The sequence below is a fragment of the Lysobacter sp. DMC97 genome, assembly GCF_056313745.1.
Map to the genome: position 1 here is coordinate 55581 of NZ_JBQUZR010000003.1, position 56529 is coordinate 112109.

Annotated in this window: 48 protein-coding genes, 1 tRNA gene and 2 riboswitches (2 of these 51 running past the window's edge); of the genes, 28 read left to right on the forward strand and 21 right to left on the reverse strand. The window is 68.7% G+C overall.

The window, feature by feature from the left end; all coding sequences use genetic code 11:
- The 4 genes in view from ACT53Q_RS06395 to ACT53Q_RS06410 are tightly spaced (at most 46 nt apart) and all read right to left on the reverse strand, a layout consistent with a single transcriptional unit that may run on beyond the window.
- On the reverse strand, positions 1-661 hold the 5' portion of the coding sequence (locus tag ACT53Q_RS06395) for an ABC transporter permease (RefSeq protein ID WP_476185835.1). It extends 650 nt beyond the left edge of the window; the window shows 661 of its 1311 coding nt (coding positions 1-661); the start codon lies at positions 659-661; the stop codon falls past the left edge of the window.
- 10 nt (positions 662-671) lie between these two features.
- Positions 672-1391 carry an ABC transporter ATP-binding protein gene (locus ACT53Q_RS06400; RefSeq protein WP_476185836.1) on the reverse strand — a complete coding sequence of 240 codons (720 nt, stop codon included), beginning with the start codon at positions 1389-1391 and terminating at the stop codon, positions 672-674.
- Between the two features lie 46 nt (positions 1392-1437).
- Positions 1438-1647 (reverse strand): hypothetical protein, encoded by a 210-nt coding sequence (locus tag ACT53Q_RS06405; RefSeq protein WP_476185837.1) that lies wholly within the window; start codon positions 1645-1647, stop codon positions 1438-1440.
- Positions 1648-1649: 2 nt separating this feature from the next.
- The gene (locus tag ACT53Q_RS06410; RefSeq protein WP_476185838.1) at positions 1650-2921 is read right to left on the reverse strand and encodes an efflux RND transporter periplasmic adaptor subunit; all 1272 of its coding nucleotides are present in this window, start codon (positions 2919-2921) and stop codon (positions 1650-1652) included.
- A gap of 215 nt (positions 2922-3136) precedes the next feature.
- Between ACT53Q_RS06410 and glmS the strand changes: the two genes are divergently transcribed.
- From glmS to ACT53Q_RS06435, 5 genes are all read left to right on the forward strand, one after another.
- Positions 3137-4978, forward strand: a complete 1842-nt coding sequence (gene glmS / locus ACT53Q_RS06415) for a glutamine--fructose-6-phosphate transaminase (isomerizing) (protein ID WP_476185839.1) — start codon at positions 3137-3139, stop codon at positions 4976-4978.
- Between the two features lie 306 nt (positions 4979-5284).
- Complete coding sequence (locus ACT53Q_RS06420; RefSeq protein WP_476185840.1) at positions 5285-7114, forward strand: ABC transporter ATP-binding protein; 1830 nt, start codon at positions 5285-5287, stop codon at positions 7112-7114.
- Between the two features lie 41 nt (positions 7115-7155).
- Complete coding sequence (locus ACT53Q_RS06425) at positions 7156-8562, forward strand: PqqD family peptide modification chaperone (RefSeq protein WP_476185841.1); 1407 nt, start codon at positions 7156-7158, stop codon at positions 8560-8562.
- A 386-nt stretch (positions 8563-8948) separates the two neighbouring features.
- A complete protein-coding gene (locus ACT53Q_RS06430; protein ID WP_476185842.1) occupies positions 8949-9317 on the forward strand; it encodes a hypothetical protein in 369 nt (122 codons plus the stop codon).
- Entirely contained in the window at positions 9307-10692 is a 1386-nt protein-coding gene (locus tag ACT53Q_RS06435; RefSeq protein ID WP_476185843.1) for an NADH-ubiquinone oxidoreductase-F iron-sulfur binding region domain-containing protein, read from the forward strand. Before ACT53Q_RS06430 ends, ACT53Q_RS06435 begins: the two co-directional genes overlap by 11 nt.
- A gap of 195 nt (positions 10693-10887) precedes the next feature.
- Here ACT53Q_RS06435 and ACT53Q_RS06440 read toward each other — a convergent pair whose 3' ends face one another.
- Positions 10888-12609: a pre-peptidase C-terminal domain-containing protein gene (locus ACT53Q_RS06440; protein ID WP_476185844.1), complete on the reverse strand. Its 1722-nt coding sequence runs from the start codon at positions 12607-12609 to the stop codon at positions 10888-10890.
- A 561-nt stretch (positions 12610-13170) separates the two neighbouring features.
- Between ACT53Q_RS06440 and dinB the strand changes: the two genes are divergently transcribed.
- Positions 13171-14241: a DNA polymerase IV gene (gene dinB, locus ACT53Q_RS06445; protein ID WP_476185845.1), complete on the forward strand. Its 1071-nt coding sequence runs from the start codon at positions 13171-13173 to the stop codon at positions 14239-14241.
- 103 nt (positions 14242-14344) lie between these two features.
- Here dinB and ACT53Q_RS06450 read toward each other — a convergent pair whose 3' ends face one another.
- From ACT53Q_RS06450 to ACT53Q_RS06470, 5 genes are all read right to left on the reverse strand, one after another.
- Entirely contained in the window at positions 14345-16036 is a 1692-nt protein-coding gene (locus tag ACT53Q_RS06450; RefSeq protein WP_476185846.1) for a S8 family serine peptidase, read from the reverse strand.
- Between the two features lie 71 nt (positions 16037-16107).
- Positions 16108-16635, reverse strand: a complete 528-nt coding sequence (locus ACT53Q_RS06455) for a hypothetical protein (RefSeq protein WP_476185847.1) — start codon at positions 16633-16635, stop codon at positions 16108-16110.
- Between the two features lie 148 nt (positions 16636-16783).
- Complete coding sequence (gene btuB / locus ACT53Q_RS06460; protein ID WP_476185848.1) at positions 16784-18643, reverse strand: TonB-dependent vitamin B12 receptor; 1860 nt, start codon at positions 18641-18643, stop codon at positions 16784-16786.
- A 126-nt stretch (positions 18644-18769) separates the two neighbouring features.
- Positions 18770-19000, reverse strand: a riboswitch (cobalamin riboswitch).
- A gap of 33 nt (positions 19001-19033) precedes the next feature.
- Positions 19034-19405 carry a TfoX/Sxy family protein gene (locus ACT53Q_RS06465; RefSeq protein WP_476185849.1) on the reverse strand — a complete coding sequence of 124 codons (372 nt, stop codon included), beginning with the start codon at positions 19403-19405 and terminating at the stop codon, positions 19034-19036.
- 40 nt (positions 19406-19445) lie between these two features.
- Entirely contained in the window at positions 19446-19940 is a 495-nt protein-coding gene (locus ACT53Q_RS06470) for a GAF domain-containing protein (RefSeq protein WP_476185850.1), read from the reverse strand.
- An 85-nt stretch (positions 19941-20025) separates the two neighbouring features.
- Here ACT53Q_RS06470 and bioD point away from each other — a divergent pair, with 85 nt between their 5' ends.
- The 3 genes from bioD (at position 20026) to ACT53Q_RS06485 (ending at position 25093) form a co-directional block, all read left to right on the forward strand.
- The gene (gene bioD, locus ACT53Q_RS06475; protein ID WP_476185851.1) at positions 20026-20709 is read left to right on the forward strand and encodes a dethiobiotin synthase; all 684 of its coding nucleotides are present in this window, start codon (positions 20026-20028) and stop codon (positions 20707-20709) included.
- A gap of 133 nt (positions 20710-20842) precedes the next feature.
- A complete protein-coding gene (locus tag ACT53Q_RS06480; RefSeq protein ID WP_476185852.1) occupies positions 20843-22021 on the forward strand; it encodes an efflux RND transporter periplasmic adaptor subunit in 1179 nt (392 codons plus the stop codon).
- A 3-nt stretch (positions 22022-22024) separates the two neighbouring features.
- Positions 22025-25093: an efflux RND transporter permease subunit gene (locus ACT53Q_RS06485; protein ID WP_476185853.1), complete on the forward strand. Its 3069-nt coding sequence runs from the start codon at positions 22025-22027 to the stop codon at positions 25091-25093.
- Between the two features lie 129 nt (positions 25094-25222).
- On the opposite strand, the gene ACT53Q_RS06490 is transcribed toward ACT53Q_RS06485, so the two are convergent.
- The 3 genes from ACT53Q_RS06490 to ACT53Q_RS06500 form a co-directional block, all read right to left on the reverse strand.
- Positions 25223-25624 (reverse strand): phasin family protein, encoded by a 402-nt coding sequence (locus ACT53Q_RS06490; RefSeq protein WP_476185854.1) that lies wholly within the window; start codon positions 25622-25624, stop codon positions 25223-25225.
- 179 nt (positions 25625-25803) lie between these two features.
- Entirely contained in the window at positions 25804-26157 is a 354-nt protein-coding gene (queD, locus tag ACT53Q_RS06495) for a 6-carboxytetrahydropterin synthase QueD (protein WP_476185855.1), read from the reverse strand.
- 86 nt (positions 26158-26243) lie between these two features.
- Positions 26244-26320 (reverse strand) — tRNA-Met (locus ACT53Q_RS06500).
- A gap of 185 nt (positions 26321-26505) precedes the next feature.
- Here ACT53Q_RS06500 and acnD point away from each other — a divergent pair.
- The 3 genes from acnD (at position 26506) to ACT53Q_RS06515 (ending at position 31032) form a co-directional block, all read left to right on the forward strand.
- The gene (acnD, locus tag ACT53Q_RS06505; RefSeq protein WP_476185856.1) at positions 26506-29124 is read left to right on the forward strand and encodes a Fe/S-dependent 2-methylisocitrate dehydratase AcnD; all 2619 of its coding nucleotides are present in this window, start codon (positions 26506-26508) and stop codon (positions 29122-29124) included.
- A 2-nt stretch (positions 29125-29126) separates the two neighbouring features.
- Positions 29127-30326 carry a 2-methylaconitate cis-trans isomerase PrpF gene (prpF, locus tag ACT53Q_RS06510; protein WP_476185857.1) on the forward strand — a complete coding sequence of 400 codons (1200 nt, stop codon included), beginning with the start codon at positions 29127-29129 and terminating at the stop codon, positions 30324-30326.
- A gap of 118 nt (positions 30327-30444) precedes the next feature.
- Positions 30445-31032, forward strand: coding sequence for an RNA pyrophosphohydrolase (locus tag ACT53Q_RS06515; RefSeq protein ID WP_476185858.1), 588 nt, complete (start codon positions 30445-30447; stop codon positions 31030-31032).
- A 41-nt stretch (positions 31033-31073) separates the two neighbouring features.
- Here ACT53Q_RS06515 and ACT53Q_RS06520 read toward each other — a convergent pair whose 3' ends face one another.
- From ACT53Q_RS06520 to ACT53Q_RS06535, 4 genes are all read right to left on the reverse strand, one after another.
- Positions 31074-31523 (reverse strand): CZB domain-containing protein, encoded by a 450-nt coding sequence (locus ACT53Q_RS06520; protein ID WP_476185859.1) that lies wholly within the window; start codon positions 31521-31523, stop codon positions 31074-31076.
- A 243-nt stretch (positions 31524-31766) separates the two neighbouring features.
- The gene (locus tag ACT53Q_RS06525; RefSeq protein WP_476186333.1) at positions 31767-34172 is read right to left on the reverse strand and encodes a hybrid sensor histidine kinase/response regulator; all 2406 of its coding nucleotides are present in this window, start codon (positions 34170-34172) and stop codon (positions 31767-31769) included.
- A gap of 370 nt (positions 34173-34542) precedes the next feature.
- Positions 34543-36414 carry an EAL domain-containing protein gene (locus ACT53Q_RS06530; RefSeq protein WP_476185860.1) on the reverse strand — a complete coding sequence of 624 codons (1872 nt, stop codon included), beginning with the start codon at positions 36412-36414 and terminating at the stop codon, positions 34543-34545.
- A gap of 89 nt (positions 36415-36503) precedes the next feature.
- Positions 36504-37139, reverse strand: a complete 636-nt coding sequence (locus ACT53Q_RS06535; protein ID WP_476185861.1) for a DUF4126 domain-containing protein — start codon at positions 37137-37139, stop codon at positions 36504-36506.
- Positions 37140-37273: 134 nt separating this feature from the next.
- Here ACT53Q_RS06535 and ACT53Q_RS06540 point away from each other — a divergent pair, with 134 nt between their 5' ends.
- From ACT53Q_RS06540 to ACT53Q_RS06565, 6 genes are all read left to right on the forward strand, one after another.
- Positions 37274-38710, forward strand: coding sequence for a DUF6776 family protein (locus ACT53Q_RS06540; RefSeq protein WP_476185862.1), 1437 nt, complete (start codon positions 37274-37276; stop codon positions 38708-38710).
- Between the two features lie 47 nt (positions 38711-38757).
- Entirely contained in the window at positions 38758-39129 is a 372-nt protein-coding gene (gene erpA, locus ACT53Q_RS06545; RefSeq protein WP_476185863.1) for an iron-sulfur cluster insertion protein ErpA, read from the forward strand.
- An 8-nt stretch (positions 39130-39137) separates the two neighbouring features.
- Complete coding sequence (nudC, locus tag ACT53Q_RS06550) at positions 39138-40061, forward strand: NAD(+) diphosphatase (protein ID WP_476185864.1); 924 nt, start codon at positions 39138-39140, stop codon at positions 40059-40061.
- A gap of 90 nt (positions 40062-40151) precedes the next feature.
- Positions 40152-41063, forward strand: coding sequence for a hypothetical protein (locus tag ACT53Q_RS06555; RefSeq protein WP_476185865.1), 912 nt, complete (start codon positions 40152-40154; stop codon positions 41061-41063).
- Positions 41064-41550: 487 nt separating this feature from the next.
- Entirely contained in the window at positions 41551-42120 is a 570-nt protein-coding gene (locus ACT53Q_RS06560) for a hypothetical protein (RefSeq protein WP_476185866.1), read from the forward strand.
- Positions 42121-42193: 73 nt separating this feature from the next.
- Positions 42194-42538, forward strand: a complete 345-nt coding sequence (locus ACT53Q_RS06565) for a mannan-binding lectin (protein WP_476185867.1) — start codon at positions 42194-42196, stop codon at positions 42536-42538.
- 170 nt (positions 42539-42708) lie between these two features.
- Here ACT53Q_RS06565 and metF read toward each other — a convergent pair whose 3' ends face one another.
- Positions 42709-43545, reverse strand: coding sequence for a methylenetetrahydrofolate reductase [NAD(P)H] (gene metF / locus ACT53Q_RS06570; protein ID WP_476185868.1), 837 nt, complete (start codon positions 43543-43545; stop codon positions 42709-42711).
- Between the two features lie 125 nt (positions 43546-43670).
- On the opposite strand from metF, the gene ACT53Q_RS06575 reads away from it, so the two are divergent.
- Both ACT53Q_RS06575 and ACT53Q_RS06580 read left to right on the forward strand, forming a co-directional pair.
- Entirely contained in the window at positions 43671-44228 is a 558-nt protein-coding gene (locus tag ACT53Q_RS06575) for a DUF3228 family protein (protein WP_476185869.1), read from the forward strand.
- 49 nt (positions 44229-44277) lie between these two features.
- A complete protein-coding gene (locus ACT53Q_RS06580; protein ID WP_476185870.1) occupies positions 44278-44775 on the forward strand; it encodes a GNAT family N-acetyltransferase in 498 nt (165 codons plus the stop codon).
- 354 nt (positions 44776-45129) lie between these two features.
- On the opposite strand, the gene ACT53Q_RS06585 is transcribed toward ACT53Q_RS06580, so the two are convergent.
- Positions 45130-46443: an MFS transporter gene (locus ACT53Q_RS06585; protein ID WP_476185871.1), complete on the reverse strand. Its 1314-nt coding sequence runs from the start codon at positions 46441-46443 to the stop codon at positions 45130-45132.
- 178 nt (positions 46444-46621) lie between these two features.
- On the opposite strand from ACT53Q_RS06585, the gene cyoA reads away from it, so the two are divergent.
- The 7 genes from cyoA to ACT53Q_RS06620 all read left to right on the forward strand — a co-directional run bounded on the left by cyoA (position 46622) and on the right by ACT53Q_RS06620 (position 53478).
- The gene (gene cyoA / locus ACT53Q_RS06590; RefSeq protein WP_476185872.1) at positions 46622-47680 is read left to right on the forward strand and encodes a ubiquinol oxidase subunit II; all 1059 of its coding nucleotides are present in this window, start codon (positions 46622-46624) and stop codon (positions 47678-47680) included.
- Between the two features lie 82 nt (positions 47681-47762).
- Complete coding sequence (gene cyoB, locus ACT53Q_RS06595; protein ID WP_476186334.1) at positions 47763-49742, forward strand: cytochrome o ubiquinol oxidase subunit I; 1980 nt, start codon at positions 47763-47765, stop codon at positions 49740-49742.
- A gap of 28 nt (positions 49743-49770) precedes the next feature.
- Positions 49771-50364, forward strand: coding sequence for a cytochrome o ubiquinol oxidase subunit III (cyoC, locus tag ACT53Q_RS06600; RefSeq protein ID WP_476186335.1), 594 nt, complete (start codon positions 49771-49773; stop codon positions 50362-50364).
- Complete coding sequence (gene cyoD / locus ACT53Q_RS06605) at positions 50361-50771, forward strand: cytochrome o ubiquinol oxidase subunit IV (RefSeq protein ID WP_476185873.1); 411 nt, start codon at positions 50361-50363, stop codon at positions 50769-50771. The genes cyoC and cyoD overlap by 4 nt, the downstream gene beginning before the upstream one ends.
- 80 nt (positions 50772-50851) lie before the next feature.
- Positions 50852-51550: an SURF1 family protein gene (locus ACT53Q_RS06610; protein ID WP_476185874.1), complete on the forward strand. Its 699-nt coding sequence runs from the start codon at positions 50852-50854 to the stop codon at positions 51548-51550.
- A 16-nt stretch (positions 51551-51566) separates the two neighbouring features.
- Complete coding sequence (locus tag ACT53Q_RS06615; RefSeq protein ID WP_476185875.1) at positions 51567-52949, forward strand: ATP-binding protein; 1383 nt, start codon at positions 51567-51569, stop codon at positions 52947-52949.
- Complete coding sequence (locus ACT53Q_RS06620) at positions 52939-53478, forward strand: response regulator transcription factor (RefSeq protein ID WP_476185876.1); 540 nt, start codon at positions 52939-52941, stop codon at positions 53476-53478. The genes ACT53Q_RS06615 and ACT53Q_RS06620 overlap by 11 nt, the downstream gene beginning before the upstream one ends.
- 57 nt (positions 53479-53535) lie before the next feature.
- Here ACT53Q_RS06620 and ACT53Q_RS06625 read toward each other — a convergent pair whose 3' ends face one another.
- Together ACT53Q_RS06625 and ahcY are read right to left on the reverse strand one after the other, a co-directional pair.
- The gene (locus ACT53Q_RS06625; protein WP_476185877.1) at positions 53536-54039 is read right to left on the reverse strand and encodes a DUF6623 family protein; all 504 of its coding nucleotides are present in this window, start codon (positions 54037-54039) and stop codon (positions 53536-53538) included.
- A gap of 260 nt (positions 54040-54299) precedes the next feature.
- The gene (gene ahcY / locus ACT53Q_RS06630) at positions 54300-55721 is read right to left on the reverse strand and encodes an adenosylhomocysteinase (RefSeq protein ID WP_476185878.1); all 1422 of its coding nucleotides are present in this window, start codon (positions 55719-55721) and stop codon (positions 54300-54302) included.
- A gap of 32 nt (positions 55722-55753) precedes the next feature.
- A riboswitch (S-adenosyl-L-homocysteine riboswitch) is annotated at positions 55754-55854 on the reverse strand.
- Positions 55855-56051: 197 nt separating this feature from the next.
- On the opposite strand from ahcY, the gene ACT53Q_RS06635 reads away from it, so the two are divergent.
- A protein-coding gene (locus ACT53Q_RS06635; RefSeq protein ID WP_476186336.1) for an alpha/beta hydrolase family protein crosses the window boundary here: on the forward strand, positions 56052-56529 show its 5' end (the start). 2015 nt of this gene lie beyond the right edge of the window; 478 of the gene's 2493 nt are visible here — the first part of the coding sequence; its start codon is at positions 56052-56054; its stop codon lies off the right edge, out of view.

A 56529-nucleotide genomic window follows, 5' to 3' on the forward strand; every position in this document is an offset into this window, starting at 1 on the left:
TCAGCGCGCGCGACGTCGAGAACGGGAGGTAGACGTCCTCTTCGCCGCCATAGCGCTGATTGGTGAGGTCGTAGAAGCGCGGGTTCGGCTGCCAGGTGTCGAGGACGCCGACCACGCGGAAGTCATTGCGTGCGATGCGGAAGGTCTTGCCGACGCTGTTCCCGCCTTGGAAAAGGCGGTCGTTGAGCTTTTTCGAGATCACCGCGACGCGCGCGCGGGCGTCGTCGTCGGACGCTTTCCACGCATTGCCTTGGAGGAAGGGCACGTCGAACATGGCGAAGAAGTCGGCCGATGTGTAGCGCGCCTGCTCTGATGACGGCTTGGCGCTGCTGTTCTCCATGTCGACGATCACGCTGCCTGCGGTCATGACCGCCTGGCGGTCGCCGCGCTTCTGGCGGAGCAGAGCCTCGGCGTCGTACCGGGTCATCTGCTGCTCGGGCTCGTCGCCCGGGGTGAATCCTGACTTCGACCTTGGATCCATCCGCGGATAGAAGAGCACGCCGCTTTTCTGTGGGATCGGGTCACCCGAGAGCACGTGATAGACGGTAAGCGTGGTCATGGTTGCGCCGATGCCGAGCGCGATCGCGAGGATCATCAGCAGCGTGAGCGCCTTGTTGCGCCGGAGGCTGCGCAGGGCGAGATTGAGATAGTAGGCGAACATGGCGATTCCCTCAGGGCAGGGATGTGGCGGTCGTCGCGACCTGTCGCGCCAGGCCCGGGTCCGCCTGCAGGTCGGTGACCGTGCCGTCGACGATGTGCACGTTGCGCTGCGCGCGCGCGGCGAGTTCCGGGTCGTGGGTCACCATCACGATCGTGGTGCCCTGCGCGTTGATCTCCTCCAGCAGTTCCATCACGCTGCGCGCCATCTGCGAATCGAGATTGCCGGTGGGTTCGTCAGCGAGCAGCAGGCGCGGGCTGCCGGCGAGTGCGCGCGCGATCGCTGCGCGCTGCTGCTGGCCGCCGGAGAGTTCGGCCGGGAAGTGCTTCATGCGCGAGCCCAAGCCGACGCGCGACAGCGCGTCCTCGATCCGCGTACGGCGTTCCGACGCGGCCATGCCGCGGTAGCGCAGCGGCACGTCGACGTTGTCGAAGAGATTGAGGTCGGGGATCAGGTTGAAGCCCTGGAATATGAAACCGATCTTGCGGTTGCGCAGCCGCGACCGTGCATCGTCCCCGAGCCGGCTCACGTCCTCGCCATCGAGCAGGTACGTGCCGCCGCTGAAGTCCTCCAGCAGCCCGGCGATGTTGAGGAAGGTGGTCTTGCCCGAGCCGGAGGGTCCGGTGACGGCGACGAACTCACCTTCCTTCACTTCGACATCGAGCGAACGCAGTGCGTGGGTTTCCACCAGCTCTGTGCGATAGACCTTGGTGACGCCTTGCATATGCAACATTGGGAACTCCGTGAGTCAGTGTGCGGATCGGTGCGGGCGATGCAGGTCAGCCGCCGATGCGGAAGTGCGGTGGCATGGCCGGCGCAGGCGCGAAGCTGCCGGTGCGATGCGGGCGATGGTGTTCCGCGTCGTTGGCCGACGGCGCGAACACGACGGTCCGCAGCGGCGGCGGACGCAGTCGCAGCATCACGTCGGTGAGCGCTTCGGCGTCCCACTGCGCGACGAAGGGGGGGCTGTCGGGGGCCGGGATGGACATGATCATTCTCCGGAGATGCGGATGCGTTCGGCGTCGCCGAACCGTTCGGTGCCGGAGATCACGATGCGATCCCCCGGCTTGACGCCTTCGAGGATTTCCACGGCGTCGAGACTGCTGGCGCCTGCGCGGATGCGACGCTTCGTCGCGACGTCGCCTTCCATGACCCAGGCGATGGCGCCGCCGCCCTGTTCCACGAACGGGCCGCGTTCGACCATCAGCACGTTGCGGCGCGTGTCGAGCACGATGCGCGCGCTCAGGCGCTGGTTCTGGCGCAGGCCGGGCGGCTGCGTGCCCTTGAAGCGCAGGCGGGCGGACACTTCGCCGTTCACGACTTCCGGCGACACCGCCGAGATCACGGCCGGGAAGGTGCCGCTGCTGCCGGTGACTTCGGCGGGGATGCCCATGCCGAGGTCGCGGGCGAAGCTTTCCGGCACCTTGATCTCGACTTCGAACTCGGAGAGATCGACGACGCTGAGCACCGCGGCGTTCGCGGCGACGTTGGCGCGCTGTGCGACCAGCACCTGGCCGACCTGGCCGTCGAACGGCGCGCGCAGCGACAGCGCATCGACCTGGCGCTGCAGCTCCGCGACCACCGCGCGCTGGCGGTCGGCCTGCAGCCGCTTGTTGCGGCTGTCGAGGCCGGCGCCCTGGCCCTGCAGCGTGAATTCCTGCTGTGCCGCGGCCAGCGCGAGTTCGGACTTCTTCAGCGTGTCCTGCGCCCGCGCCACGTCGATCTGGGCGACGGCGCCGCCGTCGAACGCGCGCTTGTTGCGCTCCAGGTCGCGCGCGGCGGCGGTGCGGTCCACGCTCGCCTGGTCCAGCAGCTTGCGCGCGTTGGCGCGGGTGAGCGCGCCGTCGAGCTCGGCGCGCGAGGCTTCGGCCTCCAGCCCGGCCAGCGTGGCTTCTTCCTGCGCGAGGCGGCTGCGCAGCTCGGGGCTGTCGATCTCGGCCAGCACCTGGTCCTTCTTCACGGTGTCGCCGGCGACCACGCGCAGGGTGACGGTGCCGCCGGAGATCGCGTAGAGCGTCGGGCTGTTCGCCGAGATCACCCGGCCTTCGGCCGACAGGTCGCGGACGAGGTCACCGCGACGCACTTCGGCGATGCGCACGCGCTCGGCGTCGACCGAACGGCTGCCGCCGCGCCAGGCGACGACGACGGCCGTGGTCGCGATGGCGATGCCCGCGACGACGAGGAGGATCGTCCGCCGGCGGCGGCGGGTCTGGCCGGTGGCGGAAAGGGCGCGGTCCTGGGCGGCGGTGTCGCGAATGCTCATGGCGTGTCGGGCAGTGTGTTCACGCCATGGAACGCAAGCCGCGTGCCAATCGCAACCCATTGATCCAGATGGGTTTTGCATGTGGACGGGACTGTCCGCGGGCTGTCCGGACGTGTCCGCGCGGACGTTTGTCCGGGGTTTCGCCGTTACACTAGCCGCGCCCCGGACGCGCCGCCCGGCGATCCGTTCCGAACCCCGAGAGGTCTGCAGAATCCATGTGTGGCATTGTCGGCGCGATCGCGGATCGCGATGTGGTCCCCGTGCTGGTCGAAGGTCTGAAACGTCTGGAATACCGCGGCTACGATTCGGCCGGCATCGCGGTCGTCGATGACGCCGACGGTGGTCGCGACGTCCGCCGCGTGCGCCGCACCGGCCGCGTCGCCGAGATGGCGAACGCCGCCGCCGCCGAAGGCTTCTCCGCCCGGCTGGGCATCGGCCATACCCGCTGGGCCACGCATGGCGGCGTCACCGAAGGCAATGCGCATCCGCACATCAGCCAGGGCGTGGCGCTGGTGCACAACGGCATCATCGAGAACCACGAGGCGCAGCGCGAACGCCTGCACGCGCTGGGTTACGTGTTCGAGTCGCAGACCGACACCGAGGTCATCGCGCACCTCATCCACCACTACCTGTCGCAGGGCGACGACCTGCTCGCCGCGCTGCAGCGCGCGGTGAAGGAACTCGACGGCGCCTACGCGCTGGCGGTGATCAGCCGCGACGATCCCTCGCGCATGGTCTGCGCGCGCATGGGCTGTCCGCTGCTGATCGGCCTGGGCGAGGGCGAGAACTTCATCGCGTCCGACGTGTCGGCGATCGTGCAGGCCACGCGCCGCGTGATCTTCCTGGAAGAGGGCGACACCGCCGAAGTCACCCGCGAAGGCGTGCGCGTGTTCGATGCGTCCGACGCCGAAGTGAAGCGCGACGCCTTCGTCTCCGGCGTGTCGCTGGCGTCGCTGGAGCTGGGCCCGTACCGGCACTTCATGCAGAAGGAGATCCACGAGCAGCCGCGCGCCATCGCCGACACCATCGAGGCGATCGTCGACCGCGGTGCGTTCGCGCCCGACCTGTTCGGCGCCGATGCCGAGGCGATCCTGCGCGACATCTCCGGGCTGCAGATACTCGCCTGCGGCACCAGCTACTACGCGGGCCTGACCGCGCGCTACTGGTTCGAGGCCATGACCGGCCTGCCGTGCACGGTCGAGATCGCCAGCGAATACCGCTACCGCAAGGTCGTTGCCGATCCGCGCCAGCTGGTCGCCACCATCTCGCAGTCGGGCGAAACCCTCGACACGATGGAGGCGCTGAAGTACGCGAAGTCGCTGGGCCACGAGCGCACGCTGTCGATCTGCAACGTGCCCGAGAGCGCGATCCCGCGCGCCAGCAAGCTCGTGTTCTACACCCGCGCCGGCGCCGAGATCGGCGTGGCCTCGACGAAGGCCTTCACCACGCAGCTCGTCGCGCTGTTCGCGCTGGCGGCGACGGTCGCGAAGCTGCACGGCCGCCTGTCCGCGGACGAGGAAGCCGCGCTGATCGAGGACCTGCGCCACCTGCCCGGCAGCGTGCAGCACGCGCTGAACCTCGAACCGCAGGTCGCGGTGTGGTCGGAGCGCTTCGCGCCGAAGCAGCACGCGCTGTTCCTCGGCCGCGGCATCCACTATCCGATCGCGCTCGAAGGCGCATTGAAGCTCAAGGAAATCTCCTACATCCACGCCGAGGCCTACCCGGCCGGCGAGCTGAAGCACGGGCCGCTGGCGCTGGTCGACGCGGCCATGCCGGTGGTGGTGATCGCGCCCAACGACAGCCTGCTGGAGAAGGTGAAGTCCAACATCCAGGAAGTGCGCGCCCGCGGCGGCGAGATGTACGTCTTCACCGACGCCGACAGCCACTTCAGCGAATCCGAAGGCGTGCACGTGATCCGCACGCCGCGCCACGTCGGCACGCTGTCGCCGATCGTACACGCGATCCCGGTGCAGTTGCTCGCCTACCACGCCGCCCTCGCGCGCGGCACCGACGTCGACAAGCCGCGCAACCTCGCGAAGGCCGTGACGGTGGAGTGAGGCGCAGCGCGGCGCACACCGCGCTGCGTCGTGCTCCCCTTCATTGAAACAATGGCCCCGGCGCAAGGTCGGGGCCCACACCTAGAATGAGCACTTGCATGTGCTCGATGTATTGCAGTGCAGCAAGCCGCGATGACCATCGGTTGGTCTGGTCGAGCCGCAAGCAGGATTTTCATTGATGAAATCGATCGAATGGCTCGATACAAAGGGAAAATCGATCGATAGATTTCGCATGCTCATGGATGCAGCAGGCACTTGACATACCCATTGACGGCTGCACTAAATGCTCCCGGCATTGGGGGGTTTATGGATAAACGCTCTGCCAGCACGAAATCCGCGCGCATCCCCGGCAAGAAAGCCGGCTCCGAGCGTGCAGCCGCTGGATTCGCGACGCTCCTGAAAGCCTTCTGGCGGGATTTCATGGGGCCGCACAAGGCTTCTTTCGTGAAGGCCACGGTGCTGATGGTGCTGGCCGTTCTCTTGCAACTGCCGGCCCCGCTCCTGACCATGCGCATCATCGACGCCGCCGTCAGCGCTCGTGGACAGAGCGTCATCAATCAACTCTCGCTCGTGCTCGTCACGCTCGTGGTCTTGCGGCACGTTTTCTCGTACATCCAGGAAGGCCTCACCCTCCGTCTCAAGGAGACGGTGATCCTGGAAGTCCAATCGAGGATGTATCGCCACATCCAGTCGCTACCGCTGAGCTTCTTCTCCAGCAAGCATTCGACCTATCTGCAGTCGCGGATGATGAATGATTCGCGCGCGATCGAAGGCGCGCTGGTCAGGACCGTCATCACCGTCGCGATCAATGTCCTGACGTTCCTCATCGGCGCGGCGATCATCCTGGCGATCCACATCAAGGTCGGTTTCGTTCTGATCTTCGCGGTGGTCCCCTTCGCGTACATCCGCTACTACGCGAACCAGAAGATGCGCGACCTTAGCAAGGAAATGCAGGAAAAGCAGGCGGCGGCCTCGGCCACCGTCAGTGAGCGCCTGGCCGGGATCGCCACGATCAAGGCCCTGGGCCAGGAGGCTGCGCAGGCCGGGATCGTGACCCAGCAGCTCGGCGAGCTCAAGGACGTCTACATCAAGACCAACACTTACGGCATCGTCAGTACCGTGGGTACGAGCCTCGTGTCGTCGTTGAGCATCGCATTCGTCATGTGGTACGGCGTCAACAGCGTGAACGCAGGCTCGATGACGCTCGGCGAGGTCGTCGGTGTCCTGTCTCTGCTCAATTTCCTCTACGTCCCGATCAACACGCTCGTTGCCGCCAACATCAGCATCCAGCAGGCGACGACTGCGCTACAGCGGGTCTACGAATTCCTCGACGAGCCGACGGAGTCGTCGATCGACCGGGGGTTGAGGATCGAACAGGGCGGTATCCGCTTCAGCAAGGTGTCCTTCGCATACCAGCCGGGCAGACCGATCTTCCGCGATCTCGACCTTTCGATCAGCCCGAACGAGACGATCGCACTCGTCGGGCACTCCGGGGCCGGGAAGACTTCGCTGGTGCGCCTGCTACTCCGGTTCTACGAAGCCGACGAAGGCGCGGTGCTCATCGACGGCCATGATGTCCGCGACATCGATCTCGTGCACCTCCGCGCCGAAGTGGGGATCGTGGACCAGCAGACCTTCCTTTTCACCGGTACCATCCTCGAGAACATCCGGTTGGGACGCCCCGGTGCAGAGATCGAGGACGTGATTTCCGCGGCAAGGGCGGCCCACGCACACGACTTCATCTCGGCGCTGCCGAACGGTTACGACACCCAGGTCGGTGAGCGGGGGATGACATTGTCGGGTGGTGAATGCCAGCGCATCGCGCTCGCGCGGATGTTCCTGCGCAATCCGAGGATCCTCATCCTGGACGAAGCGGTTTCGGCCGTGGATTCCCAGTCAGAGTCCTTCATACAGCAATCGCTCCAATCCCTGATCCGGGGAAGGACCACGATCGTCATCGCCCATAGGCTGTCGTCGCTGCTGCTCGCGAAACGGATCGTGCTGATCGAAGACGGCGTGCTGGTGGAGGAGGGCAGCCATGAATCGCTGCTCGCCTCGCGGGGCGCATACGCCCGTCTCTTCCACCAGCAGTTCCAGTCGCAGGTCGTGAAGGAGCCGGGCCCGGTTGCATCGTAGGCGATTTGCCTCAACAAGGATTCCCACCTCAGGAGAACGACATGGACATGGTGATGCTTCCGCCGAGGACGCGGGTTTGGGAAGAAGGTGATTGGCACTTGTACTACGATCCGCACAACTTCGAGTGGGTGCGGGTCAATTCCTCCGGGCATTTCATCTTTTCCAGGTTGCAGCAGTACCGGCCGATCGAAGCGATCGCCGAAGAAGCGGCCGAGCACTTCGGGCTTCCCGTGGACAAGGCGCGCTCCGCTGTCGATGCCTTCGTCGATAACATGCTCGAAGCCGGCTTCCTCCACAAGAACCAGTACGAGGAGAGGGAGCGCATCAGCTTCGGGAAGCTGGAGTTCGCACACACCGTCTACATGCATCTGACGAACGATTGCAACCTCAAGTGCCCTTACTGCTACAACAAGAGCGACCGCGAATACAAGATTCGACTCGAGAAGCAGGGGAAAATCGCGTCGATCCTGGATACCGACGAAAGCAAGCACCTGATCACGCGGCTGGTGGAATGCGGCTTGCGGCATCTTGTGCTGACGGGGGGAGAGCCGTTGATGCGGCCGGATGCGCTCGAACTGATCGCGCACGCGCGTTCGCTCAGCCCGACCCTGAAGATCGAGGTGCTCACCAACGGGATCCTGATCAAACAACCTGTCGCCGAGCGACTGTGCGACTTGGTCGACATGGTCACCATCAGCCTCGACGGCCACGAGCGCCATCTTCACGAGCACTACCGCGGAAGGAATACGTTCGCTCCGACCATCCGCGGGATTCGCAAGCTGGTCGAGGTGCGCAATCAGCGCGGGCAGAGCAAGCCCTACATTTCGGTGGTGCCTGCCCTTACCGAAAGGAACATCGAGTTCATGAAGGAGATCTTCCAGTTCGCGCTGGATGATCTGGGCGTCAACGGCCTCGCCCCGATCCTGTTCCAGGCGGGCGACCATCAGGAATTGAGCCTGCAGCAGATTCCGACCATCGAGGAATGGACCTCGGCGCAAAAGCGCACCCGCGACTACCTGCAGACGAGGCCCCAAGCCAAGGCGCAGACTCCCGAGAAGCCGCGACCCGTGGCGCCGAGGAACCATTGCGGCGTCGGCTACGGTGAATTCAGCGTGGATCCGGCGGGATTCGTCTATCCCTGCCAGACCCTGCATTTCGACGAATTCCTCTGCGGCAACGTGAGGGACAAGGACATCAAGGAGATCTACGACACCTCCCCCGTGATGCTGCAGGTGAGGGGGACGGTCGTCGACGAACTCTCGGTTTGCCGCCATTGCGACCTTAAGTACCTGTGCAACGGCGGCTGCCGTTCGACCGCGTACAACGTCTATCGCGAATTCGACAGGCACAACGAGATCTACTGCCGGCACCTTGAGAAAATCGCCATTGATCGCCTCTGGGCGAACAGCGAGCTCCCGCTCCATTCCACGGAAAGTGCCTGCGCATGATCCGTGGTGTCCGGAAGCGGTAGAACGGAGCGTGCCTGGACCAGGCACGTCCTATTGTTGGTCCATCACAAGGAGTAACAAGCCATGTTTGATCCTCAAGCAATCGTTGGTATTCAGGACCGGAGCGTCGATCCCAGTTGCGGTTGCGGCTGCGGCTGCACCGGCGGCGCGGGTGGTGGTGGTGGTGGTGGCTCGGGCGCGGCCTGATCGGCTCCGAGCTTGATGAAAGGACGGCGGCCCCGGAAATTCACCCGGGGTCGCCACTCTCTAGGCTGGAGCCCGGGTTGCGCATGGATCGACTTCGAAGCATGGTCGCGGGTGTGTTGATCGTTTGTGCGGCGGGTGGCGCCCCTGCGTCCACGGCCGCTCAACGGGAAGCCTCCGGGATGCACCTGCAGGATGGGAAGCTCTACGTCGACGAGACGTTGGTGCTCGATGGCATCTCGGTCACGCGCACCGGGCGCGGCTACCTCTTCTTCTACATCTCGGATGTCGGTCTGGTGACCGTCGGCACGACGGTGTTCCCCGGCGCCCGCCCTTCTGGGCGTTTCGAGGGCATGACGATCAGGTTCTCGGCGAACGGGAGGAAATTCCTGATCGACGCATCGCGGTCGATCCTCGACGGTGGCGGCTCGCCCGCATGGGTGCGCGTCGATCCCTTGTATTCGCTCGAGACGACGTCGCCCATGATCGGATATGGCGACACTCCCGCCATTCCCTATCGCTGGCCTCGGCAGGTTCGACATGCTCATTGAAAGCCCGGTTTCGCCGCAAATCATGGAAGGAAGGCTGTTGCGTGACCATTCGCAAGGAAACGGCGCGGGGCTGCAGGGCTACCTCGATGCAGGGGGCTACACGTCGTTCGCCCCGGTCCTCGCGGATGGCGGCGCGGCAAAGGCACTCGACCTGCTGGAGGCTGCAGGATTGCGCGGACGTGCGGGCGGTGGTTTTCCCACCGCAGCGAAATGGCGCCAAGTGGCATCAAGCGGCCGGACGGTGCACTTCATCTGCAACGCACACACCGGGCAACCAGGTGGATTGAAGGAAAGTGTCATCATCCGTCGCAACCCGCATCGCGTGATCGAGGCGTGCGTTTGTTGCGCGGCGGTGGTCGGTGCTGCGGTAGCGATCCTTTATCTCGGGAGCTCGCTCGAGCAGGAACAGGCGCTGCTCGAGCAGGCGATCGAGGACGCAAGGGGCCGAGGCCTGATCGGCAGCGGCACCGGCGTTCCCGATATACGCGTCTGCAGGTCGACGGTCGGCTATATTGCCGGCGAGGAAACGGCGCTGATCGAAGTGATCGAGGGCCGTCCGGCCAGGCCGAGCCGAAAACCGCCGATGCCAACGAAATCGGGATTGCACGGCGAGCCCACGGCGATCGACAACCTCGAAACGGTGCTGCAGGCGTTCTACGCGCTGAGGCATGGTGCGGAGCACTTCCGCGAGGCCGGGACGCGGCATTGCACCGGGACACTGGTGTTTTCGGTCGTCGGTGAAGTCGAGCATCCTGGGCTCTACGAACTGCCGTTCGGGACGTCGCTGCGCGATTTGATCGCTGCGGCCGGCGGCATGTCGGAGGCGCGGTCATTCAAGGCTGCGATGGTGGGTGGCGTCAGTGGCACCCTGATGGCCGCGGTATACCTGGACACGCCGCTGGACTACGACAGCGTGAGGGAGCTCCGCGGCGACCTCGCGAGCGGCGTCGTGATGGTGTTTTCCGAAAGGACATCGATGGTCGATGTCGCGCGGCGACTGGGCGACTTCTACCAAGGCAACTCATGCGGGAAGTGCCAACCTTGCAGGGACGGGACTTGGCGTGTGCATTACATGCTGGACAATCTCGACCGCCTCGGCGAGAAGGCGATCGACTGGGCCCGCGTCAAGAGGCCCGACACGAAGCGGGAGATTTCATTGACGCTGCTCAACGACGTGGAAGAAGAGCGTGGCGCCATCAGTTATACGGACCACGGCGTGGGCCTGGACAAGATCAGGCTGCTTTGCAAATGGTATGAACACCGCGGCGATTGCCATTTCCCCGCCGAGGCGGCCAGGGCGATCCTGAGCGTGGTGAACGGTTTCGCCGACGAATTCGAAGAGACGATCCGGCCGATGGCGCTCGCGACCACCTGATAGGATCGTCATTGCGGCCGTCCGACCATGCGGCCGGTGGCCGCGCTTGATTCGCCGATCTCGCGCTCCCGTCCTGTTCTGCTGTGCGATCGTCGGGAAGACGCAAAAAAATGGCCCCGGCGCGAAGCCGGGGCCAAAAGCGGTGCCGTGGCGTTCACCGGGGACGGGCGTTCCCCGGCACCGCGTGTCGCAGGCTTACGGCGAGATCGTCGCCTTGAGGCTCACGCCCGAGAACGCGGCGTAGGCGCGGACGCCGACGTAGTACGTGCCCGCGGTCGGCGCGTTGAAGGTGCAGGTCTCGGCGTTGCCGGTGGTGTACGGACGGCAGTTGTACGTCGTGGTGGTCGGCGCGCTGCCGATCCGCACGTACAGGTCCGCGTCGCCGGTGCCGCCGGAGATCGTGAACACCGCGCTGGTCTTGCCGGCCGGAACGACGATCGTGTAGATCGGCGACCACGCGCTCTTCGCCACCGACGGCAGGGTCACGGCCGTGCCGCTGCACAGCACGGTGCCGCCGCAGCTGCCGCCGCCACCGGAGACCGTCACGGAGACCGTCTTCGTGCTGCTCAGGCCGCCCGTGTCCGTCACCGTCTCGCTGACCGAGTAGGTGCCCGCGGCCGCGTAGGTGTGGCTCGGGTTGGTCGCGGTCGAGGTCGAACCATCGCCGAACGTCCAGCTGTGCGTGCTGATGTTGTTCTCGGCGTCGGTGGACGTGTCGGTGAAGGTCGCGGTCAGGCCGCTGGAGGTCGTGGTGAAGTTCGCCACCGGTGCGGTGTTGGTGCTGCCGCCGGTCACGATCGCGTGCGAGATGGCGCACGAGTTCGTGTCGTTCGACCAGCTGGCCTGCTGGGCGAAGGTGCCGGTGCTGAAGGCGACGTTGGCGGCGCCGCCGGCGGAACCCGCGGCGATCCAGGCGCATTCGTCCGAGTTCTCGTAGCCGCTGTTCGCGGTCCAGCCGCCGGCCGGGAACTGGTCGGACATCATTTCGTGCCACTCGTGGCCCAGCGTCATCGTGTAGCCGTCGAGCTTGCCGGCGGTGCCCGAGTTCACGAAGTTGGTGCCGCAGGAGCTGCCGACGTCGATGTTGTACGGCTGGTTGCTGAAGGCGAGCGGGCCGTAGGTGGTCGGCGTGGAGATGCCCGGGTCACCGACGTAGTCGTGCCACGCGCAGTAGCCGTTGGTCGGGCTCTTGTAGTTGTCCGGGTTGGTGCCGGTGGGCGAGAGGATCACGTAGTAGGTGTAGCGGTTCGACGCGGCCGTGGTGTTGCCGAAGTGTGCGGCGGCCTTGTTGGCCTCGGCGGCCAGCTGCGCGGCGGTGGCGCCGGCGGGCGACGCGGCCGAGTTGTCGTACCACACGCCGGCCAGCACGTTCTGCTGGTACGGGATGCGCGCGATGGTGCCGGTGCTCGGGCAGCTGCTGGCGCCGGTGGCGACGCCCGGGCCGTCGCACCACTGCGTCAGTTCGGCGGACCACAGTTCGCCGTTGGTGCCGATGCCCTTGAACATCTTCTGCGCGGCGGGGCCGGCGCCGGCGGCGTCGTTGCTGAAGTTGAGGTAGCCGTTGGCGTCGGTGGTGGAGGTGCCCCACTGGCTGCCGTAGAAAACCAGGTAGACCTTGGACTGGCCGCTGAGCACGCCGACGCCGCCGGTGCCGCCGCGGTAGTACAGCGTGTTGGTCGAGGTGGCCTTGCCGATGATCGAACGGACCTGCCACTGCTTCATCGCGGCCTGGAGTTCGCGGGTCGGCACGGCGCCGTGGCGATACCCGTGCTGGTAGGCGGGCGCGTACGGGTTGCGTTCCGGCTGCGCGGGGGCGGCAGCCGCGGAGAACGCGGTGGCGCACAGGGCCGTCGCCGTCGCGGCGAGGGCGCCCTGCGACAGGATCCGGGGGATGAACCGGTTTCGTTTCGTGGACATCGCGGGTCGTCTTCCTTCTGGAGGTGGGTGTGGTGCTGCGGATCAGGGCGATAGCGGAGACACGACGCGGTCGCGGGCAACGGCGCATGCGCACGGGCCGCACTTCACCGCGCATCGCGTGGACGCGAAGCGGGCGGAGTGGCGATTCAGCGATGCGCCGGGCATTCCGTGCGAGCGCAGATCGAGGCTAGCAACGCGATCCGTGCCGCTCAATTGGCCGCGGGCAGGGATTCGGTGCCCGTGCGCGTCGCATGCAGGATGCAAACGAGAATTCTTCTCGTGGGCGCAGGATTCGTAGACTCGCCGCGTCGATCGGCGCCGGTCCGGTACAGGAAACTGGACTTCCCGCGCACGAACGAGAAAGATTACGGTTCGGTAATTCGGCGCTTAATGTTGCCCTAATGATGCGGGAAACCCCTGAAAAGCAGCGGGAAAAACCGGTTTTTCCGGTGTTTCCGCCGCCATGGCGTCCGATGCGTCGCAACATGGCACGCCGCGGGGTTGCGCAGGCGCCGGCCGTTTCGCGCCAAGATGGCCGCGCCTGAACGCTCCGTCGAGACCATGCGCAAGATCCTCCACATCGACATGGACGCCTTCTACGCGTCGGTGGAGCAGCGCGACGATCCGTCGCTGCGCGGCCGGCCGGTGGTGGTGGCCTGGCGCGGCGAACGCTCGGTGGTGTGCGCGGCGTCGTACGAAGCGCGGACGTTCGGCGTGCGTTCGGCGATGCCGGCGATCCGCGCCGAGCGGCTGTGCCCGGACGCGGTGTTCGTGCCGCCGGATTTCGTGCGCTACAAGGCCGTGTCGCGGCAGGTGCGCGAGATCTTCGCGCGCCACACCGACCTGATCGAGCCGCTGTCGCTCGACGAAGCCTACCTCGACGTCACCGTGCCGAAGGGCGGCCAGGCCACCGCCACCGAGGTCGCGCAGGCGATCCGCGCGCAGATCCGCGAGGAGACGCAGCTCACTGCATCCGCGGGCGTGGCGCCGAACAAGTTCCTGGCGAAGATCGCCTCCGACTGGCGCAAGCCCGATGGGTTGTTCGTGATCCGTCCGCACCAGGTGTTCGATTTCCTCACGCCGCTGCCGGTGGGCTGCATCCCGGGCGTGGGCAAGGTCGCGCAGCAGCGGCTGGAGGCGCTGGGCGTGAAGACCGTCGGCGACCTGCGCAGCGTCGATCTCGCGGTGCTCCACGAGGCCTTCGGCAGCTTCGGCGTGCGCCTGCACGAGCGCGCGCAGGGCATCGACGAGCGACCGGTCGAACCCGACCAGCCCGTGCAGTCGATCTCGTCCGAGGACACGTTCCCGCGCGATGTCCTGCTCGACGAGATCGAACCGATGATCCGCACGCTCGCCGAGAAGACGTGGGCGGCGTCGCGCAAGGTCGAGCGCGTGGGGCGCACGGTGGTGCTGAAGCTGAAGACCGCGCAGTTCCGCATCCTCACCCGCAGCCACACGCCCGACGCGCCGCCGGCATCGCTGGAACAGTTCACCGCGATCGCGCTGTCGCTGCGCGAGCGCGTCGAGCTGCCGCCGCAGACGCGCTATCGCCTCGTCGGCGTGGGGCTGGGCAATTTCCGCGATCGCGAGACGCTGCTGCCGCCGCAGGCGGCGCTGTTCCCCGACGCCTGACACCTGCTTCGGTAGAGCGGAGCGCAGCTCCGCTGCCCCCTTTCCGGAGCCGGGGCAGCGGAGCTTTGCTCCGCTCTACGAGGCGCTTGCGGTGACATCGCGATCAACCCGCCGGCTTCTTCCACGCCTTCGCCAGTGCGACGGCCTTCGCGGCGTCGATGCGGCCATGGCCGAAGCGGTTGGAGTGGCCGTTGGCCTTGTACGCCGATGCCGGGCCGATCTTCTTCGCGCTGGCAATGAGGATCCCGCGCACGTCGTCGGGCGTCATCTCCGGCTTCAGCGACAGGATCAGGGCGCAGAGGCCGGCGACCAGCGGCGTGGCCGACGAGGTGCCGCCGAAGTCGTTGGCGAACAGCCCATCGGCGCCGCCGGCCGCGACCGCGCCGATGTTGAAGCCGCGGCCGGGCGTGGACACGTCGGTGGTGAAGATGCCGCGGGTGCCGCCGTTCGACGGCGCGACCACGCAGACCTGCGCGCCGGTGTTGGAGTACCAGGCGAGGTCCTCGGCGTCGGTGGACGCGCCGATCGCCATCGCGTTGACGTCGGAGGCGGGATAGTCGACCTGCTTGCGTTCGTCGTTGCCGGTGGCGCACACCACCACCGCGCCGCGGCCCTTGCGCCCGATCGCGCGCGCGTCGCGCAGCGCGTACTCGATGTCGGGGCTCTTCGCGCCACCCCACGAGCACGAGATCACGTCGGCGAAATGCGCGGCGTAGCGGATCGCGTCGGCGACGCGGCTGTCGCTGGCGAGGTCGTCGGCGTGGAACACCTTCACCGGCAGCAGCCGGCAGTTCGGCGCCAGCCCGTAGGCCTTCGGGCCGCGGCCCACGGCCACGCCCGCGCAGCAGGTGCCATGGATGTCGTTGCCGGCCATTTCCTCGAACGGTGCGCGGAAGCGCTTCGGTCGCGGATTGAAATGGTCGGCGTCGTCATCGGGCAGGTAGAAATCGCGGCCGCACAGGTCGCGCGGCTCGTCGGGATCGGGATTGCGCAAGAGATTCGCACGCAGTTCGGGATGCTCCACGTCGATGCCGTCGTCGAGCACCGCCACCACGATGTCGCGCTTGCCGCGGGTGAGCTTCCACGCCTGCGTCGCGCCGACCAGCTTCAGGTGCCACTGCTTCGCCGACGGCGCACCGGCGGCCGCGGGTGCGCTGCGCCGGTACTGCGAGATGAAATCCGGCGCGGCGAACGCGACCTCGTCCAGCGCCGACAGCTTCGCGGCCAGCCGCACCAGCGCTTCGCCGGGGAACAGGCCTGCATCGTCGCTCAGGGTCACCTGGCCGGGCGCGAGCGGATTCTCCGCGAACAGCCGCAGCCCGCTCTCGCGGATGATGGCGTTGCGCACCTTCTGCGGCGTGCCCGGCTTGAAGCGCAGCACGACCTGCTTGTAGAGGATGCGCATCAGCTGCGTCTCGCGATCGAGGTACGCGCTGATGGTCTTGCGTCCCAGTACGTCGCCCAGTGCGCGCGTGGCCGCCCTCGCGCGCACGGCGGAGGCGGTGCGCGTGGCCGCGGCGGAAGGACGCGCGGGCGCGGGCGCGGCGAGGGGCGCATGCGACGGCAGTTCGAAGAACGCCTGTGCCGCGCGCATCACCCGCGCGGTGGCCATGGCGGCGGTGGGCGTGCCCGACAACTGGGCGACGGTGGTGCCGTCGATGGCCTCCAGCGTCAGCGGCAGCGATTCCAGGCCGACCCAGTCGCCATCGGCCATGCGCATGCCGAGGTCGGCGAGGGGGGCGATCTCGACGGTGGCCGGGGCGGCGACGGCCTCGGTATCGGGCAATACGGCCATGGGGGCGTCCTCACTTCCTGTGGCGGGGGAACGGCGGTGCGGGCAGCGTCCGCGGCCTGGGCCGCGCGGGATCACGTCCGGTTGAACGCGCTTTCGGCATCGAACCAGACGGCCTCGACCTGCTCGTCGCGCTCGATCCGGCCGCTCACGTCGGGCAGGAACACATCGCTGCCGGCGGCGGGACGGAACAGCGCCTGCTGGCGCGTGAACTTGGTCCTGCCGACCAGTTCCAGAGCGTAATTCGAAGCGATCTCACGCAATGCGTCTTCGCTGGCGTCGTTGCCGAATCGCAGCGAGAGCAGGCCGGTGGGATAGCGCGGGCGGCCGGCGTCGTCGACCAGCGCCGGCAGCACCACGTAGGCATCGCCCAGCAGCCGGTGCAGGCTGGTCCAGCCGGCGCGCACGCTGCGGGGCCGGCGCTTGAGCCGCACCAGCCAGCCCGGCGTCGGCCCGGCGAGGGGCTCCACCTGCGCCTTGTCGGCGAGGCGTTCGGCCGGATCGGGCATCGATGCGCGCGCGGCCTTCTTCGCGGGCACGGTGGCGGCCGCGGGCCTGACCACGAAGAGGCCGGGATTGAGTTGTTCGGACGGGGTCGGCATGGCGGTTGCCGGAGCGGGACGGCGGAGGGCGCGATTTCGGGACGAGCGTCGTGGAAACGATACGCCAAAAACGTGACGGCGGAGGTTCCGCCGTTCAGCCGCCTGCCGGCCATCCCGGGCGGGCCTTCCGCCCGGGACGCCGGGGCCGTCAGTGGCCCGGATCGAAGCGGACCGCCACCGTCCACGTGCGGCCGGCCTGGTTGTAGTAGACCGCGGTCTCGTAGCGGCGGTCGAACACGTTGGCGACGCCGGCCTGCAGCGTCCAGGCGTCGGCGAGGCGGTACTCGGCGCGCAGGTCGAGCGTGGCGAAACCGCCGAGGCGGCGGCTGTTGGCCACGTCGTCCCAGCGCGCGCCCTCGGCCATGCCGGTCACGCCCACGCGCACGGCGCCGAAGGCGCGGTCGACGTCCAGCCGCGCGGTCTCGCGGGCACGGCGCGGCAGGTCCTTGCCGCGATTCGGGCCGGCGGCGCGGTTCTCGGGATCCAGCCAGCTGGCGGCGCCGTTCACGTTCCAGCCGTACAGCGTGCCGTCGGCGCGCAGCTCGGCGCCGCGCAGGCGGGCCTCGTCGATGTTGTTGGGCAGGCCCAGCGAGGCGTCGTAGGCGATCAGGTCATCCACGCGCGTCTCGAACGCATCGAGATGCACGCCGATGGCGTCGCCGCGCCACGCCAGCCCGGCCTCGGCCGTGCGCGAGGCTTCCGGACGCAGCGCCGGGTTGCCGAAGAACGGGTAGTACAGCTCGTTGAAGGTCGGCGCCTTGAACGCGGTGCCGTAGCCCGCGGTCACGCGCCAGCCGTCACCTAAACCCAGGCCCCACGCCGCGTTGCCGGTGGTCTTGCCGCCGAACTGGTCGTTGTCGTCGCGACGCAGCGCGAGCTGCACGTCGTGCTTGCCGAAGCGGCCCTGGTACTGCGCGAACGCCGCGCGGTCGCCGCGGCGGTTGTCGTCGAAGACGGTGTCGCTGCTGACGCGATCGCGCAGCCAGTCGGCGCCGACGGTGATCGTCTGGCCTTCGGCCGGCACGAAATCGGCCTGCACCGACGCGGTGTCGCGGCGGCTGGCGAAAAAGCCGTTCGGCGCGTCGCCGAGGAAGTTGTCGGAACTGTCCTTGTTGCTGCCGGCGGACACGGTGAGCGTGAACGCATCGCTCGCCTTCCACTGCAATTGCGCGCCGACGGCCTGCTGCACGATGTCGGAGTTGTCGACGAAGCTGCCGTCGTAGTCGTTGTGGCCGCTGACGTGCAGCGCGTGCGCCTGCAGCGTGACGTCATCGCCGATCGCGACGCCGCCGCGCACCGACACCGCGCGGTTCTCGTAGCCGTCGCGATCGGTCTGGCCGTCGACGAAGCAGCCGGCGAACACCGGGAATCCCGCGCCGCGGCAGGCGTCGATGCCGTCGGTCGTCACCAGCCCGGCGTCGAAGCCGAACCAGCCGCGGTCGTTGCCGCCGCCGAAGCCGAGGCCGCCTTCGCGACGGCCGTGGCTGCCGGCGCCGGCGTGGAAGCGGAACGTCGCCGCGCCCTGGTCGCGACGCGTGAAGATCTGGATCACGCCGCCGATGGCATCGGAGCCGTACAGGCTGGAGCGCGGGCCGCGCACGATCTCGATGCGGTCGATCAGCGCGATCGGCAGGTCCTGGAACGAGGCCAGGCCCGACGTCGCCGAACCGATGCGCACGCCGTCGACCAGCACCAGCACGTGGTCGGATTCGGCGCCGCGCACGAACAGCGTGCTGAGCTTGCCGTCGCCGCCCTGGTTGCTGAGGTTGATGCCGGCGCGGCCGCGCAGCAGCTGGCCGAGCGAGCTGGCCTGGCTGCGCTGGATGGCGTCGCGGTCGACCACTTCGACCGGCGCCAGCGCCGCATCGACGGTGACCGCCGTGCGCGTGGCGGTGACGACGACCGTGTCGAGCGCATCGGCATCGTCGCCGGTCTCTGCGGAAAAGGCGGAAGGGGAGAACAGCGCGGCCGAAACGGCCAGCGCCAGCGTGATCTTGCGGAAAGACATTCGGGACTCCATCGCGCGCACCCGCGCGGCGAGACATCAGGCGGGAAGTCGCGAACGGAGGACAGGCTGCGAGCGGCGGGCCGCGCGGACGCGGACGGCGACATCGCCGCGACGCCCTCCGCATCGCAACCGTGTGGCTTCGTGGCCGGTCTCCGGACTCGCGCGCGAACGGAGGGATCCGTTCGGTCGTCGCGCCTTCCCGTGGAGACCACAGTGGCGGATGCGACGATTTGACGCGCTTACCGTTGCGGGGGCAGTGCCGGGATCGTTCCGGAGATGTTCCGGAACCCACCGGCTTCCCGTTTCAATCCCGTGGCGAAGAAACGCCTCAGGATCACCGCGAAGCGCGCGCAGTGTAGCCGATCGCCCCGAGCTGGGCGGGCAGGCGGCTCAATCGCCGCTGTCGGGCTCGTCGAACAGGCGGAAGGCCGGGGCGGCCTCTTCGCGGACGGTGTGGGTGGTGGTCACCGGCGAGGCGACCGGGCGGCCGCGCGGCGGCGGCAGCAGGGCGATGGCGGCGTCGGCGGCGACCAGCAGTTCGCTGCGGCGTTCGGCCGGGACGTCCTGCCAGTGGCAGTCCATCAGCGCGCCTTCCAGCGCGTACAGCAGGTTGAGGCTGGGCTTGAAGCCCGCGCGCTTGACGCGCATGAAGGCTTCCAGCGCGCCGATCGCGCGCAGGTCTTCCTCGGTGCGCAGGCCGACCTGGCGTAGCCAGGCCGCGCTTTTCGGACCGATGTTGCGGAGTTTGATGGACGTCGCCATGGGCGGATGGGATCGCGAAATGAAATCGTGGCGTCGCGGCTCAACCGTCCGTGCGCAGACTGCGCACGAACAGCGCCGCGATCGTTTCGAGCCCTGCCTGATCTTCAACGCCGAATCGGTCCGGAACCGGACTGTCCAGATCGAACACGCCGAGCAGCGCGCCGTCGCGCACCAGCGGCACCACCAGTTCCGAACGCGAGGCCGCATCGCAGGCGATGTGGCCGGGGAAGGCGTGCACGTCGGCGATGCGCTGGGTCTCGCGGGTCCGTGCCGCCGCGCCGCAGACGCCGCGGTCCAGCGGGATGCGCACGCAGGCGGGCAGGCCCTGGAACGGGCCGACCACCAGCTCGGTGCCGTCGAAGAAGTAGAAGCCGACCCAGTTGAGGTCGGGCAGCGCGTGGTAGACCAGCGCCGAGAGATTCGCCGCGTTGGCGATGCGGTCGTGTTCGCCGGCGAGCAGGGCGTCGGCCTGCGCGGCGAGCTGGGCGTACTGTTCCGGCTTGTCGCCGGTGAGCGGAATGGCGGCGAAACTCATGCATGCAGTGTAACAGCGGTGTCGCCGCGCCTTACCATGCCTTCCCCGCGCGGGCGCCCGCGTGTCCGCGCATGGAGTCCCGACGATGACCGCATCGCCTGCCGCCCGCAGTCTCTACGTCACCGGCACCGACACCGGCGTCGGCAAGACCGTCGCCAGCGCCGCGCTGCTGCACGCCTGGCGCGCGCGCGGCCTGCGCGCGATCGGCATGAAACCGATTGCGAGCGGCTGCGACGCCACGCCCGACGGCTGGCGCAACGATGATGCCCTGCGCCTGCAGGCCGCCAGCGATCCGCGCCCGGGCTACGACGACGTGAATCCGTGGGCGCTGCCGGCCGCCACCGCGCCGGCGTTCGCCGCGCGCGCGGCCGGCGCGACGATCACCCCGGCGCCGATCCTCGCCGCGCACGCGCGGCTCGCGGCGCAGGCCGACCGCGTGCTGGTGGAAGGCGTCGGTGGCTGGGAAGCGCCGCTGGACGACGCGTTCTCGCAGGCCGATCTGGTGCGCGCGCTGTCGCTGCCGGTGGTGCTGGTGGTCGGCCTGCGCCTGGGCTGCCTCAACCATGCCGCGCTCACCGCGCGCGCCATCGCCGCCGACGGCTGCGCGCTCGCGGGCTGGATCGTGTCGGAGATCGAGGCGGACATGCCGTTCCGCGAGGAGAACCTCGCGTGGCTTGCGCGGCATCTGCCGGCGCCGTGCTGGGGCGTGCTGCCGTTCCATGCGGAGGCGTCGGCGCCGGAGCGCGCGCGGCATCTGACGCTGCCATAGGCGCACGCGATCATGCGACGTGCACGATGGCCGGCGATCTTGCCGCCACGGCCGCGCCCATCACTTTCGGCACGGCGACATCGATGTCGTGCGCGCTAGACTGGCCCGCCGATCCCGTTGCCGAGAGGTCGCCATGCGTCTTCGACGTTCTCCCGTGCTGCTGGCGCTGGCCTGCACCTTCACGCTCGCCGCCTGTGGCGGCAAATCCGCGGATGGCCAGGGCGCCGAGGGCGGTGGCCCGCCCGGTGGCGAAATGGCGCTGCCGGTCGAAGCGGTCACCGTGACCCCGCAGCCGCTGTCCTCCGGCCTGCAGACCGTCGGCAGCCTGCGCGCGGACGAAGCGGTCTCGGTGCGCGCGGAACTGCCGGGGCGCATCACCCGCATCCATTTCGAGGAAGGCGGCCACGTCGTCGCCGGGCAGCCGCTGTTCACGCTCGACGCCAGCCTGCCCGAGGCCGCGCTGAAGGAAGCGCAGGCGAACCTCGAGAACAGCCGCCGCGCCGCCGCGCGCGCCAAGGAGCTGCTGGTCGGCAAGCTGGTCGCGCAGGCCGACTACGACAAGGCGCGCGCCGTCCTGGGTGTCGACGAGGCGCGGGTGAACTCGGCGCAGGCCACGCTCGCGAAGTACACGATCCGCGCGCCGTTCTCCGGCCAGGTCGGGCTGCGCAACGTCAGCATCGGCGCGTTCGTCACCGCCGGGCAGGAACTCATCACGCTGGTCCGCGTCGATCCGATCGAGGTCGACTTCAGCGTGCCCGAGCGCGCGCTGACCCAGCTGTCGCGCGGGCAGGCGATCCGGATCGAGGTCGACGCCTTCCCGGGCGACCGCTTCGGCGGCCACGTGCTCGCGATCGACCCCAGCATCGACGCCAACACCCGCAGCGTGAAGCTGCGCGCGCAGATCGGCAATCCGGACGGGCGCCTGCGCCCGGGCCAGTTCGCGCGCCTGCAGCTCGAATCCGCCGGCGATGCGCAGGCGCTGCTGGTGCCCGAGCAGGCGCTGATGCAGGAGGGCGACACCCGCTTCGTCTACACCGTCGTCGGCGGCAAGGCGAAGAAGACCGAGATCAAGACCGGCCTGCGCGTGCCGGGCAAGGTCGAGGTGATCGAAGGCCTGCAGCCGGGCGCGGTGGTGATGACCGCCGGCCAGGCCAAGCCGATGATGCACGACGGCATGGCCGTGACGGTGCTGCCGCCGGACGGCGCCGCGCCGGCGCCCGGCGGTGCCGCGAAGCCTGACGCAGGCACGAAGCCTGGCGGCGCCGCGAAACCCGAGGCGGGCGCCGCGCCGGCCGCGAAGCAGGGCGGCTGAGCCATGGTGCTCTCCGATCTCTCGATCCGGCGGCCGGTCTTCGCGACGGTCATCAACCTCGTCGTGCTGCTGATCGGCCTGATCGCCTACCAGCGCCTGCCGGTGCGCCTGATCCCCAAGGTCGACGAGCCGGTCGTCACCGTCAGCACCACGTACCCCGGCGCCAGCGCGCAGGTGATCGAATCGCAGATCACCCAGCCGATCGAGGACGCGCTGTCGGGCGTGGAAGGCATCCAGTACATCCAGTCGGTCAGCCGCGAACAGTCCAGCCAGGTCACGATCCGCTTCCGCTTGGACCGCGATCCCGACGGCGCCGCGTCCGACGTGCGCGACCGCGTCGGCCAGGCCCGCGACTTCCTGCCCCAGGAAGCGCGCGAGCCGATCGTGCAGAAGCAGGAAGCCGACGCGCAGCCGATCATCTACCTCGCCTTCTCCTCGCCGCGGCATTCGCAGGTGGAGCTGTCCGACCTCGCCGAGCGGCTGGTGAAGGATCGCGTGCAGACCATCCCCGGCGTCGCCCAGGCGCAGGTGTTCAGCCCGTCCTACGCGATGCGCGTGTGGCTGCAGCCGCAGCGGATGGCCGGGTTCGACCTCACCCCCGCCGACGTCGAGGCCGCGCTGCGCGCGCAGAACGTCGAGATTCCCGCGGGCCGCGTCGAGGGCCGCGAGCGCGAGTTCACGGTGCTGTCCGAGACCGACCTGAAGACGCCCGAGGAATTCGGCGCGATCATCCTGCGCAAGGATGGCCAGAGCCTCGTGCGCCTGCGCGACGTCGCCAAGGTGGAACTCGGCGCCCAGGAAAACCGCTTCCGCGCCCGCTACAACGGCCAGGACGCGGTGCCGCTGGGCATCGTGAAGCAGGCGGTCGCCAACCCGCTGGAGATCTCCGAGGCGCTGAAGGCGATGATCCCGGAGATCCAGCGCACGCTGCCGGAAGGCGTGAAGGTCGACATCGCCTACGATTCCACCATCTTCATCGAGAAGTCGATCGACGAGGTCTACAAGACCGTCGGCGAGGCGATCGCGCTGGTGGTGCTGGTGATCTTCCTGTTCCTGCGCAGCGGCCGCGCCACGCTGATCCCGCTGGTGACGATCCCGGTGTCGCTGGTCGGCGCGTTCGCGCTGATGTACGCCTTCGGCTTCACCATCAACACGCTGACGCTGCTGGCGATGGTGCTGGCGATCGGCTTGGTGGTCGACGACGCGATCGTGATGCTGGAGAACATCTACCGCCACGTGGAAGAAGGCATGCCGCCGTTCGAGGCGGCGCTGAAGGGCAGCAAGGAGATCGGCTTCGCCATCGTCGCGATGACGCTGACCCTGGCCGCGGTGTACCTGCCGCTGGCGTTCTCCACCGGCCGCACCGGCAAGCTGTTCGTCGAGTTCGCGCTGACCCTCGCCGGCGCGGTGCTGGTGTCCGGCTTCACCGCGCTGACGCTGTCGCCGATGATGTCGTCGAAGCTGCTGCGCCACCAGGACAAGCCGGGGCGTTTCTACCTCGCCGGCGAACGCGCGCTCGCCGCCGTCGACCGCGGCTACCGCGGCCTGCTCGAACGCCTGCTGGCGTGGCGCTGGATCGTCGTCGGTGCGACCGTGACGGTGTTCGCCGCCGCCGCGTTCCTGTGGACGGGCCTGCCGCGCGAACTCGCGCCGCAGGAGGACCAAGGCTTCATCATCGGCATCGGCATCGCTCCGGAGGGGGCGACCCTCGACTACACCGACAAGTACGCCCGGCAGATGGAAGCGCAGTTCCGGCAACTGCCCGACCTGCAGCGGCAGTTCCAGATCGTGGGCTTCCCGTCGATCACCACCACGATCGGCTTCGTCATGCTCAAGGACTGGGACCAGCGCGAGGTCTCGACGCCGCAGGTGCAGGGCCAGCTGTTCCCGCAGTTCATGGGCATCCCCGGGATCATGGCGTTCCCGACGCTGCCGCCGCCGCTGGGGCAGGAAGGCTTCGGCCAGCCGGTGAGCTTCGTCGTGCAGAGCACGGGCACCTGGGACGAACTGGGCGTCACCGTGCGGAAGATGATGGCGAAGATGCGCGAGAACCCCAACCTGACCAACCCCGACACCGATCTCAAGCTCGACAAGCCGCAGCTGAAGATCGAGGTCGACCGCGACAAGGTCGCGGCCGTCGGCAGCGACGTGGCGACGGTCGGGCACACGCTGGAGACGATGCTCGGCGGCCGCAACGTCACCCGCTTCAAGCGCGGCTCCGAGCAGTACGACGTGGTCGTGCAGGTCGAGGACACCGACCGGCGCACGCCGGGCGATCTCGACAACATCTTCGTCCGCGCCGGCGACGGCCAGATGGTGCAGCTGTCGAACCTCGTCGCGGTGAACGAGACGGTGGCGGCGAAGGAGCTGAACCACTTCAACAAGCTGCGCTCGGCGACGATCATCGCGGGCCTGGCGCCCGGCTATTCGATGGGCGAGGCGCTGGCGTGGATGGAGGCGGCACTGAAGGAGGTCGCGCCCGAGGCGCAGTACGACCTGTCCGACCAGAGCCGCGAGTTCCGGGAATCCTCGGGCGACTTCGGCCTGATCTTCGCGCTGGCGATCGCCTTCATCTTCCTGGTGCTGGCGGCGCAGTTCGAGAGCTGGGTCGACCCGCTGGTGATCATGCTGGCGGTGCCGCTGGCGATGTTCGGTGCCTTCCTCGCGCTGAAACTCACCGGCGGCAGCTGGAACATCTACTCGCAGATCGGCGTGGTGACGCTGGTCGGCCTGATCGCGAAGCACGGCATCCTGATCGTCGAGTTCGCCAACCAGCTGCAGGAGCAGGGCCGGACCAAGCTGCAGGCGGTGATCGACTCGGCCGCACTGCGCCTGCGCCCGATCCTGATGACCACCGGCGCGATGGTGCTCGGCGCGCTGCCGCTGGCGATGGCCACCGGCGCCGGCGCCGAGGCGCGCAACCAGATCGGCTGGGTGATCGTCGGCGGCATGGGCATCGGCACCGTGTTCACGCTGTTCGTGGTGCCGGTGATGTACCTGCTGATCGGCCGCGACCATCATCGCCGGCAGGCCAAGGCGCAGGCCGCGGCCGCACAGGCCGCCGCCGGCTGAGGCCCGCGGCGGGCCGGAACGTTGCGGCCGGAAAGGCGCGCAAGAAAAAGCCCGGTCGCACGTGGCGACCGGGCCGGAAGAGAGAGACAACAGGCGCCGGGGAGGGGGCGGCGCCTTTCCCGCGATGGATCAGCGGGCCTTGCGGGCCGAAGCGGCCTTGACCACCTTCTCGACGTCGGCCTGCGCGGTGGCGGCGGCGGTCTCGAACTGCGACTTGGCGATCTGGGCGATGGCTTCGTTGGTCTTCAGCGTGCGGCCGAAGGCTTCCTGGCCGGCGCCGATGCTGCGCTCGACGGTTTCGCGGGCGACCTGTGCGCCCTTCGGCCACACGGCCTTCAGGCCGTCGAAGTCGCGCACGTCGGCCAGCTCGCCCCAGAAGGCGAAGGTGGCGTTCATGTTCTCTTCGAGGGCGGCGAGCTGCAGGCCGAAGACGGCTTCGGTGTTCTCGAGGGTCAGACGGCCAACCTGCGCGGTGGTGTCCGCGAACTGGCGGGCCGACTTGGCGAACTGATCGTTGAACTGCGGATACATGACAGAACTCCTGGGCGGGATGCCGGCAGGAAGTGCCGGTTTGTGCAGTGCAACATAGGCCCGCTTTTGCTGCATTGCAACATGAGGCCGACGAGCGGCGCCTTCCCTGTTCAGGATTCCAGCGAAAATCAACAAGTTGCGACGCTTTTCCGGCCTTTCCGGCCGATCCCGACCGGTTTTCAGCCGCGGTGGCGGCAGCCGGAGGTGCAGGTTTCGTGGACCACGACCTCGCTCAACAGCGGCAGATCGGGCTTGAGCCGGTCCCAGATCCACACCGCCAGCCGTTCGCTGGTCGGGTTGTCCAGGCCTTCGATCTCGTTGAGGTAGTGGTGGTCCAGCCGCTCGTACAGCGGCTTGAACGCGGCCTTGATGTCGGCGAAGTCCATCACCCAGCCGGTCTGCGGGTCGATCTCGCCGGAGACGTGGATCTCGACCCGGAACGAGTGGCCGTGCAGCCGCGCGCACTTGTGGCCGGGCGGCACGTGCGGCAGGCGGTGCGCGGCTTCGAGGGTGAAGACCTTGAAGATGTCCATGGCGGGATCCTCGTGCGGAGGCCGGAAACGAAAAAACCCGCCTGCCGGCGGGTCGTCGGTCGCGCCCGGGGGCGGACGGAAAGCGGTGGTGGCTATGGGTGGACTCGAACCACCGACCCCAGCATTATGAGTGCTGTGCTCTAACCGGCTGAGCTACATAGCCACGAAGCCGGATATTGTCCTTGCCGTGCGGACACTCGTCAACCACTCCCATGTGCGGATGACGGCGGGGCGGCCTGTTCCGGATAATCGGGGATCTGATTCCCCCCCACCGCAGTCCGCGCGACGCATGGCGATGATCCGCCCGTGGCGCAGCTGCGCGACCCACGGCCCCGGACCCCGCCTCCCATGAACACCGCCCACCGCAAGCCGCTGCCCGGCACCTCCCTGGCCTATTTCGACGCCCGCGCGGCGGTGGAGGCCCTGTCGCCCGGCGCCTGGGTGGGCCTGCCCTACACCTCGCGCGTGCTGGCCGAGAACCTGGTCCGCCGCGCCGAGCCCGCGCGCCTCGACGCCTTCCTGTCGCAGCTCATCGACCGCAAGCGCGACATCGACTTCCCGTGGTTCCCGGCGCGCGTGGTCTGCCACGACATCCTCGGCCAGACCGCGCTGGTCGACCTCGCCGGCCTGCGCGACGCCATCGCCGACCAGGGCGGCGATCCGGCGCAGGTGAATCCGGTCGTGCCGGTCCAGCTCATCGTCGACCACTCGCTCGCGGTCGAATGCGGCGGCTTCGATCCGGATGCATTCGCGAAGAACCGCGCGATCGAGGATCGCCGCAACGAGGACCGCTTCCACTTCATCGACTGGACGAAGCTCGCGTTCCGCAACGTCGACGTGATCCCGCCGGGCAACGGGATCATGCACCAGATCAACCTGGAGCGGATGTCGCCGGTGATCGGCACGCAGGACGGCGTCGCGTACCCCGACACCTGCGTCGGCACCGACAGCCACACGCCGCACGTCGACGCGCTGGGCGTGATCGCGATCGGCGTCGGCGGCCTCGAAGCCGAGAACGTGATGCTGGGTCGCGCGTCGTGGATGCGCCTGCCCGACATCATCGGCGTCGAACTCACCGGCAAGCCGCAGCCGGGCATCACCGCGACCGACATCGTGCTGGCGCTCACCGAGTTCCTGCGCAAGCAGAAGGTGGTCGGCGCCTGGCTCGAATTCCGCGGCGAGGGCGCGACGGCGCTCACGCTGGGCGACCGCGCGACGATCTCGAACATGGCGCCGGAATACGGCGCGACCGCGGCGATGTTCTTCATCGACGGCAACACGATCGACTACCTCAGGCTCACCGGCCGCAGCGACGAACAGGTCGCGCTGGTCGAGACCTACGCGAAGACCGCCGGCCTGTGGGCCGACGATCTGGCGTCCGCGCAGTACGAGCGCACGCTGGCGTTCGACCTGTCGACGGTGGTGCGCAACATGGCCGGCCCGTCGAATCCGCATGCGCGCGTCGCGGTGAGCGATCTCGCCGCGAAGGGCATCGCCGACGAATCCAAGCTGCAGGCGGGCAAGGCGCAGGAAGCCGAAGGCCTGATGCCCGACGGCGCGGTGATCATCGCCGCGATCACCAGCTGCACCAACACCTCCAACCCGCGCAACGTCATCGCCGCCGGCCTGCTCGCGCGCAACGCGCGCCGCGCCGGCCTCGTGCGCAAGCCGTGGGTGAAGAGTTCGCTCGCGCCCGGCTCCAAGGCGGTCGCGCTGTACCTCGACGAAGCGGGCCTGACGGACGATCTCGAAGCGTTGGGTTTCGGCATCGTCGCCTTCGCCTGCACCACCTGCAACGGCATGAGCGGCGCGCTCGATCCGAAGATCCAGCAGGAGATCATCGACCGCGACCTGTACGCGACCGCAGTGCTGTCGGGCAACCGCAACTTCGACGGCCGCATCCATCCGTATGCGAAGCAGGCGTTCCTCGCCTCACCGCCGCTGGTGGTCGCCTACGCCATCGCCGGCACCATCCGCTTCGACATCGAGAAGGATGCGCTGGGCTTCGACGCTGCCGGCAATGCGATCACGCTGAAGGACCTGTGGCCGAACGACGCCGAGATCGACGCGATCGTGAAGGCGAGCGTGAAGCCCGAGCAGTTCCGCAAGGTCTACGAGCCGATGTTCAACGTGCGCGTCGAGCACGGCGCGCCGGTGAAACCGCTGTACGACTGGCGCCCGATGAGCACCTACATCCGTCGCCCGCCGTACTGGGAAGGCGCGCTCGCCAAGCCGCGCACGCTGCAGGGCCTGCGTCCGCTCGCGGTGCTCGGCGACAACATCACCACCGACCATCTGTCGCCGTCGAACGCCATCCTCGCCAGCAGCGCCGCGGGCGAATACCTCGCGAAAATGGGCCTGCCGGAAGAGGACTTCAATTCGTACGCGACGCACCGCGGCGACCATCTCACCGCGCAGCGCGCGACGTTCGCGAATCCGACGCTGCTCAACGAGATGGTGCGCAACGCCGATGGCAGCGTGAAGAAGGGCTCGCTGGCGCGCGTCGAGCCGGAAGGCCAGGTCATGCGCATGTGGGAAGCGATCGAGACCTACATGGAGCGCGGCCAGCCGCTGATCATCGTCGCCGGCGCCGACTACGGCCAGGGCAGCTCGCGCGACTGGGCGGCGAAGGGCGTGCGCCTCGCGGGCGTGGAAGCGATCGTCGCCGAAGGCTTCGAACGCATCCACCGGACCAACCTGATCGGCATGGGCGTGCTGCCGCTGGAGTTCAAAACCGGCACGACGCGTCTCACCCTCGGCCTCGACGGCACCGAGACCTACGACGTCACCGGCGCCCGCACCCCGCGCGCCACGCTGACGCTGGTCGTGCATCGCCGCAATGGCGAACGCGTCGAAGTGCCGGTGACCTGCCGCCTCGACACCGCCGAGGAAGTCTCCATCTACGAAGCCGGCGGCGTCCTGCAGCGCTTCGCGCAGGATTTCCTCGAAGCGAGCAAGGTGGCCTGAGCATGAGCATCCGTCCCCAACTCCGCATCCCCGCCACCTACATGCGCGGCGGCACGTCGAAGGGCGTGTTCTTCCGGCTCGACGATCTGCCGGAGGCGGCGCGGGCGCCGGGGCCGGCGCGCGATGCCTTCCTCATGCGCGTCATCGGCAGTCCGGATCCGTATGCGAAGCACACCGACGGCATGGGCGGGGCGACGTCGAGCACCAGCAAGTGCGTGATCATCTCGCGCAGCAGCCGGCCGGACCACGACGTCGACTATCTCTACGGCCAGGTGTCGATCGACACCGCGTTCGTCGACTGGAGCGGCAACTGCGGCAACCTGTCGACCGCGGTGGGGCCGTTCGCGATCGCCAATGGCTTCATCGACAAGGCGCGGCTGCCGGCGGACGGCACCTTCCCGGTGCGCGTGTGGCAGGCGAACATCGGCAAGACGATCGTCTGTCATGTGCCGATCGTCGACGGCGAGGTGCAGGAAACCGGCGATTTCGAGCTGGACGGCGTGACCTTCCCGGCGGCGGAGATCGTGCTGGAATTCCTCGATCCGGCGGACGAGGGCGAAGGCGAGGGCGGCGGGGCCATGTTCCCGACCGGCCATCTCGTCGACGATCTCGAAGTGCCGGGCGTCGGCACGCTGCAGGTCACGATGATCAACGCCGGCATCCCGACCGTGTTCGTGCGCGCGGCCGACATCGGCTACACCGGTGCCGAGCTGCAGGACGCCATCAACGGCGACGCGAAGGCGCTGGCGATGTTCGAGACGATCCGCGCGCATGGCGCGGTGCGCATGGGGCTGATCAAGGACGTGTCCGAGGCGCCGAAGCGCCAGCACACGCCGAAGGTGGCGTTCGTGGCGCCGGCGGCCGACTACACGGCCTCCAGCGGCAAGCGCATCGCCGCGGGCGACATCGACCTGCTGGTGCGCGCGCTGTCGATGGGCAAGCTGCACCACGCGATGATGGGCACGGCGGCGGTGGCGATCGGCACCGCGGCGGCCATTCCCGGCACGCTGGTCAGCGAGGCGGCCGGCGGCGGCGCGCGCACGGCGGTGCGCTTCGGGCATCCGTCCGGCACGCTGCGCGTGGGCGCCGAGGCGGCGCAGGTCGACGGCCAGTGGGTGGTGCGCAAGGCGGTGATGAGCCGCAGCGCGCGGGTGCTGATGGAAGGCGCGGTGCGGGTGCCGGCGGACACGCTGCCGGGTTGATCGTCCACGCCTGAACGTGCGATTCGCACCCGGCCGAACGGGCGGGTTGTCGACGTCCGCCTGCCGTGGCACAGTCGGAGACAGCGGCCCTCGGGCCAACAAGTCAGGAGTCCGCATCGTGATCGATCCGGACGGTTATCGACCGAACGTCGCCATCGTCCTGATGCACCCGGATGGCCGGGTGTTCTGGGCCCGTCGTGTCCGCCGCGACGGCTGGCAGTTCCCGCAGGGCGGGATGAACAGCGACGAGACGCCCACCGAGGCGATGTATCGCGAACTGCGCGAGGAAACCGGGCTGCTGCCCGAGCACGTCGACCTGATCGGTTCCACGCCGGGCTGGCTGCGCTACCGGCTGCCGTCGCGGGCGGTGCGCCGCAACGACCGGATGGTGTGCATCGGCCAGAAGCAGGTGTGGTTCCTGCTGCGTTTCACCGGCAGCGAGAGCGACCTGAAGCTCGATCTCACCGACTCGCCGGAATTCGACCACTGGCGCTGGGTGGATTTCTGGTACCCGATCGAGCACGTGGTGAACTTCAAGCGTTCGGTCTACGCCCACGCGCTGCACCACCTGGCGCCGTACGCGCGGCAGGTGGCGGGCGAGGCGATCCCGCCGCTGGGCGGCGATTCGATGCGCTGGATGCGTCCCCGCGGCCGGCGTCGCGGGCCGGTACGGCCGGCGACGGGGCGGGAATCCGGCCCGGGCTGAGCGTTTCGCCGCCGAGCCGGCAGGAGAACGGGCCTCCGGCGTCAGCCGCCGGTGCTCTCGTTCAACAGCTTGAGATCCTTCAGCCGGCGCACGATCCGGTCCGACGTCTTCGTGTATTCGCCATCGAGCAACGCCTTGGCGTCCGTGCGCTTGCCCGACTGGTGCAGCGCGACCACGCTGGACGCCTGCTGGTGGAACATCTTGTGCACCGCCCGCAGCTCGGAAAACATCGCGTACTGGCCGAGCTGCTTCTGGCCGTCGGAGTGGATCCACTTGCCGAGGTCGCAGCGGTCGTCGTGGCAGATCACCTCGGGCCGCAGGTCCTCGGTCGACTTGCCGTCGAGGTAGACCACCAGACGATCCTTCCAGTTCTGGTGTGCGCCGATCGCCACGTCGATGTCGAGCGACGTCAGCGCCTTGCCGACGTCCTGCTGGGCCTTGTCGCGCTCCGCCTTCGAGCCGAACGACTTGAAGAAATCCAGGAATCCCACGTGCCCCCCTTGTCTGATGGATGTTTGAGCCATCACAGGCAAGAAGCGTGCCCGTCGTCACGCGACAGAGGGCGCGAGCGGGTTTCGGAAAATCAACGGGTCACGCGGTTTCCGATCGATGCATTCGATCGGAAACCGCGCCGGTGCGTCTTAATGTGACATCGGTCCGGCCAGGGTGCCGTTGCGCGTCAACCGACACGGGTGTCGAGCAAACCGCATCGCCCGCCTGTCCGGCCGGGCGCTTCAGCCCGGCTGGGAGGTGCTCTTGGCCATGCTGGCGCGCAGGGCCTGGCGGGCGCGGGCGAACTCGTTGGCGATCAGCGCCACCGCCACGGCCGGGCGTTCGAGCGTCTGCGAGCGGGCGCCGAGCTCGACCTTGCGGGCGGCGTTGGACAGGGCCATCGCGCCGAGATTGGCGCTGGACGACTTCAGCGTGTGCGCGGCGTTGCGCAGCATGTCCAGGTCCGGGCCGGTCGCGGCGACTTCCAGCGCGGCGATGAGCCGCGGGCTGTCGTCGAGGAACACCTCGATCAGGCGGTCGACCTCGGTGCCGAGGATGCTGCGCAGCTCTTCGAGCACGCTGTCGTCGAGGATCGGCGACGGCGGTTCCGCGGGCGCGGCGGCGGCGGGCGGTGCAGCCGGGGCGGGGGCCGGCGGTTGGGCGGCGGCGGGCGGCTGTGCCGGTTTCGTGGTGGCCGTCGGCGGGGGCGGCAGGAAAGGATTCGAGTTGAACACGGGACGGTTGGCGGCGGCTTCCAGGGTGGCGTCGGGCGACGAAGGCACGACCGTCGCCGCCGGAGCGGGTGCGGGCGCGGCAGGACTCGCCGCGGCGGCGGCCCCGGCGCGTTCGGCCGAGGCCTGCTGCCCCGACACCTGCTGCCAGTGGAACAGACAGCGTTCCAGTTCGCCGCGGGTGACCGGTTTGGCGAGGTAATCGTCCATGCCGGCGTCGAGGCACTTCTGTCGGTCGCCGGCCATGGCATTGGCGGTCATGGCCACGATCGGCAGGCGCCGACCGCCGGTCACGGCCTCGTGTTCGCGCCAGCGGCGGGTGGCGGTGTAACCGTCCATCACCGGCATCTGGCAATCCATCAGGACCAGGTCGTAGCGCGAGGCCGACATGCGCAGCAGCGCGGCCTCGCCGTTGGTGGCGCTGTCGCAGGAGGTGCCGAGCACGCCCAGCAGGCGCTGGCCGACCATCAGGTTGACCGGGTTGTCCTCGACCAGCAGCACCCGCAGCGGTCGTGCCGGCGCGGGCTCGTCCTCGGGCGGCGCGACCGGCGCGGGCGCCGGCGGCGCGTACGGCACGGGGCCGGCCTGTTCGTAGGGCGAGGGCAGCGACGATTCGATCGCCAGCGGCGCGCCGCCTTCGACGAACATCGGCATCGATTCGGCCTGCGACGCCGATCCGCTGCTCTCCACCGTCGCGCCGATGAGCGCAGCGCGCAGATCGGCATCGGGCGATTGCCGCGGCAGCACGGTCGCCGACTGCAGCAGTTCCTCCGGCGCCGGTTCGTCGCCCTGCAGGCAGACCAGCCGGACCTGGCCGTAGGTGTTCTGGCGTTCGAGGTTGCGCAGCAGGGCGACCGCGGTGCTGCGCACGCTGCTGAGGTCGGCCAGCACGGTCGTGAACGCCCAGGTCGGGCCCTGGTGCAGGGCGCCGCGGATGCGTTCCAGCGCTTCCTGCGTGGTCTCGACGGCGGTGATGCGCAGGCCCCAGTTCGGCAGCAGCATGCTCAGCCGCAGCCGCAGGCGCTGGTCGCCGGTCAGCAGCAGCACGCGGCCGTTGCCGGGTTCGACCGGCCGGGTGGTGCTGATGTCGCCCTGCACCTTCAGCAGCGGCACTTCGAACCAGAAGGTCGAGCCCTGCCCGGATTCCGATTCCACGCCGATGCGGCCGCCCATCAGGTCGATGATGCGCTTGGAGATCGCCAGCCCGAGGCCGGTGCCGCCGTAGAGCCGCGTGGTGGAGGCGTCGGCCTGGCTGAAGGCCTGGAACAGCCGCTCCTGCGCCGCCGGCGAGATGCCGATGCCGGTGTCGCGGACCTCGAAGCGCAACTGGTGCTGGGCGCTGGTCTCGCCGATCTTGCGCACGCTGACGGTGATGCCGCCGCGCTCGGTGAACTTCACCGCGTTGCTGATCAGGTTGCTCAGCACCTGGCGCAGGCGCACCGGGTCGCCGCGCACCGGCAGCCGCACCGACGGGTCGATCTGCAGGTTCAGGCGCAGGCCCTTGCTCTGCGACGGCCGCTCCATCAGCTGGATCACCGATTCCAGCGTGTCGCGCAGGTTGAAGGTGGTGGATTCGAGCTGCAGCTTCGACGCTTCCAGCTTCGAGTAGTCGAGGATGTCGTCGACGATGCGCAGCATCTGCTGCGACGACAGGAAGGCGGTGTGCACCATCTCGGCCTGGTCGGCCGGCAGGCGCGCATGCATCAGCAGGTCCAGCATCGGCACGATGCCGTTGAGCGGGGTGCGGATCTCGTGGCTCATCGTGGCCAGGAACTCGCCCTTGGCCATCACCGCCGATTCGGCGTCCTGCTTGGCCTGCCGCAGCTGCTGTTCCAGCGCGCCGCGGCGCTGCAGTTCGAGTTCGAGTTCGGCGCGCTCGGCGTCGCTGCGCGCGGCGATCTCCGCCGCTTCGCGCATGTGGCGCTCGTAGTTGCGCGAGGCGTAGGCCAGGTAACCGGCGATGCCGGCGGTGATCGCGACCAGCGCGACGCCGATCATCAGCCAGGGGCCGCCCGGGAAGATGAAGTGCACGGCGAGGACGAGGATGGCGCCGATGGCGGTCGCCAGCGCCAGCCAGCGGAAGGTCAGCAGCGAAGGCTTCGGGTGATTCAAGGCGCGGTACCTGGCTGTAGCGGCATCCGCATCGGGGTCCTTCCAGGGCCGCGATGCTCCCCTCCGGGGCAGGCCGGAACCCCGATGATGCCCCAGCGCCGTGCAGCTTGGCCAGCGCGGCGGCTTCGATCAGCCCCGGAACGGAGGAAAACGGGCGCGGAAGCCGCCGGTCGGGCTAGAGCAGGGCGTGCTGGAAATCGAAGTCCATCGCATCCGCGGCGCGCTGGACCAAGTCGCCCTGGATGTAATCGATGCCGCTGAGCCAGAGTTTGGCGGCGGTCTGCGGGTCCTCGACGTGCTGGCCGATCACCTGCAGCCCCTGCAGGTGGGCGCGCTCGATCACCATCCGCATCTCGTCATGGACCGCCTGCTGCTCGATCCGGCCGGCGTAGTGCGGCGACAGGCGCAGGTAGCTCAGCGGCAACTGCGCGAGCAGGGCGTCCGCTTCCGGGTTCGACTGGAACTGGCTCAGGCACAGGCGCACGCCGGCGTTCATCATCCGCTCGCAGAACTCGCGCAGCAGCACCGAATGGACCAGCGCGTCGCCGAGGCGCACGTCGACGACCAGCAGCCGGCCCTCGATGCCGAGGTCCTTCATCGCGTCCAGCAGCCACTGGCTGTAGCCGTCCTGGCCGAGCGTACGCGCGGCCTGCGGCACGAACAGGCGGGCGCGGCGGCTGCCGCGCAGCTGTTCGCCGAGGATGGCCATGGCGCGGGTCATCACCCGGCGGTCGATCTCGTGCACCAGCCCGGCGCGTTCGGCGACCGGCACGATTTCCGCGGCGGTGTGCTGCCGGCCTTCGGCGTCGCGCAGGCGGACGAGGGTCTGGTACTGCTCCTGGTCGCTGCCGACCACCGAAACGATCGGCTGGAAGGCCAGCTCCAGGCGTTCGTTGGCCAGCGCGTCCTGCAACTGCACCAGCATCTTCGCCGACTGTTCCGACACCGCGTCCGCCGGTGGGCGGTAGGCGGCGATGCCGGCGGATTCGGTGCGTGCCAGGCGCAGCGCTTCTTCCGCCGCACCGAGCGCGGCGCCGGCATCGGGGAAGCCGTGGGCCAGGTCGACGTAGCCCACGCAGGCGCGCAGGCGCACGGTGTCGCCGTTGACCTCGAGCGTGCGCCCAAGGAAGGCGTCGCGCAGTTGCCGCGCCCACACCGCCTGGCGGTCCGGCGGCAGGCCGGGCCAGTAGACGACGAAGGTGTTGTCGTTGAGCCGCGAGGCGGCGCGCTCGCCGGCGATCGCCGCGACCAGCTTGCCGGCCTCGGTCAGGATTGCGTCCAGCGCGGCGTAGCCGTAATGGTCGCGCAGCGCCGAAGTGCCTTCGATCACCACGAAATGCACGGCGCCCGCGGTCTGCTGCGGGAACGCCAACGACAGCTGCTGCAGCATGTAATTGCGGGTCAGCAGGCCGGTGGCCGGATGCCGGCGCACTTCCTGCTCGCGTTGCTGGCGCAGCGCACGCGCGCGGCGGACACGGTTCTGCACCGCCGCGATCAGGTGGCGCGGGCGGACGGGTTTGCTCAGGTAATCGTCGGCGCCGCTGTCGAGCACTTCGAGGTGGCGCTCGGGATCGGTGTCGCCGGTCAGGAACACCACCGGGATGTGCGCGTAGCCACCGTGGCTGCGGATCTTCGTGGTCAGCTCGGTGCCTGACATGCCCGGCATGTGCAGGTCCATCAGCAGCAGGTCGGGCTGGAAGCGATCCATCGCGGCCATCGCCTCGCCGGGCATGGCCACGACCTCCGTGTCCATGCCCGAGCCCTTGAGGATGCTCTGCGCGAACAGCGCCTGGCTGCGATCGTCCTCGACGATCAGGATGCGATACGGCGGTTCGCCCTGTTCGGTCGGCACCACCTGCGGCGGATGGTCGGCGGGCGCGGCTTCGGCCACGGCGGCCTGCGCGGTGGTCGGTGCTTCCGGTGGCGGTGCGTCGGCGCACCAGCGCCGCCAGTAGCCGGCGGGCGGCGTTTCTGCCCGGACGCCACCTGCGCCGCCGCCCGGAGGGGCGCCGGCAACGGCGGAACGGTCGGGCGGAACGAAGGACATCGCGACTCCGGGCGTGAACCCGCATTATGCGGGTTCGTCCGGGGATGGGAAGCGCCGTTCCGCGGAAGACGGACGGCGACGCGTGTCTTTCAGAGGAGCGGATCGACGCCGTCGGACGCGGAAACGGCCCTCGCCGGCGAAGCGCCCGGCGAGAACAGGCGCGACAGACCGCGATACACCGTCCGCCACAGCCACCACACCACCAGCGCCGCGGTCAGGCCGATGCCGACGACCAGGAACAGTGCGATCCACGGATGCGCCCAGACCAGCGCGAGGCCGCCGACCACCGCGGTGTCCTCCACGATCGACGCCGTCCAGTTGCTGACCGGTTCCGGCGAGGTGTTGAGCAGCGCCCGGGTCCCGGCCTTCAGCGCATGGCTGGTGAGCGCGACCCCGGCGCCGGCCGCCAGCATGCCGCCGGCGAGATGGCCGTCGGGCGACATCGCCGCCGCGGCGAGGAAGGCGCCGGCGGGGATCCGCAGCAGGGTGTGGAGCAGGTCCCAGCCGGAATCGACGCCCGGGATCTTGTCGGCGAAGAATTCCGCCGCGGCCAGCACGCCGGAGACGCCCAGCACCCACGGCGAAGTGGTCGCTTCCAGCGCCGGCGGCAGGTCGAGCCAGCCGAAGTAGCCGGCGATGCCGACCCCGAACACGGTGAGATAGGCGCGCACCCCGGCCAGCCAGGCCAGCAGGATGCCGATCGCGAACACATGGGCTTCGGACATATCGGTGTTCCCCCCCGACCCTCCCGGCGGCCACGCGGCCGGGCGCGGTGGCGGCCGGTCCGGCCGCACGGGCGCAGAGTATCAGCGTGGCGGCTTGACGCAGGCTTAAGGTCGTCCGGGTAGGATGGACGGCGATGAGCGATCCGTCCGACACCACCGCCCCCCGACGCCGCAAGCGTCGCCGCAAGGCGCCCGCGGCGACGCCGTCGGCCGAACCGGCGGTGCAGGTCATCCTCGAACAGGCGCTGCATCCCGATCCCGCCGCGCTCGACGCGGAGGCTGCGGAGGCCGAGGCCCCGGAAGTCGAAGTCCCGGAAGTCGAAGCCCGGGAAGTCGAAGTCCGTGGTGCGGCGACGCCCGCCGCGAGGGGGCCGCGCCGCCGCGGCGGCCGTGCCAGGACGCCCCCGCCGTCGACCGCCCCCACGCTTGCGCAGGCGCCATCGAAACGCCGGGGCGATAAGGCGGCCTCGGCTGCGCCGGAGGGCGTCGCGGACGTGCCGGTCGAGAGGCCGGCAGCCGAGGCGCCCGTCACCGTCGAGAGGGTCGACGCCGTCGAAACCCCGGTCGTCCTCGTCGACGCGATCGACGTCGAATCCGCCCCGGAGATCACGGCAGCGCCTCCCGTCGACACCGAAGCTCCGTCCGAAGCGGAACCGGTGCCCGAAGCCGAACCGGCCCCCCCGATCTCCGATTGGCACGACGTCACGTCGGCGTGGACGGTGGTGGGCGATGGTCCGGAGACGCCGCCGTCCGCGTACCGGGACGAGGACGGCGAGGTCCACCACGATCAACACGGCGATGATCGACAAGGCGACGCAGTCGCGCAGCACGACGACGACGCGTTCGCTTCCGGGCATGCGCTGCCACCCGCACCGCCGGCTGCCCACGCGGCGGCGCATGCGCCGGTGCCGCACCACTGGGTCTACCTCGCGGTCGGCCTGTTCGTGGCCGCGCTCGGGTTCGGCGTCTGGGGCGTGTGGACCGTGTTCTTCTCCGGCGGCGACGGCAGCGGCACCAGCCTCGCCGCGCTGCGCACGCGCAGCGACCGCCTCAGCCAGGAAGTCTCGACCCTGCGCCGCTCCGACCAGATCAGCCGCGACGCCAACCGCGACCTCGAACGCACCCTCGCCGAGCGTGACGAGGAGATCGCCAGCCTGCGCGCCGACATCGCGTTCTACGAGCGCTTCGTCGGCGCCACTGGCCAGCGCCGCGGCCTGAGCGTGCACGACCTCGAAATGCGCCGGCAGGACGGCGATGCCTGGCACTTCGTCGCCACGCTCACCCAGAACGTCAACCGCGGCGCGGTGAACAGCGGCCGGTTGACGCTGTCGATCGAAGGCACCCGCCGCGACCGCATGGAGCGGCTGTCGTGGACGACGCTGCGCAAGCAGCCGAACGCGCCGGGCGCCGAGTACTCGTTCAAGTATTTCCAGCAACTGGAAGGCGAGATCCTGCTGCCGGTGGACTTCAAGCCGCTGCGGGTGACGGTGCGGCTGGTGCCGCAGGGCGGGGCGGCGGTCGAGCAGTCGTTCCCGTGGCCCGAAACACTGCATTCCGTCGCCGGTGGATGAACGCCGGCGCGCTTGAACCCGCGCCCGGGGCACCGCATCCTGTATGCATGGACATGCCCGTTTCCCCCCTGCCCGCCGCGGACGACGCGCCGGCGCCGATCGACTTCACCGCCGCCGCGGCCGCGAAGGTGCGCGAACTGATCCGCGAGGAAGGCAATCCCGCGCTCAAGCTGCGGGTCTACATCCAGGGCGGCGGCTGCTCCGGCTTCCAGTACGGTTTCGAGTTCGACGACCAGCAGAGCGAGGACGACCTCGCGCTGGTCACCGACGACGTCACCCTCGTCGTCGACCCGCTGAGCCTGCAGTACCTCGTCGGCGCGCAGGTCGACTACACCGAAAGCCTGCACGGCGCGCAGTTCGTGATCCGCAATCCGAACGCCAAGACCACCTGCGGCTGCGGCAGCAGTTTCAGCGCCTGAGGTCCGCGATGCTGCCGATTCCGCCCCGTTTCGCCTTCGTCGAAGGCGCGCTCGACCGCGCCGACGCCCTGCGCGACAAGCCCGACGCGCTACGTGCCTACTGGCCCGAGGCCCGCGTGGTGATCGTCGACGCCGACGGCCGCACCCGCGTCGACGCGAACGGCGTGCTGGACGCGCCCGAAGGCCGCACGCTGGCGGACACGCCTGACGATGCCGTGTTCCTCGGCATGCAGGGCGACGCGGCGTGGTTCGCCTGCGCCGGCGATGCCGGCACCGGCCGCGCCGCACCGGCCGCGTTCTCGGCCGCCGGCGTGCAGGACGGCCGCATCGACCTGCGTTCCGCCGCGTCCCAGTGGCCGGCGTTCGAGGCCACGCTGTTCGCGCAGGCCCGTGCGGTGCTGCACTGGCGCGCGCGACACCGGTTCTGCGGTGCCTGCGGCGGCGCGTTGCGTTTCGAGCGCGGCGGCTGGCAGGGGCACTGCGATGCCTGCGGCCTCGATCATTACCCGCGTACCGATCCCGCCGTGATCGTCGCCGTCACCGACGGCGAGCGCCTGCTGCTGGGCCGGCAGGCCAGCTGGCCGCCGCGGCGCTATTCCACGCTCGCCGGGTTCGTCGAGCCGGGCGAGACGCTGGAGCAGACCGTCGCCCGCGAGGTGATGGAGGAATCCGGCGTGCGCGTGCTGTCCAGCCGCTACCTGGCGTCGCAGCCGTGGCCGTTCCCGTCGTCGCTGATGCTGGGCTTCGTCGCGCAGGCCGAACCCGATCCGCCGCAGGCCGACCAGGAACTGGAAGACGTGCGCTGGTATTCGCGCGACGAGGTCGGCACCGCGCTGCGCGGCGAGAGCGGCCCGGACGGCCTGCTGCTGTCGCCGTCGGTCTCGATCTCGCGCTGGCTGATCGAGTGCTGGCACGCCGAAGCCGCCGGCTGACGCCGCGATCGCCGTGGCCGCATCGATCCGCGGTGCGCGCGGTTTGATCCGACCCCGGGTCGCCTTCGGGCGGGCTGTTAGACTGCGGCCATGTCCGCGACCCTGATCGCCGTCATCTTCGCACTGGCGCTGGGGCACCTCGCGCCCGGCTTTGCCGCGACAGTGCGTCGCCACGAGGCCTATCCCCACTGGCTGCGCTGGCTGTCGACGCAGTTCGCGACGCGGCCGGCGTTCTGGCGCGGTCGCGGCGGCATCGTGCTGGCGATCCTGCCGCCGGTGCTGCTGGTCGCCGCCTTGCAGTGGGCGCTGCACACGCCGCTCGCGGGCGTGCTGGGGCTGGCGTTCGCGCTGGCCGTGCTGTTCTGGGCCTGGGGGCCGCGCGATCTGGATACCGACGTGGCCGCCGTGGTCGATGCCGCGGACGGCGCGACGCGCCGTGACGCGGCCGCGCGCCTGTCGCCGGCCTGCGCCGGCGACGGCGCCGATGCCGGCACGCTGGTCGAAGGCGTGTTCGCCGGCGCGCTGCGGCGCTGGTTCGGCGTGCTGGCGTGGTTCCTCGCGCTGGGGCCGACCGGCGCCGTGCTCTACCGCCTCGCCGCGCTGTCGGCCGAGGACGAAGCCGCTGCGGTGCTGCCCGACGCCACCCGCGACGGCGCCCGTCGCCTGTTCGCGCTGCTGAACTGGCCGGTGGCGCAGGCGATGACGCTCTCGCTGGCGCTGGTCGGCAACTTCGACACCGTGCTCGGCGTGTGGCGCGAGCAGGGCGGGGCGTCGTGGCGGCTCGACCATGCCCACCTCGGTGCCGCCGCCCGCGCCAGCGTGCGCGGCGAAGTCGCCGAGGAAGCGCAGGAATTCATCGAGGAAGGCGCATCCCCGGGCAACGCCTGGGCGAAGCTGGGCGAGCTGCCCGAGCTGCGCGACGCCATGAGTCTGGTCTGGCGCATCCTGCTGCTGTGGCTGGTGATCCTCGCCCTGTTCGTCGTCGCCGGCTGGGTGAGCTGAGGCGAGCGCGCGGGTCGTCCGCGCGACGGGGGCTGCGCGAGGCATACGCGGACGTCGCCGCATCGCGACGCAATGCACTCGAAGCGTGCCGACACGACCCGCGCGTCTCGAGTCGCCTGTCCGACATCACTCCGGGCGACTTTGCCCCTCATCCGTCGCGTCACGGATCGCATGCCCGCCCGGCGTGTCGCCGCCGCCCTCACTGGCGGGCCTCGCAGACTGCTTTGAACCGCTTTTGCCAAGCGCTGGCCCGCGGTGGCGGCGCTCGGGCCGACGTCCTGATTTGTCGATGGAAACCAACCACTTGCATTCCATCATGTTTCCGAAAGGCGCCGGGCGCGCCCTCGCCCCAGGCTGCAGCACGCGGTGTCGCCCCGGTCCCTGATCCGTCGCTTTCAGCGGTCCCGGGAATGCATCGCGAGCACGTCTGCCGCCGGGCGCGAGGGTGTCTTGACCACCGGGACCGGCGCAGGCGGACAGGCAGGCCATGGCCCCCTTCGTCATGGCGCCTCCTTTCCTCTTACAGCCTCTCGGGACTTCTATGGAACTTCACGAATCGTCACTTCAGGATCGCGCCTCTTCGTGTCACCCGATCGATGCGCATGACGCGCTCGCGTTTGCGCCCGCGCCTGCGGTGGCGGTGGCGGTGGCGGCGGGCGCGACAGAGGCCATGGCGCGTCTGCAGCGCGGGCAGGTCCTGCTCGACCGGACGCTGATCAGGCAATTGCGCCAGGCGCGGATGATGAGCCAGCAGGACCTCGCCAACGATTGCTGGCGCCGCAACATTCCGCTTTCGCTGACGACCATCAAGCGTGCGGAGCTGGGTCGCCCGGTGCGCTTCCGCATCGCCCGCGAATTCGCGCGGTGTTTCGAGGTGCCGGTGATGCAGATGCTGCGCACCGAGGACGCGGTTGTCGTGCCGTTCGGCCGCGACCCGCGAAGTGACACCGGAACGGCACCGGGCGCACACCCGGAAGGCCTCACCGGCACGAACGCCGCGGCGCAAGCTTTGGCTGCGGGGGCGATCAGGCAGCGCAGCGCAACGGGCCTGTCCTGACGCCATCGCCGTGAGCACGCACACGATCACTTCCATCGCGCAGTCCAACTGCCCAACGCAAGGAGCAATCAACATGTCCACCTTCAAAGTCAACATCCCCGCCGGTCCCCTCTGGAGCAACGACGAAGCGCAGGCCGTCGGCCCGCGGATCGCGGCGGCCCACCAGGGACGTTTCACCGGGCAATGGACGACCGTGGTCCCGAGCGAGATGAGCGTGGTCGAGGTCGAGCTGAACACCCAGCCGTCGGGTTCGCACACCTACAAGACCAACGTGCTCGCCGGTCCGATCTGGAGCAACGACGAGGCGCAGAAGCTCGGCCCGAACATCGCCGCGTCCTACGGCGCGCGCTTCACCGGCCAGTGGACGACCATCGTCGAAGGCGTGATGAGCGTCATCGAGATCGAATACACGTTCTGATCCCGATCCCGCGGTGCGCCTGACCCATCGGTCAGGGGAGGGCATCCACACGCCGGGCGCCGCGGGCGCCGCGGACGCTGTGGGTGCCCTTTGGCCCGACGGCGCACGTGGGCTGACCGGGCACTTCGTGGCCGCCGAGCGCAGTGCGCACTCTGCCGAGGCGGGCGGCCCTACGCCAACCGGGCGAGCACGGACTGCGTCGGCTTCGCGAGGTTGAGCGTGTAGAAATGCAGCGACGGCGCGCCGCCGTCGAGCAGGCGGCGGCACATCGCGGCCACCAGGTCGGCGGCGAATTCGCGGATGCCGTCGGCATCGTCGCCCAGCGCCTGCATGCGCTTCGCCACCCAGCGCGGGATCTCGGCGCCGCAGGCGTCGGAGAAGCGGCGCAACTGGCTGAAGTTCGAGATCGGCATGATCCCGGGGATGATCGGCACGTCCACGCCCAGCCTGCGCACGTCGTCGACGAAGCGGAAATAGGCGTCGGCGTTGTAGAAGTACTGCGTGATCGCCGCGTCCGCGCCGGCGTCGACCTTTGCCTTGAAGTGCTGCAGGTCGGCGAAGGCATCATCGGCCTGCGGGTGCGTTTCGGGATAGCAGCCGACCTCGATCCGGAAGTGGTCGCCGTGCTCGGCGCGGATGAAGGCCACCAGGTCCGAGCCGTAGCGCAGGTCGCCCATGCGGGCCATGCCCGAGGGCAGGTCGCCGCGCAGCGCGACGATGCGCCGGCAGCCCAGCGCGCGGTACAGCAACAGCAGTTCGCGGATCTCCTCGCGGCTGCCGCCCATGCACGACAGGTGCGGCGCGGCGTCGAAGCCGTGGGTCTGCTTCAGGTGGCGCACCGTCTCCGAGGTGTAGCTCAGGGTCGAGCCGCCGGCGCCGAAGGTGCAGGACACGTATTCCGGCCCGTGGGTCCGCAGCTTCTTCGCCGTCCGGTCCAGCAGATCGCGCTGTTCGTCGGTCTTGGGCGGGTAGAACTCGAAGGAGATGGCGGGCGAATGCGCGGGCATGACGAGCGTCCTGGCGGGTCGGTCGCCATCATATCTCTTTATCGCGATGGATGTATATGGGGGCGATGGTCCGGGCCGCCGGCCGAGGCGGTACGCTGCCGCCCATCCTGTCCCGCGCCTGCCCGATGACCATCGTCCTCACCGACTTCGCCCGCCCCCGCCTGTTCCCCCGCGAACCCCGCCGCAACACGATCCAGGACTGCACGCCCGAGCAGTTCGTGGCGCGGCTCAACGCCGAGCCGCCGGTCGCGGTGCTCGACGGCTACGCCCCGTTCTGCAAGCTGCACGTGCACCGCAACTGGACGTCGACGCGGTGCATGACCATCCCGATCGACGACGGCAATCGCCACCTGCTGCGCAGCGGCTACGAGGCCCGCAACAGCAGCGAACTGCCGGTGCTGGTGCGCTGGTTCGAGGGCGTGGAGCCGCCGGTGGCCGAATACCTGATCGCGATCCTCTATGACCGCGAGCAGATGGCGAAGGAAGGCACGCCCTACGACGCCGACTGGGGCATCGTCGGCTGCCTCTACACGATGACGCCCGAGGAAACCCCGATGACCCCGATCACCATGCTGCGCAACGCACTGGGCGTGGAAGAGGGCGGCTCCGGCGTGCCGATCGACCGCGAGGCGTACCGGCGCGCGGTCGAGTTCTGGGAGCGGCATGCGGGATGGCGGGGGTGAAGAACCCAAAATTTCGTGTGCTGCGAGGGCTTCTGAAAAAGGTGCGGTCATGAAAATCAAATACGAAGTGCTCTCGCCTCAGGTGGCAGATGTCAAGAAAAAAGAGATATTTGCAAGTCTTCTTGAAAAGCAAGGGAAGGTTCGCGGAGACACAAGAACCAAGATTGATAGATGCAAAATAATCTGTATTGCAAGTGTTGATGGAAATGCTGTTGCGATTGGTGGAGTAAAAAGGAAGACGGATTCGGACTTCGAGAATCGTAAGGCTGGGGTCCCTGCGCTAAGTTCTGAGTTCCAGTGGGAACTGGGATATCTCTATGTAGAAAATTCGTGTCGCGGTCTTGGGATTTCGTCGCGCATGGTGGAAATTCTTTTGAGAGAGTTTGGCGATGGGAATTTAATGGCTTCGACCGAGGTATCAGCCAATCCGGCTATGGTAAATGTTCTTGAGAAAAACGGTTTCAAGATTTTCGGAAAGCCGTGGGAAAGTTCTATTCACGGCGATTGCCTTGGCCTGTTTTTGAAATTCGGATATGGCAAGAAATGACCTAATCATGCTTGATCAAGGCAGTGGTCCATGATGCAACGCGCTCTGGTGAAGAAGGTTTGGAAAATGCAATCATCGGCGCTTGCAGCGATGCGCAAGCGATCGGTTGCCACTAGCCATGAGAAGATTTTCGCAGGCCGTATCCATCGGCTTATGCCCGGATATCGATCAGTGAGAAATGGCGGCTGTGGTCGATGCTGCCTTTTGTAGGAGCGACGTGAGTCGCGACCCGGAACGTCATCAGGTCGCGACTCACGTCGCTCCTACAGAAGTGCCGCTTGCGGAAACGAATGCGAACGACTCGGCGCGATTCGTTGTCGATGCCGGGCGCGTGCTTGTCACTTGCCCGCGCGATCAGCTCTTGTACTTCCACGCCCGGTTGATGCCAAGCGCGGCGAGCGTGCCGACGGCGCCGGAGAGCAGGTAGGCGCCCAGCCAGGCGAGGCCGAACGTGGCGCACAGGCCCAGCGCGACCAGCGGCGCGAACGCAGCGCCGATCAGCCACGCGAGGTCGGCGGTGAGCGCGGCGCCGGTGTAGCGGTAGCGCCTGCCGAAGTTCGCGGTCACCGCGCCCGCGGCCTGGCCGTACGACAGGCCCAGCAGCAGGAAGCCGATCAGCACGAACGCGGCCTGGCCCGCGCTGCCGCCGCCCATCAGCGTCGGCGCGAAGCCGCTGAACATCGCGATGGCGATCGCCAGCCCGCCGAGCGTGCGTGCGCGGCCGACGCGGTCGGCGACCACGCCCGAGGCGATCACGCCGCCGATGGCGACGAGGCCGCCGACGATCTGGATCGACAGGAAGGCGCTCATCGACTGGTCGGAATACAGCCGGATCCACGACAGCGGGAAGATCGTCACGATGTGGAACAGCGCGTAGCTGGCGAGCGCGGCGAACGCGCCGATCACCACGTGCTGGCCCTTCTCCGCGACGAGTTCGCGGATCGGCGTGGGCTCGAGGTCGAGTTCGTGCATCCTGCCCTGGTATTCCTCGGCGACCACGATGCGCAGCCGCGCGAACAGCGCGACGACGTTGATCGCGAACGCGACGTAGAAGGGATAGCGCCAGCCCCAGTCGAGGAAGTCGCGCTCGGTCAGGCTGGCGTGGAGGAAGGCGAACACCGATGCGGCGACGATGAAACCGACGGGCGCGCCGAGTTGGCCGAGCATCGCGTACCAGCCGCGGCGTTCCTTCGGCGTGTTGAGTGCGAGCAGTGACGGCAGACCGTCCCACGAGCCGCCGAGCGCGATGCCCTGCAGGATGCGCAGCAGCGCAAGCAGCGCGATCGACGTGCCGCCGAGCGTCGCGTAGCCGGGCAGGAAGGCCATGCCCGCGGTGGCGGTGCCCAGCAGGAACAGCGCGATCGTGAGCTTCATGCCGCGGCCCCAGTGGGTCTGCACGGACATGAACAGGATGGTGCCGAACGGTCGCGCGACGAACGCCAGCGCGAAGATCGCGAACGCATACAGCGTGCCGCGCAGCCCGTCCGCGAACGGGAAGAACACCGACGGGAACGCCAGCGCCGAGGCGATGCCGTACACGAAGAAGTCGAAGTATTCGGAGGCGCGGCCGATGACCACGCCGACGGCGATTTCGCCCGGCGCCACGTCGGGATGGGCCCGGGTGCCGTGGTCGTGGGTGGAGGCGGTGGGACCTGTGGCGATGTTCATCGGTCGCGGCGTCGGATGACGGGGATCAGTCGAGGGAGCATGCGGCCGGAATCGCCGCAGGACACAGACTGACAGAGCCCGGGTGCGCGGACCATGGGACAAAACGTCCAATCCTGCCCGCCGAACGGCGCACCTATATTGATCGTGATCAATTTTGGTCGCGATTCCTCCCCCTTCCATGCGCAACAGGCTCCGTTCGCCGCTGCCCGTCGCCCTGGCGTCGGCCGCGCTGCTCTCCGGCTGCCGGCTGCAGGTGCTCGATCCCGCGGGCGACATCGCCAGCCGCCAGGCCGATCTCATCGTCGTCGCGACGGTGCTGATGCTGATCGTGATCGTGCCGGTGATCGCGCTCACGTTCTGGTTTGCGTGGCGCTACCGCGCGTCCAACCGCGCCGCCACCTACACGCCGGACTGGGACCATTCCACGCAGCTCGAACTGGTGATCTGGGGCGTGCCGCTGCTCATCATCATCGCACTCGGCGCGGTCACGTGGATCAGCACGCACCTGCTGGACCCCGCGCGTCCGCTCGATCGCATCGCCGCGGACCGGCCGGTGCCGGCCGGCACGACACCGCTGGAAGTGCAGGTGGTCGCGCTCGACTGGAAGTGGCTGTTCGTCTACCCCGAGCAGGGCGTGGCGACGGTGAACGAAGTCGCGGTCCCGGTCGATCGTCCGGTGCATTTCCGCATCACGGCGTCGTCGGTGATGAACACGTTCTACGTGCCCGCGCTGGCCGGGATGATCTACGGCATGCCCGGCATGGAGTCGGATCTCAACGCGGTGATCAACGCGCCGGGCGACCACGTCGGTTTCTCCGCCAACTACAGCGGCGCCGGTTTCTCGCACATGCGCTTCCGTTTCCGCGGACTCGCCGACGCCGATTTCGATCGCTGGATCGCCGCGCAGCGCGCGGCCGGCGCGACGCTGGATCGCGGCACGTACCTCGAACTGGAAAAGCCGAGCCAGCGTGAACCCGTGCGCCGCTACGGCGCGGTCGAGCGCGGGTTGTTCGACGCGATCGTGAACCGTTGCGTCGATCCGGCGCGTCTGTGCGCGAACCAGATGATGGCGATCGATGCCGGCGGCGGCCTCGGCATGGACGGTCTGCGCCAGATCGCGATGCCGCGCCGAGGCGATCCGCGCCTGGGTGCCTATGTCGCCTCGGGCGTGTGCGAGACGCCGGAAGCGCGTCGTCGGCACGTGCCCAGCAGCCTCGGCGGCGCGCTCGCGCCCTGATCCCGTTGCCCATTCCGCACAACGCCTTCGCTTCCGGAACATCACGATGTCGCTGCCCTCTGCCACCGCCACCTACGCGCCCCTGACCGGGCGGATGTCGCTGGCCGACATCCCCATGCTGCACGAGCCCATCGTGCTCGCGACCTTCATCGGCACCTTGCTGGCCGGCCTTGCGGTCGCCGGCGCGATCACGAAATACCGCCTCTGGGGCACGCTCTGGAAGGACTGGTTCACCAGCATCGACCACAAGAAGATCGGCATCATGTACATGGTGCTGGGCCTGGTGATGCTGCTGCGCGGCTTCGCCGACGCGCTGATGATGCGCCTGCAGCAGGCGATGGCGTTCGGCGACAACCTCGGCTACCTGCCGCCGCACCACTACGACCAGATCTTCACCGCCCACGGCGTGATCATGATCTTCTTCGTGGCAATGCCGCTGGTCACCGGGCTGATGAACTACCTCGTGCCGCTGCAGATCGGCGCGCGCGACGTGGCGTTCCCGTTCCTCAACAACTTCAGCTTCTGGATGACCGTCGGCGGCGCCGTGCTGGTGATGATGTCGCTGTTCTTCGGCGAATTCGCCACCACCGGCTGGCTGGCGATGCCGCCGCTGTCGGGCATCGCGTTCAGTCCGGGCGTGGGCGTGGACTATTACCTCTGGTCGCTGCAGGTGGCCGGCGTCGGCACGTTGCTGTCCGGCGTGAACCTGCTGGTGACGATCATCAAGATGCGCGCGCCCGGCATGACGATGATGAAGATGCCGGTCTTCACCTGGACGGCGCTGTGCACCAACGTGCTGATCGTGGTGTCGTTCCCGGTGCTGACCGCCGCGCTCGCGCTGCTCACGCTCGACCGCTACGCCGGCACCAATTTCTTCACCAGCGACCTCGGCGGCAACGCCATGATGTACGTGAACCTGATCTGGATCTGGGGCCACCCGGAGGTCTACATCCTGATCCTGCCGATCTTCGGCGTGTTCTCCGAGATCGTGTCGACCTACAGCGGCAAACGCCTGTTCGGCTACTCGTCGATGGTCTACGCCACGGTCTGCATCACGGTGCTGTCGTACCTGGTGTGGCTGCACCACTTCTTCACGATGGGCTCCGGCGCCAGCGTGAACTCGTTCTTCGGCATCACCACGATGATCATCTCGATCCCGACCGGCGCGAAGATCTTCAACTGGCTGTTCACGATGTACCGTGGCCGCATCCGCTTCGAAGTGCCGATGCTGTGGACGATGGGGTTCATGGTGACGTTCGTGGTCGGCGGCATGACCGGCGTGCTGCTGGCGGTGCCGTCGGCGGACTTCGTGCTGCACAACAGCCTGTTCCTGATCGCGCACTTCCACAACGTCATCATCGGCGGCGTGGTGTTCGGCCTGTTCGCGGCGATGACCCACTGGTTCCCGAAGGCCTTCGGCTACAGGCTGGACGCGTTCTGGGGCAAGGTGTCGTTCTGGTTCTGGCTGGCCGGCTACTGGTTCGCGTTCACGCCGCTGTACGTGCTCGGCCTGATGGGCGTGACCCGGCGCATGAGCCACTTCGACGATCCGTCGCTGCAGGTGTGGTTCGTGGTCGCGGCGTTCGGCGCGGTGCTGATCGCGATCGGCATCGCCGCGTTCCTGGTCTGCCTGTTCGTCAGCTTCCGCCGCCGCGAGCAGCTGCGCGACGTCACCGGCGACCCGTGGGACGGCCGCACGCTGGAGTGGTCCACGTCGTCGCCGCCGCCGGACTACAACTTCGCGTTCACGCCGGTCGTGCACGACACCGATGCCTGGTGGGACATGAAGCGCCGCGGCTTCGTGCGCCCGACCGGCGGCTTCCTGCCCATCCACATGCCGCGCAACACCTCGGCCGGCGTGATCCTCGCCGCGACCAGCACGCTGCTCGGCTTCGCGATGATCTGGCACGTCTGGTGGCTGGCGATCGCGGGCCTGCTCGCCACCGTCGCGTGGGCCATCCGCAACAGTTTCGATCTCGATCGCGATTACCACATCCCCGCGGACGTGGTCGACGCCACCGAACGTGCGCGCAGCGCGCAGCTGGAGGCCGCCCGTGTCTGACACCATCGCCTTGCATCGTGAGGATGGGATGCCGGTATTCCTCGACACCGCCGGACATCACCATCCGCAGAACGGCTCGCTGTTCGGGTTCTGGCTGTACCTGCTCAGCGACCTGATGATCTTCGCCTGCCTGTTCGCTGCCTACGGCGTGCTCGGGCGCAACTACGCTGCGGGGCCGTCGGGTGCGGACCTGTTCGACCTGCGGCTGGTCGCGGCCAACACCGCGGTGCTGCTGCTGTCGTCGATCACCTACGGCTTCGCGATGATCGCGATGCAGAAGCGCAGCCGCAACGGCACCATCGGCTGGCTGCTCGCGACCGGCGTGCTGGGCCTCGGTTTCCTCGGCATCGAACTGTACGAGTTCGCGCACCTGATCCACGAGGGCGCCGGCCCGCAGCGCAGCGCGTTCCTGTCGTCGTTCTTCGCGCTGGTCGGCACCCACGGCCTGCACGTGTTCTTCGGCGTCGTCTGGTTGCTGACGCTGTGCGTGCAGGTCGCGCAGCGCGGCCTGAGCCGCGAGAACATGCGCCGCATCGCCTGCCTGTCGATGTTCTGGCACTTCCTCGACGTCGTCTGGATCGGCGTGTTCACTTTCGTCTACCTGATGGGCGTGCTGCCATGAGCCAGCTGTCTTCCGATGCCGCGCACGTCGCGCACCACGACCACCAGGATCACGACCATGACGACGGCATCCCGCACGTCTCGGCACGCGAGTACCTCACCGGTTTCGCGCTGTCGCTGGTGCTGACGGCGATTCCCTTCGCTCTGGTGATGGGCAAGGGCGTGCAGAATTCCACTGCGCTGGCGGTGGTGCTGCTGGCATTCGCGGCCGTGCAGATCGTGGTGCACATGGTGTACTTCCTGCACATGAACGCGCGCTCCGAAGGCGGCTGGAACCTGCTCGCGCTGGTGTTCACCGCGGTGCTGGTGATCATCGTGCTCAGCGGCTCGCTGTGGGTCATGCATCACCTCAACACCAACATGATGCCGGGTGCCCACGAGATGCAGGGGATGCAGGCGGCGCCATGAGCGCGATGACGGCCGTCTCCGCCACGATCCGTCACGACGCGCGCTCGGCGCCGCGGCGCGGCGGGCCTTCGGCGTGGACGATGGCTCTCTCCGCGCTGCTGGCGACGGCCTTCGCCGGTTTCGTCGCGCTCGGAATGTGGCAGTTGCAGCGCATGGCGTGGAAGCACGCGCTGATCGCACGCGTGGATGCGCGCATCCACGCCGCGCCGGTCGCGCTGCCGCCGCGTGCCGCATGGCCGGGCACGAGCGAGGAACGCGACGGCTACCGCCGCGTCCGCGTCATCGGCACCTTCCTGCCGGTCGCCGAGGCGCGCACGCAGGCCGTCACCGATTTCGGCATGGGCGCGTGGTCGCTGGCGCCGCTGCGCACCGACGCCGGCGACATCGTCTTCGTCAATCGCGGCTTCGTGCCGCAGGGCGCGCGCGCCGTTGCGCCGCCCGCGGACCGGGTGGAGATCGTCGGCCTGCTGCGCCCGTCGGAACCGGCCGGCGGCTTCCTGCGCCGCAACGTGCCGGGCGAGGACCGCTGGCATTCGCGCGACGTGGCCGCGATCGCCCGCACGCGCGCGCTGCCGGCCGCGTCGGTCGCGCCGTTCTTCGTCGACGCCGAAGCCGGCCCGCGGCCCGGCGGCTGGCCGCGCGGCGGCCTCACCGTCGTGCAGTTCCGCGATGCGCACCTCGGCTACGCGCTCACCTGGTTCGGTCTGGCGCTGCTCACGGCGCTGGCGGGCGCGCGGCTGCTCGTGTCGCGGCGCCGCATGGGGCAAGATGGCCGCTGACGAAGAGGGCCCCGCCATGCAGCCCATCCCCGCCGACCGGCCGACCGCGGAAACCGTCGCCAGCGGGCTGCCGCGGCCGTCCGCGACGCCCTCGGAGGCGCACGCCGGCCTGCGCGGCATGCACCAGCTCATCCAGTTGCGCTGGATCGCGGTGGGCGGGCAACTCCTCACGATCCTGATCGTCTACTTCGGGCTGCGCATCGCGCTGCCGCTCGGCTGGATGCTCGGCACGCTCGCGGCGCTGGCGCTGTTCAACCTGTTCAGCCAGTTCGTGTGGTGGCGTACGGGCCGCGTCTCGGAGGGCGCGCTGCTGGCCGCGCTGCTGGTCGACGTCGCCTCGCTCGCGTTCCAGTTGCACCTCGGCGGCGGCATCGCCAATCCGTTCGTGTTCCTGTTCCTGCTGCAGGTCGCGCTGGCGACCGTGCTGCTGCGCCCGCCGGGCAACTGGATCGTCGCCGCCGCCACCGCGTGCAGCGTGGCGCTGCTGATCGCGGTGCCCAGTCCCACCCGCATCGACGTCGACCTGTCGAAGGGCCTCGCCGACCTCTACGTGCAGGGCCTGCTGATCTGCTTCGTGCTGATCGCGGCACTGCTGGTGGTGTTCATCACCCGCATCGGCCGCATCCTGCGCGAGCGCGACGCGCGCCTGGCCGAGCTGCGGCAGCGTGCGGCGGAGGAGGAGCACATCGTGCGCATGGGCCTGCTCGCCTCGGGCGCCGCGCACGAACTCGGCACGCCGCTGTCGACGCTGTCGGTGATCCTCGGCGACTGGCAGCACCTGCCGTCGATGTCGTCGGAAGCGGAGATATACCACGACCTCGTCGAGATGCAGGCGCAGGTCGCGCGCTGCAAGTCGATCGTCACCAACATCCTGCTCGCCGCTGGCGAGACCCGCGGCGAGGCGCCGGTGCAGACCACGCTGCACGCCTTCCTCGACGAACTCGCCGAACAGTGGCGCACGCTGAGCAATCCTGCCGATTTCCGCTACCAGCGCCGGGTCGCGCCGAACCCGTGGATCGTGGCCGACGCCGGCCTGCGGCAGATGGTGTTCAACGTGCTCGACAATGCGCTGGAAGTGTCGCCGGCGCGGGTCGAACTGGAGGTTTCCGGCTGCGACGACGATCTGGTGATCGAGATTCGCGACGCCGGGCCGGGTTTCGACGCCGAGGTGCTGGACCGGCTGGGCACGCCGTACAACTCGACCAAGGGGCGCGCCGGCGGCGGTCTGGGGCTGTTCCTGTCGGTGAACGTGGCGCGCACGCTGGGCGGGCGACTCGCGGTGCGCAACCTGCCGCAGGGCGGCGCCGCGGTGACGGTGACGCTGCCGCTGGCGGCGATCGAGATCGACGCCGACCTCCACGATGGCCGCATGCACGAGGACCGCGACGATGACCGATGACCGCAGGCTGCTGATCGTCGAGGACGACGTGGCGTTCGCGCGGACGCTCGCGCGCTCGCTGGAGCGTCGCGGCTACGCGGTGCGCAGTGCGACCGGGCAGGAGCCGCTGGCGACCGTGCTCGACGGCTTCGCGCCCACGCACGCGGTGGTCGACCTCAAGCTCGCCGGCAACGCTTCGGGGCTGTCGTGGGTGAAGGACCTGCACGCCCACGATCCGGACATGCTGATCGTCGTGCTCACCGGCTTCGCCAGCATCGCCACTGCGGTGGAGGCGATCAAGCTCGGCGCGATGCACTACCTCGCGAAACCGTCGAACACCGACGACATCGAGGCCGCGTTCAAGCGCGCCGCCGGCGACGAGGAGGTCGAGGTCGGCGTGCGCAAGACCTCGTCGATCAAGACGCTCGAATGGGAGCGCATCCACGAGACGCTGGTGGAGACCGGCTTCAACATCTCCGAGACCGCGCGCCGGCTCGGCCTGCACCGCCGCACGCTGGCGCGCAAGCTGGAGAAGCGGCGGGTGAAGTGAGCCGCGGGCCGGCGCGCAACGTCGCGACCCGCGCATTGCGAAGCGTGTTCCGCGCGATCAGAAGAAATCCGCGCCGGCGGTCGTGATCAGCACGGTGCCTTCGGGGTCGACCGGCGGGGACGACACGGTGACCGCGACCGGGGTCATCTTGAACGCGATCGACAGGCCCCAGAGGACTTCGTGATCCGCGGCCAGGGTGATGGTGTTGCGGCCGTCGATGCCGGTCGAATGGTTGCCCGTGCGACGCAGCGGGCTGGGGCCGTTGCCGTTGACGAAGTCCTCGGCGTGGATGCGGTTCGGGCCGTCGAAGACGTGGATGCTGTCGATCGCCGCGTGCTGGCCGGTCTTGAACAGCAGGAACAGGGTGCGGACCTTCAGGCGCACATCATTGACGATCACCGGCGTCGGGATCGGGATGTGCGCCCACGCCGGCGGCGGCGATTGCCCGGCATTGAAGGTGAACTGCATTTCGGTGCCCCAGCCCCAGTGGCGGACCAGCAGGCCGCTCGGCAGTTCCGTCACCACGGCGTTGCCGTGGGCCCACGATGCGTGCTTGATCATTCCGTTCCTCCCTCGATGCGCTGCCCGGTCCGCGACTGTCGGACCGAAACCGGCGACGCCGGCTCTGGATGAACGGGAATCGCGGCGGACGAAGGCCAACGGGCGGCGACTGCCTGCTCTTGTAGGAGCGACGTGAGTCGCGACCCGACGCGCCATGAGGTCGCGACTCACGTCGCTCCTACGAAAAACGGAAGGGGCGCAAACGACGACGGGCGCCGAAGCGCCCGTCGTGGTGAAGCATCGCGGAGGAAACGCCGCGATCAGTAGCGGTAATGCTCCGGCTTGAACGGGCCGTGCACCGGCACGCCGAGGTACTCGGCCTGCTGCGCGGTGAGCGTGGTCAGCTTCACGCCGATCTTCTCCAGGTGCAGGCGCGCCACTTCCTCGTCCAGCTTCTTCGGCAGGATGTAGACCTTCGGCGAGTAGAAGTCCTTGTTCGCCCACAGGTCGATCTGCGCGAGGGTCTGGTTCGAGAACGAGTTCGACATCACGAAGCTCGGGTGGCCGGTGGCGCAGCCGAGGTTCACGAGGCGGCCTTCGGCCAGCAGGAACATCTCGCGGCCGTTCGGCAGCTTGTACTTGTCGACCTGCGGCTTGATGTTGATCTTCTCGGCGCCGCTGGTGTTGAGGCGGTCGACCTGGATCTCGTTGTCGAAGTGGCCGATGTTGCAGACGATCGCCTGGTCCTTCATGCCGAGCATGTGGTCGTAGGTGATCACGTCCTTGTTGCCGGTGGTGGTGACGTAGATGTCGGCCAGACCCAGCGTGTCCTCGACCGTGTTCACCTCGTAGCCTTCCATCGCCGCCTGCAGCGCGCAGATCGGGTCGATCTCGGTGACGATGACGCGGGCGCCGTAGGCGCGCAGCGAGTGCGCCGAGCCCTTGCCGACGTCGCCGTAGCCGCAGACGACGGCGACCTTGCCGGCCAGCATCACGTCCATCGCGCGCTTCAGGCCGTCGGCCAGCGACTCGCGGCAGCCGTAGAGGTTGTCGAACTTCGACTTGGTGACCGAGTCGTTGACGTTGATCGCCGGGACCAGCAGCTTGCCCTGTTCGGCCAGTTGGTAGAGGCGGTGCACGCCGGTGGTGGTCTCTTCGGAGACGCCCTTCCAGTCCTTGACCACGGTGGTCCAGAAGCCGGGGCGCTCCTTGGCGACGCGCTTGAGCAGGTTCTTGATGATCTGCTCTTCATGCGAGCCCGACGGGGTGTTCACCCAGTCGCTGCCGTTTTCCAGCTCGTAGCCCTTGTGGATCAGCAGGGTGACGTCGCCGCCGTCGTCGACGACCAGCTCCGGGCCCTTGCCGCCCGGGAAGGTGATGGCGTCGAGCGTGCAGTCCCAGTATTCCTCCAGCGTCTCGCCCTTCCACGCGAACACCGGGGTGCCGGTGGCGGCGATGGCGGCGGCGGCGTGGTCCTGGGTCGAGAAGATGTTGCAGGACGCCCAGCGGACGTCGCCGCCGATGTCCTTCAGAGTCTCGATCAGCACGGCCGTCTGGATGGTCATGTGCAGCGAGCCGGTGACGCGCACGCCCTTGAGCGGCTTGCTCTCGGCGTACTTGCGGCGGATCGACATCAGGCCCGGCATCTCGTGCTCGGCGATCTCGATTTCCTTGCGGCCCCAGTCGGCCAGGCCGATGTCGGCGACCTTGTGGTCCTGGATGGGTTTGACCTGTGCGTTCATGCGGTTCTCCGTCGTGTGTCCCATGGGGGGACAGTGAACGGGCGCCGTTGTTGCGGTGTGACCGCCCGCCGAGCCTGATCCCGGACACGGGACGCGCGGGCGTCCTGCCGGGCTTGCAGCGCCCCTCGGCGGGGGCAGGGCCGGCATTCTATCGCTTTCTCGCGATGGAACGATGAATCGATCCGCCGCCATGACCTGTGGCGCATGGCCCGGCGACGAACGGCGGCGAGGATGGGCGGTCGCCTCAGGCCGAATCCCGGGAGTCCCGCCGCCATGCCCCATCGTCCGTCCCCTGTCCGTCTGCCGGCGCTGCGCCGGCTCGCCCTGCCGCTGCTGCTGGCCGTGGCCCTGGCCGCGCCGGCGGTGCTGGTCGCGCCGCCCGCCGGTGCGCAGGCCGCCGCCGCGCAGCCCGCCGGCGGCTACCGCGAGCCCGTGGCCGAGCTGAAGGCGATCGTCGACGCCCCGCGGGCGCCGCAGGTGGCGCTGAGCCCGCACCGCGACCTGCTCGCGCTGCAGCAGGTGCCGCCGCTGCCGTCGATCGCGCTGGTGGCGCAACCGGAGCTGCGCCTGGCCGGGCTGCGCATCAACCCGCGGACCTACGCGCCCAGCCGGTTCTCCTTCGCCAGCGACCTGTGGCTGATGGACGTGGCCAGCGGCCGCGAGATCCGCCTGCAGGGGCTGCCGCAGCCGCTGTCGCTGGCGGCGGTGTCGTGGTCGCCCGACCAGAAATACCTCGCGCTGAACCAGCAGGACCCGTACTCGGGCGCGAACACGCTGTGGCTGGTCGACGTGGCCGCGCACACCGCGC

What these genes read in the sequence shown, in the direction of transcription:
- prpF (WP_476185857.1), top strand. Translation starts at nt 29,127, where the DNA reads ATGAGCATCCGTCCCCAACTCCGCATCCCCGCCACCTACATGCGCGGC.
- ACT53Q_RS06540 (WP_476185862.1), top strand. Translation starts at nt 37,274, where the DNA reads ATGAGCGATCCGTCCGACACCACCGCCCCCCGACGCCGCAAGCGTCGC.
- ACT53Q_RS06470 (WP_476185850.1), bottom strand. Translation starts at nt 19,940, where the DNA reads ATGAGTTTCGCCGCCATTCCGCTCACCGGCGACAAGCCGGAACAGTAC.
- ACT53Q_RS06485 (WP_476185853.1), top strand. Translation starts at nt 22,025, where the DNA reads ATGGTGCTCTCCGATCTCTCGATCCGGCGGCCGGTCTTCGCGACGGTC.
- dinB (WP_476185845.1), top strand. Translation starts at nt 13,171, where the DNA reads ATGCGCAAGATCCTCCACATCGACATGGACGCCTTCTACGCGTCGGTG.
- ACT53Q_RS06535 (WP_476185861.1), bottom strand. Translation starts at nt 37,139, where the DNA reads ATGTCCGAAGCCCATGTGTTCGCGATCGGCATCCTGCTGGCCTGGCTG.
- glmS (WP_476185839.1), top strand. Translation starts at nt 3,137, where the DNA reads ATGTGTGGCATTGTCGGCGCGATCGCGGATCGCGATGTGGTCCCCGTG.
- ahcY (WP_476185878.1), bottom strand. Translation starts at nt 55,721, where the DNA reads ATGAACGCACAGGTCAAACCCATCCAGGACCACAAGGTCGCCGACATC.
- bioD (WP_476185851.1), top strand. Translation starts at nt 20,026, where the DNA reads ATGACCGCATCGCCTGCCGCCCGCAGTCTCTACGTCACCGGCACCGAC.
- ACT53Q_RS06440 (WP_476185844.1), bottom strand. Translation starts at nt 12,609, where the DNA reads ATGTCCACGAAACGAAACCGGTTCATCCCCCGGATCCTGTCGCAGGGC.
- ACT53Q_RS06420 (WP_476185840.1), top strand. Translation starts at nt 5,285, where the DNA reads ATGGATAAACGCTCTGCCAGCACGAAATCCGCGCGCATCCCCGGCAAG.
- ACT53Q_RS06625 (WP_476185877.1), bottom strand. Translation starts at nt 54,039, where the DNA reads ATGATCAAGCACGCATCGTGGGCCCACGGCAACGCCGTGGTGACGGAA.
- ACT53Q_RS06450 (WP_476185846.1), bottom strand. Translation starts at nt 16,036, where the DNA reads ATGGCCGTATTGCCCGATACCGAGGCCGTCGCCGCCCCGGCCACCGTC.
- cyoD (WP_476185873.1), top strand. Translation starts at nt 50,361, where the DNA reads ATGAGCCAGCTGTCTTCCGATGCCGCGCACGTCGCGCACCACGACCAC.
- ACT53Q_RS06565 (WP_476185867.1), top strand. Translation starts at nt 42,194, where the DNA reads ATGTCCACCTTCAAAGTCAACATCCCCGCCGGTCCCCTCTGGAGCAAC.
- cyoC (WP_476186335.1), top strand. Translation starts at nt 49,771, where the DNA reads ATGCCGGTATTCCTCGACACCGCCGGACATCACCATCCGCAGAACGGC.
- ACT53Q_RS06575 (WP_476185869.1), top strand. Translation starts at nt 43,671, where the DNA reads ATGACCATCGTCCTCACCGACTTCGCCCGCCCCCGCCTGTTCCCCCGC.
- ACT53Q_RS06400 (WP_476185836.1), bottom strand. Translation starts at nt 1,391, where the DNA reads ATGTTGCATATGCAAGGCGTCACCAAGGTCTATCGCACAGAGCTGGTG.
- queD (WP_476185855.1), bottom strand. Translation starts at nt 26,157, where the DNA reads ATGGACATCTTCAAGGTCTTCACCCTCGAAGCCGCGCACCGCCTGCCG.
- ACT53Q_RS06615 (WP_476185875.1), top strand. Translation starts at nt 51,567, where the DNA reads ATGCAGCCCATCCCCGCCGACCGGCCGACCGCGGAAACCGTCGCCAGC.
- ACT53Q_RS06430 (WP_476185842.1), top strand. Translation starts at nt 8,949, where the DNA reads ATGCACCTGCAGGATGGGAAGCTCTACGTCGACGAGACGTTGGTGCTC.
- ACT53Q_RS06490 (WP_476185854.1), bottom strand. Translation starts at nt 25,624, where the DNA reads ATGTATCCGCAGTTCAACGATCAGTTCGCCAAGTCGGCCCGCCAGTTC.
- erpA (WP_476185863.1), top strand. Translation starts at nt 38,758, where the DNA reads ATGGACATGCCCGTTTCCCCCCTGCCCGCCGCGGACGACGCGCCGGCG.
- ACT53Q_RS06425 (WP_476185841.1), top strand. Translation starts at nt 7,156, where the DNA reads ATGGACATGGTGATGCTTCCGCCGAGGACGCGGGTTTGGGAAGAAGGT.
- ACT53Q_RS06585 (WP_476185871.1), bottom strand. Translation starts at nt 46,443, where the DNA reads ATGAACATCGCCACAGGTCCCACCGCCTCCACCCACGACCACGGCACC.
- btuB (WP_476185848.1), bottom strand. Translation starts at nt 18,643, where the DNA reads ATGTCTTTCCGCAAGATCACGCTGGCGCTGGCCGTTTCGGCCGCGCTG.
- ACT53Q_RS06530 (WP_476185860.1), bottom strand. Translation starts at nt 36,414, where the DNA reads ATGTCCTTCGTTCCGCCCGACCGTTCCGCCGTTGCCGGCGCCCCTCCG.
- ACT53Q_RS06555 (WP_476185865.1), top strand. Translation starts at nt 40,152, where the DNA reads ATGTCCGCGACCCTGATCGCCGTCATCTTCGCACTGGCGCTGGGGCAC.
- ACT53Q_RS06455 (WP_476185847.1), bottom strand. Translation starts at nt 16,635, where the DNA reads ATGCCGACCCCGTCCGAACAACTCAATCCCGGCCTCTTCGTGGTCAGG.
- ACT53Q_RS06435 (WP_476185843.1), top strand. Translation starts at nt 9,307, where the DNA reads ATGCTCATTGAAAGCCCGGTTTCGCCGCAAATCATGGAAGGAAGGCTG.
- ACT53Q_RS06525 (WP_476186333.1), bottom strand. Translation starts at nt 34,172, where the DNA reads ATGCGCGAAGCGGCGGAGATCGCCGCGCGCAGCGACGCCGAGCGCGCC.
- ACT53Q_RS06610 (WP_476185874.1), top strand. Translation starts at nt 50,852, where the DNA reads ATGGCTCTCTCCGCGCTGCTGGCGACGGCCTTCGCCGGTTTCGTCGCG.
- metF (WP_476185868.1), bottom strand. Translation starts at nt 43,545, where the DNA reads ATGCCCGCGCATTCGCCCGCCATCTCCTTCGAGTTCTACCCGCCCAAG.
- ACT53Q_RS06465 (WP_476185849.1), bottom strand. Translation starts at nt 19,405, where the DNA reads ATGGCGACGTCCATCAAACTCCGCAACATCGGTCCGAAAAGCGCGGCC.
- cyoA (WP_476185872.1), top strand. Translation starts at nt 46,622, where the DNA reads ATGCGCAACAGGCTCCGTTCGCCGCTGCCCGTCGCCCTGGCGTCGGCC.
- ACT53Q_RS06580 (WP_476185870.1), top strand. Translation starts at nt 44,278, where the DNA reads ATGAAAATCAAATACGAAGTGCTCTCGCCTCAGGTGGCAGATGTCAAG.
- ACT53Q_RS06480 (WP_476185852.1), top strand. Translation starts at nt 20,843, where the DNA reads ATGCGTCTTCGACGTTCTCCCGTGCTGCTGGCGCTGGCCTGCACCTTC.
- ACT53Q_RS06410 (WP_476185838.1), bottom strand. Translation starts at nt 2,921, where the DNA reads ATGAGCATTCGCGACACCGCCGCCCAGGACCGCGCCCTTTCCGCCACC.
- ACT53Q_RS06620 (WP_476185876.1), top strand. Translation starts at nt 52,939, where the DNA reads ATGACCGATGACCGCAGGCTGCTGATCGTCGAGGACGACGTGGCGTTC.
- nudC (WP_476185864.1), top strand. Translation starts at nt 39,138, where the DNA reads ATGCTGCCGATTCCGCCCCGTTTCGCCTTCGTCGAAGGCGCGCTCGAC.
- ACT53Q_RS06560 (WP_476185866.1), top strand. Translation starts at nt 41,551, where the DNA reads ATGGCCCCCTTCGTCATGGCGCCTCCTTTCCTCTTACAGCCTCTCGGG.
- ACT53Q_RS06405 (WP_476185837.1), bottom strand. Translation starts at nt 1,647, where the DNA reads ATGTCCATCCCGGCCCCCGACAGCCCCCCCTTCGTCGCGCAGTGGGAC.
- acnD (WP_476185856.1), top strand. Translation starts at nt 26,506, where the DNA reads ATGAACACCGCCCACCGCAAGCCGCTGCCCGGCACCTCCCTGGCCTAT.